Here is a 57,671-nt window from a genome sequence, read left to right on the forward strand (position 1 = left end):
TTTAACATTAATGAACCAACCCAAGTTACCTTGATCTTGTAAACGGTTTTGAATTTCGCTCGGTAAATCCAATTTATAAATCGCATCTTCTTTAAAGACTTTAGATTCAATATTGGCTGTGCTTTCACTATCACGTTCAAATAAATAACCCTTGGTATTAAAGAACCCAATCGCATTGTCTTTATCAATTAAGTGATAACCTTCAGCCGCTTGTTGTTTCAGTAATAAATCAAGCTTGGTTGGATTGTCATCATAGAATCCAGCTTCTGTTTTTGGCATTTCAAAATAACGATAGCTATAGGTTCCATTATGGGTGCTGCTATTTACACAAGTTGGGATGTAATACATGTCATCCTTAGTGCCATTGGTTGTGAAGTCTTCACCCGCAAAGATTAATTTACAACCTTGTGCGCCGAGCTCATTGAATGCAGCGAGAATACTTGCTCTGGTTTTATTGGTTAAGAAACGATTGTCATAAGTATAGGTTGCGGGTTTCTTATCATTTTTCACAAATAAATATTTATAAGTATTGCTTGGATCCTCTCTCAAGAACGACTTATAAATAAAGCCAGACTGACCTTGTTTTTTCATTTCAGCTAATTTGAGCACATATCTATTTGCAATCACATTGGTGGTGATGTCAGCAATTTTATAGCTATAGGTATCAGTTGAAGCATTGTTTTTGACATATAAGTTTTTAGGTTCAGGGAAATCGCTATTGGCTTTTTTTACATCCAAAGACGTAGCTGCTAAGGCAAAACCTTGACCACCCTGCTCATTGGCTTGTGCCAAGAAATTATCCCAAGATGGCTGGTTATCCAAAATACGATAACTTGCAGTCGCATTCTTCACTGTCGGTTTTAATAAGCTATAACCTTCGACATTGGTACGGGTATAACAAGTGACAACTTTAGATGGATCGACTGAATCCATATAAGTTTGAATATCCTTGATATTTGCAGTTTCACTCACTGCACACATGCCGTCACCTTTAAAGGCATAAGCTGAAGCAATTCCATTTGGTCGATAGCGATCACTATATTTCACTCGGTTTGCCGTGGTTGTACCGCTGGTTTCAGTCGCTGCAATCTCGCTAATCAGTGCATCATCTGATGCAACATCGTAAGTTTTAATGACTGCACCAGTACAATCCTCTTTTTCAAATTGACGGGTTTCCGTCGTAAAGCGAACACTATTATCGGAGGTCTTATGTACTGTTAAATTGGTTCGTGCTCCCTTATGACAGAATCCACCCAACCATGAACCCACAAAACGATCAGCCACGACTGGAGTTGGTGTAGGAGTCGGGGTGGGCGTTGGAGTGGGTGTAGGTGTTGGAGTCGGGGTAGGTGTTGGGGTCGGTGTAGGTGTAGGCGTTGGAGTCGGGGTAGGTGTTGGTGTTGGGGTCGGTGTTGAATCTGAATCATTATCAGATCCACAGCCCACCAAGATTGCGCAAGTTACGCTAAGTGCTAGTTGAGTCCATATATTTTTCATTGCATCACCCTCTGTGTGATTTTTTCACATATTTGTGTATGTGAAAATTTAACACTTTTATTCTTGAGTGCAAATATGTTTATGCGTAAATTAATAACGAAAGGTAAAATCATTTTTTATTGATGGTTGGAAGGTATGGATGCTCAAGAAAACTTAGCAAGACAATTCAATGCTTTACCGAAAGAATGGCAGGCATGGTTAGAGGAAAATTTAGAGCGTGGTTGTGCGCCAATTGATTTAGCCAATATTCTGTTGCGTGAAGGTTTAATTGACCTGAATAAAGATTTTTCTGCTCCGATATACACTGAAGAGCAGCACTACCGAGAACTTGAACAGGCAGCAGCTGCAGAACAAACCCAACTCAGCAGTACATTTACACCAGAGCAAAAAAAATGGTTGGCTCAGATGCTACTGGATGGTTTAAGCAAAGCTGAGATTTATCAGTCATTGATGAAGCAAGGATTTAATGAAAATGATATTGCATTCGAATGGGTACAGTTAAAGCAGCATCCTTATTTTCAAATCGCCGAAGAGCAGCACTTCCTACTCAAAAAACGTAATTGGCTGCTGCATACTTTAGATCGTTTTGCCCGTTTAAATCCTGAATATCAGCTTATTAAACGAATTTCAAAACCTGATTTTGCAGATTTTATCCAACAGTATTACAGCCGAAACTTACCGGTAATTTTGACTGATGCTATCCAGCATTGGCCTGCTTTACACAAATGGTCACCACAATATTTCAAACAGGCTGTCGGTACACAAGAAATTGAAGTTCAGTTCAATCGTGAACAAGATCCTTTATTTGAACGTAACTCGATTCAACATAAAACCAAAATGCGGATGAGTGATTTTGTTGATTTAATCGAACAAACCCCACATTCCAATAATTTTTATATGACAGCGAACAATGCCAAAGCTAGCCAATCTAGTCTGGCTGCATTGTTTCAAGATATTGATCATTTTCATGGCTATACGGACCACGCCCAAGTCTATGATCGTAGCTTCATCTGGTTTGGCCCTAAAGGTGCCTTTACCCCCTTACACCATGATTTGACCAATAACTTTTTAGTACAAATTTATGGACGGAAAAAAGTCACCCTGATTCCTGCAATGCAAACACCACACCTCTATAATGATGTCGCCGTATTTAGTAGAATTGCCGATCCTCATCGTCCTGATATAGTGAAATCATTTCCAGATTTTGCCCATAGCAGCAAAATCGAATGTATCCTGAATGAGGGCGAGGCCTTATTCATTCCGCTAGGTTGGTGGCATTGTGTCGAAAGTTTAGACATTTCTATGAGTGTTTCCTTTACTCATTTCAATATCGACAATGCGGGCGCTGAATCCTTTCCTTCACTAAGCGGGCATTAAAAATTGTGTCAGCCAATGACTTAACCGAATCCGTTCTTAAGGTGTTCTAATGGTAAAACCAACAGACCAAGTCATCAACACAGCGTCATCTGAATTGAATGCACAAGGTGTGATTCCGCAAGATGCAGAAACGACATTGGATAGCATTTATCCCATGATGCAGCATATCGCACGTTGGTTAATCCATTCAGGTGTTGGCTATACCGATTTCGTGGCTGCGCTAAAACCAATTTTTTATGAACAAGCCTTGGTTGAATTAGAACGAATCAAACAGAATAAAACCGATTCAGCAGTCAGTTTATTATCGGGACTGCATCGTAAAGATGTCAGCGCTTTTCGACAACAAGCCAATCAAGTCACCAATGAGACTCCTAATTTTGCCATTAGTGTTCCTGCCCGCGTCATTGCCCGCTGGATTGCCCTTGATCTCCCCCATCAAATTCCTGTTTCCGGTGAGGAAAATAGTTTTGAAGCCTTGGTTAAACACATTTCAACAGAAAAGCATCCGCGCTCGATTTTGTTTGAATTACAGCGTTTAGGTGTAGTTGTGCAAATCGATCAAGAGGTCGTATTACAACAACATAGCTTTACCCCAGATAACCAAATGCAAGAAAGTAAAGCCCTGTTTTCTGCCAATCTCAGTGACCATTTGGCTGCAGGGATTGATAACTTTATCAGTGAGAAACCCTTTACCCATCTCGAACAAGCTGTACATGCCGAAAAATTAACAGCACAATCTGTTGAGGCACTTCGGCAGTTGAGTATTACACTTTGGCAAGACATGGCAAAACAACTTTTAAATGCCGCGATTCAGCATTGTGATCAAGACCAAGAAAAAGATGATGCACATTATCAATTTCGCTTTGGTGTCTACCAGTACGATACTCAGATAAAACTACAAGTGCCTTATATTTTTAAGGATAAATAACAATGAGAAGCTTATTGCTCGTAACTTTTTCTTTTACTTCAGTGGTTGTCTTAACCGCCTGTGGAGAAAACTTTTCTGTTGCCAATGTGAGTCTAGGTGGTAGTGGCTCCGGTACACAAAAACCATTACCTGGTGGAGGAAATCCGCCTGTCACTGGCGATAAAGGTAAAGATGATGAGGAGGAAGATCAATATGATTATTTTGTTACCTTCCCTGATGCCGTAAATGATGAATGTACTGGCATACAACGTAGTATATATTTCATTGATGCTGGGACTAAGCAGCCTCAAATTGCTGGAACTCAGCAAAGTAGTCCCTCTCAAATCGTTCAAATCAATATTAAAAATACAACGCCGAATTATATATTTGAAAAAATTCCTCAATGTCATCCAGTAGAACTTCGGGCAATGTCTGGGAAAATACTTCTGCTTCCCGATCAATATTTAAGATGTTCGGCAGAGCAATATACTGTGCAGGTTTTACAACCTTATGAAGTTAAAACTTTTGAGTTTGGCTTTAGAATTCCACAAGGTGATGACACTTTATTAGTTCGTTACCCAACACAATATTCATCTAATTTGCCCGATGCCCAAACCCATTGGAGCAGTTGCCCAACCTTAGACATTCATCTTCCAGTTACCCAACAGTTGATCCCTAAATCGGGCGAAAAATTACCAGCATCAAAACCAGATCTTGGCGAACCACCCTCTGGCAGAAAGCCACAACAATAAGCCATATATAATCGGGCTAAAAAATTAAAACCCGAGTTCTGCATCCTGCAAAACTCGGGCAAATGAGGTTGTGCTTTCAAACTACTTTTATTATCCTGCGTCCATCGCATGCATCATATCCATGATGACTTTTCCATCTCAGCGTTGCTATCCTTAAGCGGAAATCCATTCCTGCGTCCTTGTGCTGATGTATTTAGAATAAACCTTTTAACGATGTAGCACTATTCGTTGCAGACTTAAATCTATGTACGAAATAACGTACATTGATTAGGTAAACTTTAAAATCAGCTAATTGCGCACACATCTTCTCGCTGAATCAGTTTTCCATTTGTTGTTTATGTGGTTGAGCTAAAGGATCTGTCACCGGCTTCTCCTCTTGCTCCGCCTTTTCGATTCCATCTTGTATGGCTTCCTGAGCCTCCTGCTCATCCTCAGCGGTCTGCTGCAACGATTGTTGCTGCTGTTCAAACACCCGTCCTGTTTGTAAGACCACATACACCGGAAAATGATCTGAACCAATATGTGGCAGGCGCTTCATATCGACCAAACCAAAATCGGTACTATGAAAGATATGATCCAATGACCAGCGTAACAGCGGATAATCCGCATGGAAGGTATTCATAAAATAGCGCCCGACTCGAGGATCAAGCAAGCCACTAATCCGCTGAAATAAACGCGTTGTTCTTGACCATGCCACATCATTCAAATCCCCCATCACGATACAGCTCTGATCAATATCTTCAATCTGATCACCCACAATCAGTAATTCGGCATCTCTTAAGGTCGAATCTTTGGCCTCTGTTGGACTCGGTGGTTTAGGGTGCAAACAATACAACTGCACTTGCACGCCTGATGGCAAAGTCACTGCAGTATGAATCGATGGAATTTCATTACTCAAAATAAATTTAACTTCGGTGTCGTTTAAGGGCAAACGACTATAAAGATGCATGCCATATAGGTTTTCTAAGGGTACTGCCACACGGAAAGGATAATCGTCTTCAATTGGGCTCAGCGCTTGCTGCCATTCAGCATTCGACTCCAGCGTAAGTACCAAATCTGGCTTTAAAATTTCAATCTGTTCAAGTAACAGATGATATTTGTGATTAGGTGTCAGTACATTTGCCACCAATAAGGAAATTTGTTGCTCTGGATTGAGTTGCGTCTTTTTGACTTTTTTGACTTGCTTGCGCCATAACGGCGTATAAGGCAACACCATTTTAAGCTGATAGGCTATCGCTGCAACCAGCCCGAGAAAGAGCAGTTCAGTACTCAAGGTCCAATCGGAAAGTACAAATAACATCGCAAAAAATGTGATGATCCCAAGTGCTAATATTTGTAATCTCGGAAAGTCTGCACCCCGAAACCACCATTCATCTCTGGGGATCAAAGACCAAAATGAAAGCCATATCACCAGCGCTGCGCAAATCTGAATCCATATCATGTTCATTTTTCTCTTTGGGGTAGCATAGATTTACAATAAAGTTTTCGCTTTATCAATTTTCTATCTAATATAAACAAGATATTCCACTCAATAAACGCACTGTTTTATTTCAGTAAAGCTTGCAGTTGTGGGCACTTTTGATACACTCAAACCCCTTTAAAATTTTTTACATACCGAGGCACAATGACATGAAAGTAGGTCTGGTCGGTTGGCGTGGGATGGTTGGTTCTGTCCTGATGCAACGTATGGTTGAAGAGAATGATTTTGCTCATATTGAGCCATTCTATTTCTCTACCAGTAATGCAGGTGGCGAAGCACCTTCATTTGGTGGTAAGACTGCCCCAGCACTTATGGATGCAACAGACATTAACAGTCTGAAGCAAATGGATGTCATTTTAACCTGCCAAGGTGGTGATTATACCTCTGAAGTTTTCCCGAAGCTTAAAGCTGAAGGTTGGGATGGCTATTGGATTGATGCCGCATCTACGCTGCGTATGGCAGATGACGCAATCATCGTTCTTGATCCAGTCAACTTAAACGTGATCAAGGATGGTTTAGTCAACGGTACTAAAACTTTCGTTGGCGGTAACTGTACCGTTTCATTGATGTTGATGGGCTTAGGTTCACTGTTCCAAAATAATTTAGTGGAATGGGCGACTTCAATGACCTATCAAGCAGCGTCTGGTGCGGGTGCGCAGAACATGCGTGAACTGATCACAGGTATGGGTTATTTGTATAACAATACTAAGGCATTATTGGATGACCCTAAATCTGCAATCCTTGATATTGACCGTCAAATCGCAGAATTACAACGTGGAGAAGGCTTCCCGAAAGCAAACTTTGGCGTGCCATTGGCGGGTTCATTAATTCCGTATATCGACAAACAACTCGAAAGCGGTCAATCGAAAGAAGAATGGAAAGGTCAGGTTGAAACCAACAAGATTTTAGGTAATCAACAAATCGTTCCAATTGATGGTCACTGTGTGCGTATTGGTGCAATGCGTTGCCACTCTCAAGCAATCACATTGAAATTGAAAAAAGATGTGCCACTTGATGAAATCGAAGACATGATTCGCAACTCTAGCCAATGGGCAAAAGTCGTTCCGAATACTCGTGAAGCCTCTATGACAGATCTTACCCCTGTTGCAGTCACAGGTACTTTAACTGTTCCTGTTGGCCGTTTGCGTAAGCTCAATATGGGTAAAGAATATCTTGGTGCATTCACTGTTGGTGACCAACTGCTTTGGGGTGCTGCAGAGCCATTACGCCGTATGCTTCGTATTCTGGTGGAATACAAGAACGCTTAAGCAAAAATTCCTAAAAATCAAAAGCCGATCACATTTGATCGGCTTTTTTCTTGCGACGAAAGATGAATAATTTACAATTCATTTACATCACGGTAATGTATACTTTTTCCAGACCATAACATCACTTTTTCATGGATCGAGATGACTGTTTATAACAAATTAAAAATTGCCATTTTAGCCATCATTTCTTCGCAACACCTTTATGCAATTACGCTTGATCCAATTCAAATCCAGTCGGCGCCTGGTGAACTTCTTTATGCCGAAATGAGTTTCCACCAAGCCGATGCCAATTCTAAATTAGACGTCAGTTTGGCAACACCTGAAGATTTATTGATGCTTGGCGCTGCGCATCAGCCCCCCGCTAATCTTAATTTTTTTACACGCCGTAATAATCAAGGTGAAGGCGTGATTGTGATCACTTCATCACGCCCCATGACCGATGCTGAACTGAATATTATTTTAAAAATTCAGGAAGGTGGCGCATCTCATTTAAAGCATATTCGCCAACCTATGCGCCAAGTCGCGAAAGCACCTCTAGCGAAGAATGCCAATGAAAAATCACTCACACCCAAGTTTATTGTCAGTGAAAAAGATATCGCTTTAAACCTACCTGAAAGCACACGCTTTAATGTTACAAATGCAAATTCACAAGAGCAAAACTTAAAACAAGAAACACTCCTCAATGCACCGTTTACCCTTCCACCTGTATTAGAAACATCAAAGCCAAGTACGACAACAACAGCTGCCAGTGCAGTTTCAATCGCTCCAGCCGTGAAAGTAGAAGCAACTGCGGCAGCGGCGAGCTCCGTGCCACAGCCAGCAACGCCTATCGCAGAAAAAGTACCAGAGCAGCCAAAAACAGTGCCTGTCAAACAGGAAAGTACTCAAACTGTGAATACGGCCGCTACCAAGCAAAGTACTGCATTGGATGAGGAACTCAAAGTAGCTGAACGTAAACCGATTGAAACCAAAGAAAAAGCAAAAACACCTGATCCAGTGAAAGAGACAGTCCAAGCGGCCAAAAAGAAGCTCCCGACAAAAGCAGCAACAAACGATGACAAAGCCCAACAGCATGTGGTGCAACGGAATGAATCCTTATGGAGTATTGCACAACATATTGCAGGGCAAACGCAGCAGCCTGTTGCTCAGGTCATGAATCAAATCAAAGCACAAAATGAACATGCCTTTATTGGGGGCAACGCCAACCGCCTTAGACAGGGCTCACATTTAAACTTTAATCTTACTGCCACATCTACACAGCAGAATAAGAACACCAATCAAATTGCGGCACAAACACAGCGTCCAGCCGTAGGAAAAGCCAAATATCGGTTACAACAAGCTGAAATGTCTCTGGTGGCTGAGAGTAATCAAGATTCCAGTACTGGAAGTGCCAAAAAAGACACATTACAGCAAAAAACCAGTGCCGATTTATCATTAAAAGTTATGACAGCACGAGAAAAAACCGTTACATTACAAAGAAACGTAACACAGTTAGAATTGGCACTACGTCAGAAGGAACAACGTATTCAGCTGTTAAATGCTCGACTTGCTGAACTGCAAGATCAGTTGAAGGCGCAACAGGACACTAAAAAGCCAACACGCTAGGTTACGAGAATATTCTCATAAATTTGCATAAAAGCGGCTCTATCTTTAAGGGGTATAGATCATGTCAACTATAATCATTGTACTGCTCGTCATTGTACTGATTGTAGCTATCGTTTTAAAAAAACGTGAAAGCAATCAAGCCAATACTGCACCTAAAAAAGGTGCAAGCAAAACGACAAAAAAAGCAGCGACACGATCTGCTTCACGAACCACGCTCGTACGTGAAGAACAAGAGCCAGCAGCACCTCCAACGACTACAGCAATTTCTGAAAGCTTACGTCAAAAACTTGAACAACAAATTCAAAGTGGTAACTTTCAGTCTGCCGAGGCACAAATCAATCAAGCCTTAAAACAAGACAATTCTCAACATGAATTGTATTTGTTTTTACTGGATATTCATTTAAAGCAAAAAGATGATTTGGCGATTGATCAATTGATCAAACATATTCATGCCTTAAAACTGGAAGATATTGCACAAGCAGCTGAAGCGAAGCATCGTGAATACGAGCAGAATAAACAGCCTGATTCGATTGAATTTAATTTAGCATCACATAGTTTTCAGCAAACACCTACATCTGAACCACAGCTTCAAAACAATGCTGCTGACTTTGATGCTTTAGTCCAAACACCAGCTGCACAATCATTTGATGACTTACAATCAGAATATGCTGCACCGACAGAAGAAGCAAAGCCTGTAGAAGCTGCACCTGAAGTTCAACCTTTAGACTTTAATTTCTCCTTTGAACAGAAGCCTGCTGATGAAGCCGTGCCTGCACAGTCTCCAGTTGAAACATCTGAGAGTAAAGAACAGCAGCCACTTGAGTTTTCGTTTAACTTAGAACCAACAGCACCAAGCATTGAAGAAGCAAAAACTGAAGACCTGAAACCTGAGCTTGATTTTAACTTTACTTCTTTAGAGCTTGCATCTCAGCCCGTTGCAGAAAAATCACCTCTAGAAGAAGCGGCACCAAGCTTAGATTTTAATTTTGAACCTACCGTAGAAAAAACTGAACAACCTGCACCACTTGAAACCACAACGTTTTCATTTGACATTGCAGAACCAGCTGTAGTTGAAACACAACCTGAATTGATCACGCCTGCGGCAACACCTGCAGCAGCGATTACAGTTCATGACCCATTGGCCCAGTCTTTCCCAGACCTACAACAGCTTGATGAAGCGCAGTTGAATTTAGAGCTTGCAGAGCAGTATATTGAACTGGGTGCCTATGATTCTGCACGTGAGTTGTTAAAAAACAATCAGGCATTCAATGCAGAACAACAACAACGTTCAGAAAATTTACTGAATAAAATAGCTTCCTGAATTTGATCAGTCTAATATAAGCAGTCTCTCAGGCTGCTTTTTTTATGATGAAAACAATCGCTTTAATTTATATGGGTGGGACGTTTGGTTGTATTGGTGAACCCTTGATACCAATGCCTGAACAGGATTTTTTACCTTTATTAGCGAAGGTGATTCCACCACATTTGCAGGTTGAATGTTTCGCTGCGCCTAGCATTAAAGACAGCAGTGCCTGTACCGCAACCGATTGGTTGAAATTGGTACAACAAATCCAACAATTACAACTCAATGGCTTTCAGCATTTTGTCATCATTCATGGAACGGATACACTGAGTTATGCTGCGGCAACACTGGCACGTTTTTTAGGCCATTCTTGCCACGCCATCATTACGGGCAGCCAATATCCATTATTGAATATTGAAGGCAATGATACCCGTGAATTCACCGATGCAATTGGTAATCTAAATTTAGCACTGGAGCAAGTGCTTACCTTGCCAAGTGGTGTTTATCTTGCCTTCCATGAGCAAGTCTTTCATGCGCAAAGTACTTTAAAAGCCCATACCACTGAATTAGATGCCTTTGTTGGCATCAAAGCAGACCAGAGCTGTAACACCACTGCTGATGCTTTGATTGTCCAAAATGAACAGATTGAGCAAGCTGCTCAACTGAGTGTCCTGAATTTGATGTTACAACCGATTGCGAAACAACAATTTATTTTACAATTAAAAAATCTTCTACTTAACCCACCTCATTTTTTGGTTTTACAAGGCTTTGGCACAGGCAATATTGCAGTGAATGATGAAATTCTGGCGATTTTTGAACAACTTTATCAAAAACAATGTTTACCGATTATCAGCACTCAAGTGACCTTTGGGCAACTTGATCAACGCTATGCGGTCAGCTCATGGATTCAATCTGCCAAAGTTTTAGTCAATGATTGTCATAGCCATGCCGATTTATATGCAAAAGTCTTGCAAATGTATTTAAAATATCCGACCCACGAACAATGGTTCGAACATTGGCATCAACATTAATTCTGAGGTTAGAACATGCAACGTTATGCAATCGGTATTGAATTTTGCGGTACTCAATACCGTGGTTGGCAAACCCAACAGGCTGGCGTTATCACTGTTCAGGAAACCATAGAAAAAGTGCTGAGTCGTATTGCCAATCAGCCAATTATGTTACATGGTGCTGGACGAACGGATGCTGGTGTACATGCGACCAATATGGTGGCACATTTCGACACCGAAGCCATTCGCCCAGAACAAGGCTGGATTCGTGGTGCCAATAGTCAATTGCCCAAAGACATTTCAATCCAGTGGATTAAATGTATGGATGAAAATTTCCATGCACGTTTTAAAGCGGTGGCTCGTCGTTATCGCTATGTGGTGTATAACGCCCCGACTCGCCCTGCCTTGTTATATAAACAGGTCACCCATCTTTATCAAAAGCTTGATGTGCAAAAGATGATTACTGCCGCTGCAAAATTCGAGGGTACGCATAATTTTGAGACTTTTCGTGCTGCAGCCTGTCAATCCAATCAACCTGTACGTCATGTAAAACACTGTCGCTTATTCGAACATGGCCGTTATCTGGTCTTAGATATTCAAGCGGATGGTTTCTTGCACCATATGGTACGCAATATCATGGGTTGCCTGCTTGAAATTGGGCAAGGTCAGTATGAAATCGACCATATTGATACCATGTTTGCCGCAGAAGATCGTACTGCTGCTGGCATTACTGCCCCACCTGATGGTCTATACTTTATTCAATCTTATTACCCAGATGAATTTGACTTACCGCAGTTGCCTTTAGGTCCACACTGGTTGAATTTAGCTGAATAATAAAAAAGCCTTATCGCAGTGATAAGGCTTTTTTATTCGGAATCAATTAACGTTGTTTACGCTTGCGATATTCAACTGGCGTTTCATTGGTCCAACGCTTAAAGGCACGATAGAAGGTACTTGGTTCAGAGAAACCCGTTAAATACACAATCCGCTCGACACTTTCATTGGTATTCGCCAACAGCTTTTTCGCCAAACGGCAACGATAATCCGAAAGAATTTGCTGAAAACTGGTATTGGCCTCACTGAGTTGGGTTCTTAAACGGCGCGGCGTGATATTCAACTGTGCCGCTACCGTCTCTAGAGTCGTTTCACCACTTTCAAGGGTTGAGCCAATGGCACGGCGGACTTCACCAACCAGATCGTAACGCGCCAGTTCTTGTAATTTCTCAATCGCCAATTGCTCATGCAATTGTAATAATTCAGGCTCTGCTTGCCATAACGGATAATCCAGTACGGCCGCATCAAAATAAAGGCGGGTTTCTTTTTGCCCCAAGCTCACTGGGCAGCCATAGACTCTAAAGTATTCGTCATCAGCAGCGCCCTCATTGAAGTTAAAATCAATATAAATCGGGTGAAACTGACCTTCGGTAATAAATTTAAAGAAACGTAAAATGCCTGACATGGCACATTCAGAGAAATGACGGTTGACCAAATTATCTGGCCAATACTGTTCGCCATTGCTCAAGTAACAGCGACCATCTTCAATCACCAGTTTGGCATCGAAAGCATCACTGATCAGGCGTTGATAAGCCAAGGCGCGCTTTAAGCCTTCACCAAAGGTTTCACTACTAATAAATAAATGTTCAATCACTTGCCCACGATAAAGTGGTAGATGTTCACCGAGATGAAGCCCGATATCAGGATCGTTACTCACATCCTGTGCAGCGATCCAGAACGCATTTTGTGCACTTAGCGGCGTTCTTGCATTGGTATCCACTTGATTTAATGCCACGCCGGCCTTTGTTAAAATCTCTTCAGTTGGTAATCCTGCTTTACGAATTGCCTGATAACCAAAGCGCAATACAACTGATGCATCTGTTAGCTGACCCACGCTGTGCCCTTCCCTGTAGATACGTTATTATGACAATGAACAACAATTTTAGATTAACGTTGATTGACCAAACTGACAACAATATTCTGCTTATTTTGTTAAAAAAAATCGCGAATTGTCTGACAGTTCCTTTCGGTTAATATCTGACAGCCTCTAACAGACTTGATCTTGTAAATTTTAAATAAATTGACTATAATTTGCGCCTTCCCAATTTGATCTCAGGTAGGCTATGGCCAATAAAGAGGAACTCATTGAGTTCGAAGGCGTTGTCACCGAAACGCTTCCTAATACGATGTTCCGTGTACGTTTAGAAAACGGTCACGAAGTTATTGCTCACATTTCTGGTAAAATGCGTAAACACTATATCCGTATTTTGACAGGTGACAGTGTTAAAGTTGAAATGACACCTTATGATTTAACTAAGGGTCGTATCACTTATCGTGCGCGCTAAGTCAGATTAGTGAATGCAAAAAAGCCACATCATGTGGCTTTTTTTATTGCTGATACGAAAGTTTATTCACTGAGCCGTGTGGTTTTACACCCCACCGTCTGGCATTCACGGATACGCTCTTGCAGCCAGTTATTGCGTTCTTGCGTTGCGTTCAATTGGCATTGCACATAAACCGTACTCTTGGAATCATCACTACATTCTGCATCACGATGGCGAATCCACGCCAGTTGTGATTTTTTTAAAATTTTTTGTTGTGTATCGCTCAGCTGTTTGCGTAATTGCTGATAGTTTTTATTTAAATCAGCATCTGCACTGGCAAAAATTTTATTGGTACAGTAGATATCATCATAAGTATTACGGGCATTTTCGCAGTTATCCGCATAGCTCAATGTCGCCATTGCCCCACAGATCAAGCCAAATATTATTTTGCGCATGAAGTTGTCCAAATCGCTTAATTATCATCATTATCTAAGCATATTTTGCTGGGCTTGAACATTGTCCAAAAGTAGACAAGATTGTATCTTTTTAGCAATTCACATAAATGCTCTCGACACTCCTGCACTTTTGCCATTGAATAAGAAAAGATCAAAAAGATAAAGGATGATCATAATGAAAAATTATAAGTACCTGTTGTTCTGTACGCTTCTCGGTTTACAAGCTTGTGCGACATCAAACCAGCCAAATATTAGTCTACCCGACTATCTAAAGCCGTTTATTGGGCAATCTGCGCAGACCATCCAGCAACAGCTCGACTTAAAACCCTTAGGTTTCCAAACACTGGCCCAACCGGTTAAGCAAAATAATCAACTGATTTATACCGTGATTCGTCCCGTCCGTATCCCGATTCCGATTGCACAATCAACCGAACTTGGCGCTCAGAATATTCCGATTCAAACTGCTGGCAATGCAGGCAGTGCTTATGATCTGAACTTAAAATGCCATATTATTTTTGAGCTGGATCAACAACAAATTGCACAATCAATTCGTTATGAGGGTAAGGCCTGCTGATTTATCAAATAAAAAACGCAGCTCATGCTGCGTTTTTTTATAGCCTGCAAGGCTTAGTTTAATGCTGTAACTACAGCCTCACCCATCGCATCAGTACCGACCTTGTTCATACCTTCCGACATAATATCGGCAGTACGTAAACCTTGGTCTAACACCTGACCGACCGCATCTTCAATTGCTTTCGCTGCTGCTTCTTCACGGAAGGTATAGCGCAACATCATTGCTACTGAAAGCACTGTTGCCAATGGATTGGCAATATTCTGACCTGCAATATCTGGCGCAGAACCATGACATGGTTCATACATACCTTTGCCATTTTCATCTAATGAAGCAGATGGCAACATACCAATTGAACCCGTCAACATCGCGGCTTCGTCAGACAAGATATCACCGAACAAATTACCTGTGACAATCACGTCAAATTGCTTAGGTGCGCGTACCAACTGCATTGCTGCGTTATCTACATACATATGCGACAACTGAATATTTGAATACTGTGCTTGCTGCAAGTCAGTGACGGTTTGTTTCCACAATTCCGTTACTTCAAGTACATTGGCTTTATCCACCGAACAGACCTTGCCACCACGTAATCCAGCCAACTCAAAAGCAACTTTGGCGATGCGTTTGATTTCACTTTCTGAATAGACGTCAGTGTTATAACCCTGCTTTTCACCATTTTCGAGTTCACGAATACCACGTGGCTGACCAAAATAGATCCCACCCGTTAACTCACGAACAATGAGAATATCAAGACCGGCAACGATTTCAGGTTTTAAGCTAGATGCATCTGCCAATTGTGGATACAAAATCGCAGGACGTAAGTTGGCGAATAAATTGAGTTCACTTCGAATTTTTAACAAGCCACGTTCAGGGCGAATTGAACGCTCAATGCTATCCCACTTCGGACCACCCACTGCACCTAATAAAATTGCATCGGCTTTTTTCGCCTGTTCACTGGTCACTGTTGGGTACGGTTCGCCGTGTGCATCAATTGCAGAACCACCGAGCAAACCATGTTCCCATGTCAAACCTAAATTAAATTTATCATTGACCTTGGTTAAAACCTTTTCAGCAGCTGCTACGATTTCAGGACCAATGCCATCACCCGCTAAAATTAAAATATGCTTCGACATTTATTTTTCCAATTTTCCTATGTGCAGCGATAACACTGCGAGCCTATTAAACCTTTTTCTCAACAAACTCACCAAGACCTGTACTGACGTCAAATGGACGACAGAAACGGCGAATGGTGTGTTGCTCTTGCTGTAAATCTACACACAATGGATCAGGTACAGAAACATTAAGTAAACTGCCTGAACGACGTGTTCGGTCTCGGTACATTTTAAAGGTATAGCGCACATGCGGTTTAAATGCATGAATCACATGGAAAGTTTCAGAACGATCAGGAGAAATCGGATAGAAACGAATGACGACTTCATATTGCTTGGCTGGTACGCTTAAATAGACCTGCTGTTTGCGGCTAAATACTGAACCATGTAAGCGTACAATGCCGCGTTCCATCGCCTGTTGGCTAATCCGATGAGTTTTTGCATCAATGACCGCAATGTCACCAATTCGCTCAAACTCACAATTCTCAACACCTGAACAATATAAAGTTGTGTTGTCCGCCTTAGTTTCCAATGTGTTCTGTGCAATACGAACCTGATCCACCACATTGGGTGCATTTTGACACGCAGTCAAAGTCATCGTAGCGCCTAGACACAGTAAAATACTGCGAGCGAGTCTTCTTTTCATTATTCAAGCCCAGTCCTCATGTCTTGTTAACATGTAAGCAAAATATTATCCGCTAGCATGTTAACAAGAGTTCAATCTCTGCGCTATGCCTATGTTAAAAATGTCTAAAACCCAATCTGGTTTCTTGCACCCAAACTTATGCTTGGATGTCTTGAAACACCCAAGGACGTGCTTGTTTCGCCTTAGCTTCAAAAGCGCGAATATCATCTGCCACTTGTAAAGTTAAGCCAATATCATCCAAACCATTTAATAAGCAATGTTTACGGAATGGGTCAATTTCAAATTTAAATGCTTCACCTGCAGGCGTACGTACTTCCTGAGCTTCTAAATCAATCGTAAGTTGATAACCCTCATTCTCCGCACATTCCTTGAATAACTGATCTACCACCTGTTCAGATAAAATCACAGGTAACATGCCATTTTTGAAGCAGTTATTAAAGAAAATATCGGCAAAGCTCGGCGCAATGACAGTACGGAAGCCATATTCATTCAATGCCCATGGCGCATGCTCACGGCTTGAACCACAACCAAAGTTAGTGCGTGCCAATAAGATAGTTGAACCTTGATAGCGCGGTTGATTTAACACGAAGTCAGGATTCTTTGGACGCTTGCTAATGTCTTGACCTAAGAAGCCTTCATCTAAATAGCGTAACTCATCAAATAAGTTATCACCGAATCCCGTACGTTTAATCGATTTCAAAAACTGTTTTGGAATGATTAAATCGGTATCGACATTGGCACGGTCTAAAGGCCCAACAATACCTTGCTCTACAGTATATTTTTCCATGATATTGCTCCCTTAGAATGAACGAACGTCAACAAAATGGCCTGCAATTGCAGCTGCCGCTGCCATCGCTGGGCTCACTAAATGCGTCCGCCCACCATTGCCCTGACGACCTTCAAAGTTACGATTCGAGGTTGAAGCACAATGTTCACCGGGTTGTAACTTGTCAGCATTCATCGCCAAACACATTGAACAGCCTGGTTCACGCCATTCAAAACCTGCTGCCAAGAAAATTTGATCTAAACCTTCTTGTTCGGCTTGCTGTTTCACCAAACCAGAACCAGGAACAATCATTGCTTGCTTAATACTTGAAGCAACTGTACGCCCCTTCACAACATCTGCAGCAGCTCGGATATCTTCAATACGTGAGTTAGTACATGAGCCAATGAAAACACGATCTAACTGAATATCGGCCAAAGCTTGACCAGCAGTTAAGCCCATATATTGATAAGCACGAGTCCAGTCATTGCGTTGTACATCATCTTTGGCTTGTTCTAAGGTTGGTACTGCCTGTGAAACAGGAATGACCATTTCTGGAGAAGTTCCCCAAGACACTTGAGGCTCAATCTCTGCGCCATTCAATACCACTACGGCATCAAATACAGCATCTTCGTCTGAATGTAAGGTATTCCAGTATTCAACTGCTTGATCCCACTGCTCACCTTTTGGTGCATAGTTACGGTCTTTCACATAGGCAATGGTTTTGTCATCGACTGCAACCATACCAACACGAGCACCCGCTTCGATTGCCATATTACATACGGTCATACGGCCTTCGATTGACATATCACGGAACACTTGCCCGCCAAACTCAATGGCATAACCTGTACCGCCCGCAGTCCCAATTTTACCGATAATGGCTAACACCACATCTTTAGAGGTCACGCCTTTGCCTAATACACCATCAACACGAACCAACATGTTTTTCGATTTTTTCTGTACCAAGCATTGTGTAGCCAATACATGTTCCACTTCCGACGTTCCGATACCATGTGCCAAACAGCCAAAAGCACCATGTGTTGCGGTATGCGAATCACCACAGACCACGGTCATGCCCGGCAAAGTTAAACCTTGTTCTGGGCCAACCACATGAGCAATCCCTTGACGGATATCATTAATCCCAAACTCAACGATATTAAAGGTTTTACAGTTGTCATCTAAGGTTTGTACTTGAATTCGAGAGGTATCATCTTCAATCCCTGCAATGCCCTGTTCACGCTCTTTTTTAGAAGTTGGCACGTTATGGTCAGGTGTTGCAACGTTAGCACTTAAACGCCAAGGTTGGCGATCGGCAAGCTGTAAGCCTTCAAACGCTTGAGGACTGGTCACTTCATGTAATAAATGGCGATCAATATAAATTAAGCTCGAACCATCATCGCGTTGTTTTACTAAATGGTCATCCCATAATTTGTCATATAAGGTCTTGCCTACCATGTCGTCGCCCTCCATCGTGCTTGCCATTGGTCTGGGTATTTTTCATCTTGAATTGATTATAGCAATCGCCTCACATAAATCTAATTTATCATTTTTATAAATTAACAAACTTTTAGGAATGTATTGCCATTCTACAAGGATCAATTAAGTCCCCATATCTACGACATGAAATAAAGTAGCTTGATTGATAACTACTTTATTTCAAATTTCATTCCAATTCACTGTATCTTTTTCATTTTCTCATCAATATTTAAGAACTTTTCCAACATGAAAAAGCAAATAGTAATAGCTGTGATAACACCAAGAATCAGATCAAAAAGTAAAGCCGTTGTGCTATATAGCGAAATTTCAAAATAACTAAGAAAAATCATAGCAGCTAGCCAACTGAGCAAAGAAGTAATTTGAGTAATCAATAATATTAAAGTAGCTTGATAAGTTTTTAGCCCTTTAATAATACCTAAGGTACTAATAAATAAAGTAACTAAAATACTTGAAAATTGTGCAAAAAATATATCCAATATAATATTAAAGTTATGGCTGTATGCAACTACTAGAACAATGAGCAATAACAGTAAATAATTCAATAAGCCCAACCCAATGATTTTCATTTACGTTCACCTTTATATTTTTTCTTTAATTAAAAATTTCTTGCTTCTGTAGTTTCTTGATTTGATTTCTGCTGCTGTAAGACGTCATTCCGCTGTTTGAGAAACAGTTCCGTCATGTACTCAACATCAACTTTAAAACCACCCATATGCGGTGAACTGACCACAACAATTTCTTGATTAGGTGTTTTAAATGTCGTACTTCTACTTCCTACGAATGGTTTTTTTTCATCAATTATGACATAGCCATTTTGTTGAATATAATTCACAACTTTTTTATATGTTGTGTGATTCATATGGTCTATTTCTTTTAGTCCCATCCATACATAGACAAGTTTTTGTTTTTGATCAAAACCAAATTGTGTTCCAAACAATCCTTCAATATCAAAACCAGAACCATCATTCGCAAGAATTCCACCACCAGCATAAGATTCGTTGCCAACTGAGTAATTCATCAACCGATTTTTAACAGAATCAAACGTTGAATCTCTTAACTTAAATCCAAGCACTGGAGTGCCAGTTAATGTCGAATCATCTTCTGGTGCAAGCTTTTCTTTTTTATCAATGATACTTTTCTTTGTGGTATCTAATGATGCTTGATCTGGCTTCTCTGACATTTCTTTAGTACAGGCAAATAACACAGTGCTAAGGCATAACACCGTTAAAAATTTTGTAGACATATCAAATATTAACTCTATGTATATTTAATTTTGAAACAGATTACAGAACCCTACTTCTTCTATTTCATCGAATTTTAATTTCATTTTAAGTAGTTAAGTCACAATCTTATTTACAATACGTCAAGCGATCTCACCCTACTTTTTTTCTAATTACCTCTTCACTCTGGTATATAAAACCCCTTTACAAGTTTTTTTAAATAAATTTTAAAAATCATATACTTAACCTAAAAATGAGAGTCAAATTTTCTAAAAAACTCAATCATAATTAAAAAAATCAAATCCATTTTTTATAAGTTTCTTTATAATGAAATTAATATAAAGAATATTTAATACAATAACAATTAAGAAATATTAAACAATTATGAAAATTAAGCAATAGCCAATGTATAGATGGAAATTCTGCCTCAAATCTCTTCTCCAAAGCTGGTCATTTACAAATCCAATCGTCCTGAATTGAAATTTCCTTTTTACATTTTAAATGATAATGATTATTATTTAACTAAATAGAGATTTTGTAGGGTGAAACAGATGTCAAATATTCAACAATTTGTCATGAACAATAGTCGGACTTTGAAAAAAACCTTGAGTTATTACATCATGCATATTAGTGTTGCGATGATCGTTGCTTACCTTATTACAGGCAATTGGCTCATGGCAGCTACCTTAAGTTTAATTGAACCAACGGTACAAGCCTTTGCTTTTTTCTTTCATGAAAAAGTATGGAATTATTTCTAATTCAAAAATACTGCTTATAAAACTAATTTTAAAATCTCCTTGGACAAGCTTGTATGAACCTCGCTGCTTTTGAAGCATTTGTAAAAGTGATGGAAACTGGTTCAATTTCCATCGCAGCAGAACAATTATTTATTACCCAACCCGCAGTCACCAAACGGATTCATAGCTTAGAAGACTATTTTGGGGTCAAACTATTTGAATCTGCGGGTCGGGGCATTCAGCCCACCCATGCAGCACATTCTCTATTGCCTAAAGTTCGTACTTGGCTAAATGAATTAGGGGAAATTCACCATACCTTAAGTCATGAACAAGCTCAGGTCCAAGGTCGTTTAAAAATAGGGACCAGTCATCATATTGGCTTACACCATTTAGCGGAACCCCTTAAAAACTTTGTACAGCACTATCCTCAAGTTACCTTGGATGTGCATTTTGTCGACTCAGAACAAGCCCATGAACAAGTTTTGGCAGGTGAATTGGAACTGGCATTTTTAACCTTACCACCGGTTGGGGATGATCGTCTCAATTACGTGACCATTTGGAATGACCCTTTAGTCTTCGTGGCTGCTCCCTTCCACCCCTTGGCTCAACAGACACAGCTTAAATTGGAAGACTTGATTGCCTATCCAAGCCTATTACCAGCAGCACAAACTTATACCAGCCAAATTACCCTTTCAGAGTTTGAGAAAAATAACTTAAAACCAAAAATCACCATGAGCAATAATCCACTTGAGTCAATCAGAATGCTGGTGTCAATTGGTTTAGGTTGGTCTGTGTTACCCAAAACCTTGGTCAATCAAGATTTAAAACAACTTGATTTAAAACTAGATATGCAGCGTCAACTGGGTATGGTTTGGCATCCCGCACGGATCCAATCCAAAGCGGCTGAAGAACTGATTCGAATGATGCATGTAGGCTAGTGGCATCTGCTAATCTCCACCGCCCCCACCACAGCTGCTGCAACTACTACAGCTATTGCTACTACTTCCACAACTCGAAGAGGATGACGACGACTGAGCTTGCAAATATTGTGCATAATCCTTGGTCATCAATTCTAAATTAAAATACTGCCCATCCTGCCAGTTTAAGGCCTGATCAATGGCAAATAGTCTCGGTAACAACGGGGCATTTCTTGGCTGGAAAGCATGCAACGTGCAATTCATTCGCCATGCTTCAAACAATTGTTTGGTTTGCTGTTGAGACGTAGTCGTTGCATCATAGGGGCTATGATGTAACTGCCGACCGAGTATCTGTTCACATAAGTCTTGATACTGCTTTGGGAACTCCAACATCACATGCCATAACGAATCAACTGCATGCGAGGGCATGGCATAGGCCTGTTTTTGCATGACATGCAATGCCAAATAATCCTTAAATCCAGCTTCGATCAATTGCCGTTGTTTTAGCCCCAGTTCTGGATAATAGAATCTGAATTTATGCCAAAAAATCGGATCGAATTTAAATTGCTCAATCGTTTGTAATTTTTTCGATCTGGAACGTGCAATCAAGGTCAGATTCAGCACGATCAACGTCCAAAGTAAAGGTAAGATCACCCAAGCAGTAAAAAGCTGTTGCTGCCAACTGTACATCAAGATCAAGACGAACAGCGGGAGAGCGATCCATCGCATTTTAATCCTGAGTTGTTGTCGTTTTAATTGCAGTAATGCATCGATTGAAATAGAAGTCTGTGCTTCCTGATTTATTTTTATTTTCATACAGTGATCTTAAAAATAAATGATGACATTAATATGACAAAAAACCTCCCAGTAGGGAGGTTTAATCAAGATTATTTAATCTGCAATAAACGGCGAATTTGCTGCGCCATCTGCTGAACATCCAAGAGGTGGTGTGGAATCGTCATCGACAATAATTGATCTGAGCGGTGACGGCGATCAACCTCAAGCATGACATGGGTTTGGTGTGGTTCAGCTACAAAAGATACCTCCACCTCATTAAAACCACTGAATAAACGCGAAGAGACAAATTCAAGTTCTTGATAGCAGCCGATGGTCGATCTAAAATTATGCGCAGTCAGTTGGCCTTTTTCCACATCCACGCTGGATAATACAAATCCACATTGCTGCATGGCTTGTAAAAACATTTGCATGGCTGGTGTTGGCAGGACGCTTAAATAGTCACGATCCGTTGCGTCCACGCCCCAATCTACATCCAGACGGGTATTGATCCAGACCCGTGTTCCATTACGGCGGCAAGAAACTTCGGTAATCGGTGTTTCATGCGGTATTTCCATGGTGAAAGGAATATTGTGCGATTGATTTGCTGGCAATGAAAAATTAGCACTGATTAACCATTGATCCAAAACCAAAGGCTGATTAAATTCATGATCGCCCGACTCTACCTCCGCCATGGTCATTAATTGCAGATAGAGGCCTTTAATTTCTTTATCGGTTGAGCCACCTTTAAAGTTAATCTCACCACGTAGTGTCTCCCCTGCTTGTAAGGTTGAATTAAACAAACGGGTTTCAAGCGTGACACCTTGCAGGCCCAAGCCTGACATAATTTTGCTAAACATTTTGTCTTTTTTCTCTCAAATCATGACTATTTTTATGTCTGTACTCACAGACCTATTATTAAAGGGCATCATTGCCAGCGAGCTGAATCTGACCATCCGCTACGGCATTCATGAATTGCTGGTAGTCATTGAAATTACGCTCAGCTGACTGGGTCGCATAATTCTGTAAAACCTCAACGATCGTACTACCTTCACCTAAATACCCCATCAACACATCGGCATTACCGGCTTTTGCATGCGCATGGGCTAAAGCGAGACCGCAACTTTCCGCATATTCATAGAAATATTCATCATCCATATCGGCAAGATCGACCGAAATTTTCATATCTCGTAACTGACGGACATGAAAATCTTGTTTCAAGCTGGAAAAACCCAAGAAGATATCGCTGGCCGCTTGCATCAATTGCTGACCATGAATCACCCGCTCGCCTTCATGCGCAACCTTATCTTTAAACAGCGGACTGAGAATTGAAGGATTGGCTTCCTTCATTTGTAAGATCAGCGGTTCACGGTCTGCATCTTCAAATAAGGCAATTGCTGAGCGGGTTCCAACACTGCCAACCCCCGCCACTTTGAGTGCCACATCGGTCCGCTGATAACGATCAAACAATACCTGTCGGTCATATTTCAATGAGTTACGATAGCGTTGAAAAAACTCATCGACTTGCTCAGCAAATGGTTCATCCGCTTTGGGGTGCCACAGTAAAGGGGCATCATCAATAAAGTGTCTAAACCCGGTTGCATCATCTTGTTGGGTCAACTTGGGTAATACCGAATGCGCATTGCGCTTTTGGGCTGAATCTAGATGCTTGGCACGTTTCTTTCTGAGTTTTCGGCATTCGGTATTTTCTAATAAAGTAGTGGCATCGACCTTTTCATACCAAACTTGCAATGGGGATAAGGCCATATTTTCTAGCAAGTGTTTGCGATAGCTGTTCAGCATGGTTTTAATGGCTTTTAAGCCGCTGCGCTCTCCCAAACCAATGTCTTTGGCCGCAATCACAAAACTGGTCACTAGGCGTTTTAAATCCCACTCAAACGGCGCAACCAAGGTTTCATCAAAGTCATTGATGCCAAATAACAGGTTACGTTCAGGACTGGCAAAACCGCCAAAGTTGCTTAAATGGCAATCGCCACAAATTTGCTGAAACAAACCTGAATTGTGTTGTTCCCATGCTTGGTCAAACAGCATCAGTGCGGGCATACCACGATAGAACGTAAACGGCGAGACACTCATCCGCTTGGCACGAATCGGCTGTAATTGTGCTAGGCGTCCTTGATTGCTCCAATCATAAAGCGTTAACGCCGTGGTGCCTTTGGGACGTACTGAAAGTTGAGCTAAGTTTTCACGTGGAACTTTTTTTCGTTGTGTCTTACCTAATTGAAAGCCTTCGCTTTTGCTCAATAACTTGCCTTGATAGCTATGTCGTGTGAGATCAATACTCTCTGCGGTCCAGAGTTGTTTTGGTAATTTGATTTGTTGTTTTGTCATAACACCCCCTATAAATCCAGTAGTGTTATAGCAATAATTTGAATGAATAGGATAATGATTTTTTTAATTTTTTAGCGTGATTAAAGCACTGCCAAATATTCCATTTCATCAAGACATATTTGGCAGCAAATCAAAACTTTAAATCGACCAGTCTTGAATGTCCCAAGCCTGCTGTTGCGCTAGCTTTTCTAAACGATCATCCGGATTGACCGCAATCGCATGGGTGGCATATTCAAGCAAGAAACGATCATTAATTGAATCAGAATAGGCCCATGACTCAGACACGGACCGACCAGCCAACCACTGATCCAGACGCGTGAGCTTGCCTTTTTGATAACACGGAATCCCTGCCACCTTGCCTGTATATTGACCATCAATTACTTCTGCATTGGTGGCAATAATCTCGGTAATGCCAAATTCACGGAAAATCGGTGCGGTAATAAAGTCACTGGTGGCGGTGATACCGACAATGGCATGACCAAGATCTTGATGTTTTTTAATCGCATCGAAGCCTTTAGGTCGCATCTGCGGACGAATGACTTTCTGCATAAACAACTGATGTAACTCAGTTAAATAGGCATTGTCGTGTTTGGTCAGGAATTCGAATACAAATTCATTATAAGCAATCGGATCAAGTTGCCCTGCTTTATAGTCTTCGTAGAATTTGTCATTCATTTGACGATGATGGACTGGATCGACTAAACCTTCATTGACTAAAAATTCACCCCAAGAGTGATCAGAGTCAGTATTTAACAGGGTGTGATCTAAATCAAACAAAGCCAATTGCATAGAATTTCTCGTTTAAACTGAAAATTAAGAAAAAAAATGTAAATCTATCACCGCTAGTCGATAGAAATTCGTTAAGATCATAGCAATTTTTAAACATTTTACTTTGACCTTTTTCGAGTTGGACAAAAGAGTGACTGTCCCCGAGATCAAAGTCAACGATATAGACAAAATTTAGGTAGCCAAATGATCGACTCAGAAGGTTTCCGACCCAACGTCGGGATCATTTTGGCAAACGATGACGGACAAGTTTTATGGGCAAAACGCATTGGTCACAATGCTTGGCAATTTCCACAAGGAGGGATCCAATTTGGTGAAACCCCTGAACAGGCACTTTTTCGTGAACTGAGAGAAGAAGTCGGTTTATTGCCCGAACACGTCCAAATTATAGCGCAAACAAAAGGTTGGCTGCGTTATCGTTTGCCACATCGGTACATTCGGTCAGATTCAGATCCGGTATGTATTGGACAAAAGCAGAAATGGTTTTTACTGAAGTTAACGGCCTCGCCGCATCATATTCAGTTAAACCTATCAGACCCACCCGAATTCGATGAATGGCAATGGGTGAGTTACTGGTACCCATTGGGTCAAGTGGTCAACTTCAAACGTGATGTTTACCGTAAAGCTATGATGGAATTATGTTTACAACTACCTCAGCGCTAATTGTCATGAAATCATCATTTTAAGCAATGATTTTTGGCAACAGAGCTGTTATAACTAGGCCTATAACGATTCAATAAATTGGAGTAAACATCCATGTCAAACATGCAACTCGACACGCTTAGACGCATTGTGCAAGAAATCAATGCGTCCGTCAGTTTGCATGATTCCTTGGACATTATGGTCAATCATGTGGCCGATGCCATGCATGTGGATGTCTGTTCAATTTATTTATTGGACGAGCGTAATCGTCGTTATGTACTGATGGCGTCTAAAGGGTTAAAACCAGAGGCGGTTGGCACCGTATCACTCAGTGTCGGTGAGGGTTTGGTTGGCTTGGTCGGTCAACGTGAAGAAATCGTTAACTTAGACAATGCCCCTAAACATGAGCGCTTTGCCTATTTACCTGAAACAGGTGAAGAGCTATTCAACTCCTTCCTTGGCGTTCCAGTGATGTATCGCCGTAAGGTAATGGGGGTGCTGGTTGTTCAAAATAAAGAGTCTCAAGACTTTAGCGAAGCCGCTGAATCATTCTTGGTCACACTTTGTGCACAGCTCTCAGGTGTAATTGCTCATGCACATGCTGTGGGAAATATTGATGTGTTCCGTAAACCCAGCAATGGCCCGAGCTATAAAACCTTCCAAGGTGTGTCTGGTGCAGGTGGTGTGGCCTTAGGTCGTGCCATCGTTCTTTACCCCCCTGCTGATCTCGCTGCAATTCCTGACCGTGAAGCCGAAGACATCAGTGACGAATTAGAATTACTCGATCAAGCCATTGCTGCAGTACGTTTAGAGATTCAATCCCTAGATGAAAAAATGCAAGATTCACTCATGTCGGAAGAACGTGCCTTATTTAGCGTGTTTTTACGTATGTTAGATGAAAATGCACTACCGAGTGAAATTAAAGACCATATTCGTGCTGGCAGTTGGGCACAGGGTGCGGTACGCAAAGTCATCGACAAACATGTCGCGTTATTTGCACAAATGGAAGATGACTACCTGCGTGAACGTGTTTCTGATCTGAAAGATCTTGGGCGCCGAATCTTGGCTTGCTTGCAAGAAAACGATACTAGTCATCGTGAACTCAGTCCGGACAGCATTTTGATTGGCGAAGAGATCAGCACCGCAGCCTTGGTGGAATTACCCGTGGATAATATTGCGGCGATTGTCACTTCTGAGGGTGCGGCCAACTCACATATGGTGATTGTTGCACGCGCCTTGGGCATTCCAACTGTGGTGGGGGTAACCGAGTTACCAATCACCACACTGGATGATATCGAAATGATTGTAGATGCCTATCAAGGCCGTGTTTTCGTCAATCCACCGCGTCGTCTACGTCAACGTTATAAAGAAGTACAAAAAGAAGAAGAGCAAATCGCCAAAGATTTGAAGCAATACGAAACCAAAGATGCAATTACCCCAGATGGCGTGTCGATTCCTTTATTCGTCAATACCGGTTTGATGATTGATGTGGTCCGTGGTGTACAACGAGGTGCCAAAGGTGTTGGCTTATATCGTAGTGAAATTCCATTCATGTTACGTGAGCGCTTCCCTGGCGAAGAAGAACAACGTGCCATCTATCGCCAACAATTAAGCCATTTTGCCAACAAACCTGTGATTATGCGCACCCTCGATATTGGTGCGGACAAGGACTTACCGTATTTCAGTATTGAAGAAGAAAATTCAGCATTGGGTTGGCGTGGCATACGCTTTACCCTTGATCATCCTGAAATTTTCTCTGCGCAAATTCGTGCCATGCTGAAAGCCAGTATTGGTCTAAATAATTTGCATATCTTGTTGCCAATGGTGACCAGTGTCAGTGAAGTGGAAGAAGTACTGTATCTGTTAGAACGTGACTGGATTGCGGTACAAGAAGAAGAACAGGTCAAGATTACCAAACCTAAAATCGGGATTATGGTTGAAGTACCAAGTGTACTTTTACAGATTGATGAATTTGCCGAACTGGTTGATTTCTTCTCGGTAGGCTCAAACGATTTAACCCAATATTTACTGGCAGTCGATCGGAATAACCCGCATGTGGCCAACGTCTATTCGCATTTCCATCCATCGGTACTACGTGCACTAAAACGTTTGGTTCAAGACTGTCATATCCATCAGAAACCAGTCAGCGTCTGCGGTGAAATGGCGGGCGATCCATTGTCTGCAATTTTATTAATGGCAATGGGTTTTAACACCCTTTCGATGAGTTCAAGCAATATTCTCAGAGTACGCAAAGCGATTTGTCATGTCCCAATGACTGATGCTAAGAAACTGTTGGATGATGTTCTACAAATGAACAACCCACTGGTGATTAAAAGTTGGCTTGAACATTATTTCAAGACTCACGGTCTTGCCGATATGGTCAAATCCAATCGTATGCTCAATGTCTAAACGAGACATTTCCATATAAGACCAAACATAAAAAAGGGCGATACTTTCAACAAGATCGCCCTTTTTCAATACATATGCTTATTTTGCTGAACGCAGGTAAATCTGTTGTTTTCCGCCATTCAACGTCACGTTCGGAAATTTACGATCATAATCAATCACAATCGCATCTTTGCCAGTTAAATTCTTGGCATCCGATTCCCAAGTCACATAGTATTTGATTTTAGCATCATCCCGAACTGAGGGCTGAATAAGCTTACGGTGATCTGCAGGCACAGTAAAATCAACCGCAAATGGGACCTGAGAGATTTGAACTTTTTTCTGTTGAATCAAAGTCGCTGGGACATCTGCGATCTGACTATCTACTGCATATAAGCTTACTGTACCCTGTTGTTGCGTGACCGCATAATTTCCTTGCCCAACAAACTCAACCTTCAAGGAATTTGCTTTAGTCTCATCTTTTTGTGGCATGGAAGTACAACCTGCTAAAACAGTTAAAGACAACCCGAAACTCAATGCTAACTTTTTCATTTTTTTAATCTCTTCAAAGATAAGCACAAAATAACATAGCAAACGTAAAAATCTTAAGGGTTTACATATTTACTACTGAGCATCTGCTTTTAGATAACAAGCAAAGTATGCTGAATAAATTCCGTCGTTTTAACTGTACTCACTGAGTAAATTAATCAATTTTAAGATACATCAAAAACCATGAGAGAAATCAATTGAGGACTTTTTACATAACTCCAACAGGTAAAACAGGCCCTTTTATAAAACAACCAATGTCTTTCTCACTTTCCAAAACAAACACTAGATTCAATTTCAACTAAAACCCAGCAAAGCAGTAAGTCTTTATTTTTTCGTTATCTTTTATCTTTTTTTAACAAATCTAACATTCAAAAAAGTACAGTTCATGTTTAAGATTTAGACAGCTTCAATCGAATAAAGCATTTATGACATCAACTTTAATCCATTGGAAAAAAAGCTTTCATCAACCTAGAGTAAAAATACAAAGGATGGGAACTTGATCATTATAAATCGCACTTAGGCATCCGAAGTTTCGATACCCAATTTGCGCATGAGACAGTTAAACATTCATATCTTTGAACGGTCAAACAGTTGAGGTGACCTCACTCACGGGTCATCTTGATGGAGATAGAACATGAGCCAAGACGATAAAAAATGTCCTTATAGCCACTTAACTACTGACTTCGGCGCACCTGTCGTCGACAACCAAAATAGTATGACCGCAGGTGCTAGAGGACCATTATTAGCCCAAGATTTATGGCTGAATGAAAAACTTGCCAACTTTGTCCGTGAAGTGATTCCTGAGCGCCGTATGCATGCCAAAGGTTCAGGTGCATTTGGTACATTCACCGTAACCCATGATATTACTCAATATACCCGCGCTAAAATTTTTAGCGAAATCGGTAAAAAAACTGAAATGTTTGCTCGCTTTACCACAGTTGCAGGTGAACGTGGTGCAGCAGATGCGGAACGAGATATCCGTGGTTTTGCTTTAAAATTTTATACTGAAGAAGGTAACTGGGACATGGTCGGGAACAATACCCCTGTGTTCTTCTTACGTGATCCACGTAAATTCCCAGATTTAAACAAAGCGGTAAAACGCGACCCTAAAACCAATATGCGTAGTGCAACCAATAACTGGGATTTCTGGACATTACTTCCAGAAGCATTACACCAAGTGACGATCGTGATGTCTGATCGCGGTATTCCTTCAAGCTACCGCCATATGCATGGTTTTAGTAGCCATACTTATAGTTTTATTAATGCTGCCAATGAGCGTTTCTGGGTGAAATTCCACTTTAGAACGCAACAAGGAATTAAAAACTTAACTGATGCAGAAGCTGGCGAATTGGTGGGCCAAGATCGTGAAAGTCATCAACGTGATCTGTTCGATGCGATTGAACGTCAAGACTATCCAAAATGGACGCTTTTCGTACAAATCATGCCAGAGCAAGATGCCGAGAAAGTTCCATATCACCCATTTGACTTAACCAAGGTTTGGCCTCACGGCGACTATCCATTGATTGAAGTTGGTGAATTTGAACTTAACCGTAATTCAGAAAACTTCTTCTTAGATGTGGAACAATCTGCTTTTGCACCAAGTAACTTAGTACCTGGTATCAGTGTTTCACCAGACCGTATGTTACAAGCGCGTTTGTTTAACTATGCAGATGCTCAACGCTACCGTCTCGGTGTGAACTACCAACAAATTCCAGTCAACGCCGCACGTTGCCCTGTACATAGTAACCACCGCGATGGTCAAGGCCGTATCGACGCCAACTATGGTGGCTTACCACATTATGAGCCAAACAGCTTCGGTCAATGGCAAGAGCAGCCTCAGTACAAAGAGCCCCCATTGAAAATTAATGGCGATGCTGATTTCTGGGATTATCGTGAAGATGACAATGACTATTTCAGTCAACCGCGTGCCTTGTTCGAATTGATGACAGCTGAACAACAAGATGCATTATTTGGCAATACAGCACGTGCCATGGGTGATGCTTTGGACTTCATCAAATATCGTCATATCCGTAACTGTTATGCATGCCACCCTGCTTATGGTGAAGGCGTAGCGAAAGCATTAGGCATGACGGTTGCAGATGCTCAAGCTGCTCGTGAAACCGATCCAGCCCGTCATTTACCTAGCTTTCTGTAAACCTTAAATATTGAAATTTAAAGCCATCCTCGGATGGCTTTTTTAATGCAGTTGAGGGACAATTTATTCACCCCCCATTAGAACAATAAATATGCTGAAATCATTAGAACACCTTATCCAAAGTCATGACATCATCCTGTTTGATGCAGAGTGCGTACTATGCTCAGCATGGGCAGATTTTATGATCAAGCATGATCAACACTGCCAATTCAAACTAGTTTCAGTGCAATCCAATATCGGACAGCAACTCCTCACCTATTGTCATCTCCCTACTGATCATTTTGAAACAATGGTCTTACTGGAAAATGGTCAATGTTATACCGAATCGACCGCCTTTCTACGCATTATGCAACGACTGGATTCCCCTTATCGCGGCTTGAAATATGCCCGTCTTGTGCCTCAAACCATCCGAGATTTTGCTTATCGTCGAATCGCCTTAAATCGCTACCGCCTATTTGGTCAAACCGAACAGTGCTATCGAGTGACGCCTGAAACTCAGCAGCATTTTCTATTGGATGAGGTCTTAACATGAATAGTCAGAACCAGACCATTCAACAGATCTTAAGGTTTTGTCAGTTAATTATTGCAGTGCTTTGGATTTATCAGGGGTTGATTCCCAAACTGATATTTCAGGTTGAAGGTGAATACTATGTTTGGCAACAACTCAATATTGCAGCCCCCTATATTCCGTGGATGATTTCACTGTCGGGCATTGCCGAGATCATTTTTGGTAGTCTATTTTTATTTTTAACTCACAAGTATTTACATTGGCTCAGCATTATCAGCCTGATTGGGTTATTTATTTTCGTTTTATATATTTATCCCAATCAGATCTATCAAGCCTTTAATCCTGTGGTCATGAATATTGCACTTGCGAGCCTTTCTGTGATTTCACTATGGAGTATCAAAGCTCTACAAAACGCTAAGCACGAATAAAGTGCCCTTCACGAATGCAATAAAACGGATTCACCAATTTTGAAGAGGATTTCATGGCTTGCTGCAGTTCATGTTCAGGGGCATCACGATCTTCGTCCGTCAGCTGAAAGGTTCGATAATGAATCGCCAAAGAACGGTGGGCATGCAAATCTAAATGGGCATGAAATGCGTCTTGTGGATTCATATGCACATAGCGCATCAGCATGCGTGGTTCATAAGCACCTATCGGCAATAACGCCACCCGCGCATCGCCATAACGCTCATGGATTTGTTTAAAGTGCGTGGAATAGCCCGTATCCCCAGCAAAGAAACAATGGCCTGTTTTAGCAAGCAAGGAAAAACCGCCCCACAGTGCTCTATTTTGATCACGCACTCCACGCCCAGAAGTATGCTGCGCAGGTGTATAAGCGATCTTCAACTCATCATGAAACGGAATCTCCTGCCACCAATCCATTTCAATCACATGTAAGTGCTTAGGTAGGTAATAGCCATTGCCTAAGCCCGTATAAATTGGCATTTCAAATTTCTGATGTAACCATTCTAAAGTCGCCAGATCCATATGATCATAATGATTGTGGCTCAATAACACGCCATGAATAGTTGGAAGATGTTCTAGAGCAATGCCAGCAGGACAAACACGTTGTGGACCATTGCCCTGTTTCGGACTGACATATTCACACCAAACTGGATCAGTTAAAAAGTTATAAGGGCCGATTTGAATAAGAACTGTTGCATGACCGACAAACCAAATTTGCCAATCATTCATATCTGCATGCGGGCGGTTCTGCGGAAGTTCCAACATGTGATTCCGCATATTCCATTCATGCGAACGATCTACCGTCCATGTCGATGATTTACGGGTCGCCAGCCATTTGAGCAAACCTTTACGATCAAATGGTGTTAAGGGTTTCTGTAAATTATAAAAACGGTCAATGCCACAATGATCAGAAGCCTCATGTGGAAAAGGAGGTTTCCCCCAAGTATGGCTCAAGCAAGATTGTGTCGGCAATTGATAGGTTAATGTCGGCTTATCTTTCATGTACGTCTTCTTTGGTGGAATCTCATCGCATGAGGTGAATGGTTTGGTATACCGTTTAGGTCATGGACTATTTTTTAATGCGATAGCCTTTCAAATCATAATGATTTTTTTAGGATTCTCGTCTTATTCCAAATCACTATAATCGGTCTTTGATCCTAACATAAGCTTGTTAGTTATGCTGATTTTCTATGATAGAGTCAACACAATTTTACCGAACTAATAACGCACAATGACAATTCGAGCCAAGGGCTAAACCTCAGCTTTTGCGCTATTTCTTATATTTTAGAAAAAAGCATATTGTATATAAAATAAGCTTAGATATAATGCGCCAACAACATGATATTCCCATCATGATAACTAAAATAATAGTAAGACACATTTGGATCAGTCTTATGGAATTACGTCATTTACGCTATTTCATTACCGTTGCTGAAGAGCTCAGTTTCAGTAAAGCAGCGCTTAAATTACACACGTCGCAACCTTCACTCAGCCAGCAAATTAAAGATCTCGAAGATGATGTTGGTGTACAACTGTTGCATCGGACCAAGCGCAAAGTAGAGCTAACTGACGAAGGCCAAGTTTTTCTCGAACAAGCACGTTTAACCCTCACTCAAGCAGACAAAGCCATTACCATGGCTCGACAGGTTGCTGCAGCCAAAGTACAATGTTTAAAAATTGGTTTTGTGCCCTCTGCTGAAATTCGCATTTTCCCTTATATTTTGCCACGTTTAAGAGTTCGCCTGCCCAAACTGCAAATTCGTACGCTTAACCTTAAAGAAAGCGATCAAATCAATCTGCTGAAAAAAGGTGACTTAGATCTGATCTTTATTAATCAAAAATTTGAAAATGAAGCATTTACAAGTCAATTAACACTCAAAGAACCCTTGGTGTTTATGCTACCGAAACAACATCCTTTGGCACAGCATGCACAGATCAACATTGATCAATTACAGGGTTTAGCCCTAACCATTTTAACCCACAAGCTGTCTCTGCCTTTGGCACGAATCATTACCCAATACATCAAACAGCAGCAGATTCATTTTCAAAGCATAGATGAAGCCAATAGCATTGCCGAAGCGATTCAAGCGGTCCATTCTGGGCAGCGTTGTGCCATTTTACCGGCCTATATCCAAGCCTTAGCCACCGACCAAATTGTCGTCAGATCATTGCATCATCCGCTGCCCTGCCTCGATGTTTTCATGGCTTACCCCAAAAATGCATCGAACCTTGCCACACAACAATTCCTAGAAGAAATTCGGCATATATTTGACTTAGATAGCGCCCATTTGAATTCGCACTGAATTCCTCACAAATAAAAAAGCCGAATCAATCGGCTTCCGTATTCTTTAAGTAAAGCCTATTGGCTTAGGCATTGCTAAAAAATTCAGCAAATTTCTGATAACTTGGTCGCTGTTTAATGTTTTCTAAATAGTGCTCAATCGCAGGATGAGACTGAATATCGCCCATCTTAAGCTGCCAAAATAACATCGCAGCAACCGTGACATCCGCAGCAGTAAACTGCTCACCACATAAATAGGGATCAACTTCATTGAGACCTTGTACAAAGGCGTTATAGGCATCTTGATAATCGCCATACCCCACAGAGCCTTTCTGATCAGGCTTCACCTCGACACCGAGCATTTTATTGGTTGAAGCAGCTTCCCAAGGCCCAGAAATAAAGAATAACCAACGATAATAAACACCACGTTTTGGATCATTCAGTGCAGGTGCCAAGCCTTTGTCTGCAAATTTATCGGCCAGATAAGCACAAATTGCATCAAGTTCATACACCACCACATCACCATCGACAAGAACAGGTACTTTGCCAAATGGATTGATTTTTAAATATTCAGGCGCTTTCATCTCAGTTTGAAAGGCAACCTCGATACGTTCGCATTCAATGCCAAGCTCGATCAGCAGCCAGTCAACAACGACGCCACGCGAAAAACTATTGGTATAAAGTTTAAGTGCCATTTTGATATTTCCTTGGTGAGTTATTCTTATTTCAATGTAATTGTTTTGATTGTCAGTTTTTGTCAGTAGTCTCACAGCACATTTCCTGTGCCCACCACTGTTGGAATAATTGCTGTTTGAATTGAGGATAAAGCTCCTGACTTAAGCTCAGCGCTCGAATTCGATCAATACGGAAGTGACGAAAACTTTTACGTAGCTCACACCATGCCGCCAATACGATTCGATCATTAAAATAACCTAGCGCAAATGGCCACAAAATACGAGAACTTACCCGTTGTTGTTCGTCGGCATAATCTACGGTAATTTTTAACTGCTGGCGGATGGCCAAACGCACTTGTTCCACTAAAGTTTCATCGACAGGTAACCAGACATTGATCGATCTTAAAGTGGTTTGTTCAAGTTGATGCTGACAATGCTCAGGCAGTACTGCATTGAGCTTTGCCAACACCGAAGTTGAGGCCGATTTCAAAGCCAAATCAGGAATATCGCTCAACCAATTCAGCGCTAAAAAAATTGCTTCGATCTCGGTTTCATTCAGCGTCATCGGTGGAAGCAGAAAATCTTGTTTCAGTTGAAACCCTAATCCAGCGGCAGCATCAATACAAACACCCTGCTCACGCAAAGTTTCGATATCACGATAGACACTGCGCTGGCTAATCTGTAAACGCTCTGCCAACACCTGCGCGGTCACAGGATAGCGATATTCTCTAAGTAGCTGTAATAGATTGAGCAAACGGATTGAACGACTCATATGGTCCCTATTGTTATTATGAATGATGGGAAGGCGAACACTCCCATCATTGTCGTTTCATATAATTTAGATTGATTAACTCTCGGTCAAAGCAGCCACATTCAGCACACTTTGCAAATAAGCATGTAGATCCTGCACATTATGCGCGATGACCAAGGGTTGATATTGCTGCAAGGTTTCAATGCTATGTACACCATAACTCACACCAATACGCGGCATATTCAGATTTTGAGCCATTTCTAGATCATAACTGGTATCGCCCACCATAACAGCACGATCAGCAGCGACATCCAGCTCAGTCAAAATTTCCTGCAGCATCAATGGATCTGGTTTGGATTTAGTTTCACTGGCTGCACGGGTAATATCAAAGATCTCATCACTATTGGTTTGTGCCAAAACCCGATCTAAACCTTTACGACTTTTACCAGTTGCCACAGCGAGCTTTAAGCCCTGCTGTTTTAGATCAGCGAGCAGCTCTGCAACACCGCTAAACCACGCATCCCCTTTCGAGTTTGCCACATAATGATCTGCATAACATTGCAAAATATCTTGCTGTAAATGCGGAACTTGCGGAAACAGGATTTGCATGACTTCAGGTAAACCTAAGCCAATAATGCTTTTTGCAGCTTCATCCGTCAGGGGTTGTTCAAATTGCTGTGCTGCATATTGCAAGCTTGCTACGATTTGCCCAACCGAATCAAATAAGGTGCCATCCCAATCAAAAATCACCAGTTCAATATTTTGACTCATTTCTGCTTTCTCAACTGATCGATCACCTGTTGCATATCTTCAGGCATTGGCGCTTCAATGCTTGGATAGTTGGGAATGTCTAAACGCATGGCATGTAGGCACAAACGGCGGGCTTCTGGACCGGTATAGGCCGTATTGTGTCCGTATTTATCATCCCCGACTAAAGGGTGACCAATACTGAGACCATGTACACGGATTTGATGGGTCCGGCCAGATAACGGTGATGCATGCACCAAAGTCGCGGCTTTAAAACGTTCAACCACTTTCCAATCGGTTTTACTCGGCTTACCGTCTTTGGTGACACGGACACGACGTTCGCCATTGGCCAGCTCATAACGCAATAAGGGTGCATCAATCAATTGCTGATCCAAACTGACTTGTCCTTTGACAATCGCCGCATAAGTTTTTTGAATTTTATGCTCGCGCAGTAAATCCTGTAGCAGCTTTAAAGTACTGCGCTTTTTACTGATCATCACCAAACCAGAAGTATCACGGTCAATACGGTGGATCAGTTCCAAGTATTTTTTACCTGTCGCGGCACGCAAGGCTTCGATTAAGCCATAGGCCACGCCACTACCGCCATGCACCGCAATCCCTGACGGTTTATTAACGACCAATAGCCCTTCATCCTCATATACCACACGGCTGAGTAGACTTTGTGCTACGCTATCACTCACTGGTGCCGCAGTTTCATCCTTTTGTTCATAGCGGATTGGTGCAACACGAATCTGGTCGCCAATCTTCAAACGTGTTTCTGCTTTTATTCTTTTTTTATTAACGCGTACTTGTCCTTCACGAACCAAACGGTAGATTCGACTCTTCGGTACACCTTTTAATCGGGTAAATAAAAAATTATCTATTCGCTGCCCGTCTTGATGCTCATCCACGTCAAACCAAGTGACACTTTGCCATTGTTGTGTAGAATTCATACGCTCGATTAATCCAAGATTTGTTAAATATGATTAAAAAATGATCATTTAGCTAAGTTATTTCACAAGAAACCTAAACTTAGCCCATAGGCAGATGCCGCAAGGTTTGATATATTCAGCGCACGGATACCACCGTAAGTGAGCATCAAATCAGAAATTTTATTTAGATAAAATTTTTAATCGATGAGATATTCACCAACAACTCGGATAGGTCCTAAAGAATTATGCCGACGCCGAAGGCTTATTATATCGGCAAAATGGCAAACTGTTGCGTTTAATTGTGCATATGCACATACAGTTTGTTCAGAAAAAATATGTCGCCAGCAATTTGCTGGTTATTAAACGTAAACTGATCCACATCAGACAATTTGCTCCCTGATGTCGCATTCAGGCTAAAGCGTTGATGCATTGGAACTGCTAAGCAGAGATACGATGATCATTCCGTATCAAGACTTCCAGATGGATCGACTTCAATGCTTAATGACAGTGAAAGTCACCATCCAATGCACCGCTCACCCGCCAGTGAAGCGTACAGGAAACTTTGATTATGTCGGATCTAGTGATATTTCACAGATGTAAGACATACATGAAATATCAACGGATTCAAGATTGAAGCAGTATTGCCGACATCGAAATAACCGTATCAAAACCCCAGCTGGATATTTACAGTCAGTGGTTTCAGAGCTTCCTACTCAACGTTGCTTCTGAGTCTTGATCGCGCCAATTTGATGTTTGCTCAAAAATATTGGGCTTGTTGTTTGTGTGCATCACTATTAGGTGTCACACCCATGAAACGTATGTTGATTAATGCAACCCACGCCGAAGAAGTTCGCGTTGCACTTATCACTGGTAATCGTCTTTACGATTTCGATTTAGAGAATCGTACTCGCGAACAAAAAAAATCAAATATCTATAAAGGTCATGTCACTCGCGTTGAACCGTCTTTAGAAGCGGTTTTCGTTGAGTACGGCGCACAGCGTCAAGGCTTTTTATCGATGCGAGAAATTGCAAACTCGTATTTCAAAGCAGACCCTCGTCAAACTTCAAATATTCGTGAACTCATCACTGAAGGCACTGAATTATTGGTTCAAGTTGAAAAAGAAGAACGCGGCAACAAAGGTGCTGCCCTGTCTACTTTTATCTCACTTGCGGGTCGTTATTTGGTCCTCATGCCAAACAATCCAAAAGGTGGCGGTATTAGCCGTCAAATTTCGGGTTCAGTGCGTGAAGAACTGAAAGAAATTTTAGCTTCTTTAAATGTACCGCGTGGCATGAGCGTGATCGTTCGTACTGCAGGTATTGGCCGTACACAAGAAGAGTTACAACTCGACTTACAACACTTACTCGACCTTTGGGCTCAAATCCAAGGTTCAGCAGGTTCTGGTCCATCACCAATGCTGGTTCATCAAGAAGCTGGTGTGGTGACCCGTGCAATCCGTGATTATTTACGTGATGACGTGGCTGAAATCCTGATTGATAGCGAGCAAGCCTATAACGAAGCCTATAACTTCGTAAAAGCAGTAATGCCACGTCAGTTAGACAAACTCAAAACCTATACCTTGAATGAGCCACTCTTTGCTCATTTTGGGATTGAAAGCCAGATCCAAACGGCTTATGAACGTGAAGTAAAACTTCCTTCTGGTGGTTCAATCGTGATTGACCAAACCGAAGCATTGGTATCGATCGATATCAACTCGGCGAAATCAACCCGCGGTCATGATGTTGAAGAAACGGCGCTCAATACCAACTTGGAAGCAGCCGAAGAAATCGCACGTCAACTTCGTTTACGCGATATTGGTGGCTTAGTGGTGATCGACTTCATCGACATGACCAAAGACCGTAACCAGCGTATGGTTGAAGCGAAATTACGTGAAGCAACGCAAAGTGATCGCGCACGTATCCAATTCGGTCAACTGTCACGTTTTGGTCTGATGGAAATGAGCCGTCAACGCCTACGTCCTTCGCTAGAAGAAGCGACTGGCTACGTGTGCCCACGCTGTCATGGCACGGGTATGGTACGTGACTTACGTTCACTGTCACTTTCGATTATGCGTAAGGTTGAAGAAATTGCTTTACGTGAACGTCAAGGTGAAGTTCAAGTCGAAGTCCCTGTGGAAATCGCAGCCTTCTTATTGAATGAAAAACGTCACAGCCTAGTTTACTTAGAGCAAACCTCAAATGTACGTGTTACCGTATTGCCTCACCCGCACTTGGAAACACCACATTACCAAATCCAGTTCAATCCAGATGGTTTCGCCCCTTCTAGTTATGAACGTACTGAAGCCACCCGTTCAAGCGAAAAAGAACTGGGCTATGAATCTTCAGACTGGCATTTAGAAGATGCAGAGCATCACCATGCACCTGCTGCACAAAACCAAGCTGCTGCACCACAGAAGAAAGCGGCTCAGCAACATGCTGCGCAAGCAAAACAAACTCAAGCAAGCACGCAAAAGTCAGCAAGTCCTTGCGCTTGGTTAGAGAACTTATTTGTTCAAAAACAAGCACAAACCACCGATCAATCTCGTTCTGCACAAAATGCAGCAGCCGCGATTGAACAAATGGTGAATAACGGTGCGGTGAGCCGCGGTCAGTTTGGCCAAGTCAATACACCAGCAATCGCTGAAGTTACTGCGCCAACTGTAAACAATGCTTATATTTCACAAAACCCTGTGAAACAAGAAGCACGTGAAAGCTTTGAGAAAGACGAGAAATCACATCGTCCGAACCAAAACCAGAAGAAGCGCAAGCACAAAGAACAACGTGAGCAACATGCACATGCGCATGAACAACAAAATCAAGTGCATGAAGAAGTGGTCCAACTGTCACGCCAAGAACAGCGCCATGAGCAACGTGAGCTAAAACGTCAACAAAAACGTCAACAGCCACAAGAATCTCAAAACCAGCAACAGCATCATGATGCTGCTCAAGGAAATGAGTCTGCGCCTTTACCACGTCGTGACCGTAACCAACAACGTCCAAATCGACCAAATCGCCATCGTGACCAGAGTGTGTTAAATGAAACACCGACGGCTGCACCTGAAGCTGTGGTAAATCCACAACAGGTTAAAGTGGATGTGGTCGATGCACCTCGCAGTGAACCAATGAACACAGCGCTTGTTGTGAATATTGATCAAGGTCAAAGTGAAATTGTTGCATTAAATGCACAACAGGCAACAGCGCCAGCGGCTAAAGCAGAAAAAGCAAAACCTGTTGTAGAAAAAGTTGAAACACCTGCGCCAGCTCAAGTAGAACAAGCGACTACTGAAAAAGCACCTGTTGAAGAAACTGCACAAGCACCTGCACAACGTGCCAGCAATGATCCACGTTCACGTCGTCGTCAGCGCAACCACCAAACTGCACCGAAAACGGCTACAGTAAAAGTTGCACTGTCGCAGACGCCTACGTTGGGACAATATACGCTGGGTAGCTTGATTCGTCATGTCTATGGTGATGATTGCACAATCCTGATTGAGCAATTCGGCTTAGTCACCACCTTTAACCGCGCTTTACAAAAGTTCGCTGAACAATATGCAAATAGTTTAGTGACTGAAACCGTCGTTAAAGAAGACAAACGTCCTGTCACACGTGATGCTGAACTTCCGACTCAGAAGCCAACTGAAGAAGCTGAACCTGCACCAGTGTTAGCATTAACACCACCGGATGCAGCGGCAGTTCGTGTTGCCAATGACCCGCGTGAACGTCGCCGTTTAGCGAAAATGGCTGCGGAGCAGGCAAAAGAAGCACATGTTGCTTCAAATGCAACGCCAGCTCCTGTAGAAACGACTGAATCGAAAGAAGAAGTGAAACAAGCAGACGATGCGGTTGTCGCAGAAGCAGCAACTGCACCAGAGCAACAACCTTTAGAACTTGCCAGTACAGAGACTGTTGTAGAAGTTGCATCAGTTGAGGCTGAAGCAGTCGAACCTACTGTAATTGCTGAAGTTGAAACCGTGACCGAAGCTGTTGCAGAAGTTGCTGAACCTGCTCAAACGGTTGAAAAAGCTGAACAAGCAACAACTACGACAGAAACAGAATTGGATGATGAAGCAGCGAAAGCGGAAAAAGAGAAATCGAACCGCCCTCCTCGTCGTCCACGCGGACGTCCACCAAAAAAGACCACAGCTGAGTGAGTAATTTGCTAAATTGCACTGAATAAGGCGAAGCCTAGTCATTTCGATGACTAGGCTTTTTTGTTATTTTGTCAAATTAGGTTGATTGCTCTAGGCACTTACCATTACAAAACAGCATTAACAAAATGGTGTGAATGGTTGTGTTCTAACGGATAGCCATTTCTTGGATTGATCGAAAAATAAATAGGATTGATATGAGCCAAACTACGCAGACCGATATTATTACCCTTGGTGATGTCGCTACTCGACTTCCTAACTTCATCACTAAAGTACCTCATATCCTCAATGGTCTTAAACAAGCATATTTGCGAACGCCAACATCTCCTGCTGGTTTAGGTATTGCCTTTGAAAAAGCAGTCAAGCGTAACCCTCAAGGCATCGCACTGTTATTTGAAGATCAAAGCTATAGTTACCAAGCACTCAATGAGTGGGCAAACCAGATTGCACATTACTACTTATCGCTTGGGGCAAAGAAAGGTGATGTGATTGCAGTGATGGTAGAAAACCGTCCTGAACTGATTGCCTCTATCGTTGCTTTGGCAAAAATTGGGGTCACGATTGCGCTTGTGAATACCTCACAAGTCGGTAAGGTACTCGCGCACAGTATTAATCTGGTCAATCCAATTGCAGTCATTGCAGGGGAAGAAGTTCGCGCTGCAATTGATGAAGCACGCCAAGACTTAAAAGTTGCTCAAGATCGTTTCCACTGGTTTGCCGATCAAGAAACCCGTAAACATGCAGGAACGGCACCAGCAGGTTACCTGAACCTTGCCGAACAAATTGATCAATTCCCAAAATTCAATCCATCCACCACACGTACCGTGACAGGTAAAGATGGACTGTTCTATATCTACACTTCAGGTACCACAGGTTTACCAAAAGCCGTTATTTTCACGCATAGCCGCTGGACATTGGCATATGGCACTTATGGTCATATCCTGAATCTAGGTAAAGATGATGTGATGTACGTGACTCTCCCGCTTTACCATGCAACAGGTGTAGTCGTGTGCTGGTGTGGTGTGATTGCAGGCAGTGCCACACTGGCGGTACGTCGTAAGTATTCAACCAGCGCATTCTGGAAAGATGTACAGAAATTTAATGCCTCTGCGATTGGTTATGTCGGTGAACTGTGTCGTTATCTCATCGATGCACCTGCAACAGAACAGGATCGTGCACATCGTGTGACCAAGATGATCGGAAATGGCATGCGTCCGAATATCTGGGGCAAATTCAAAGAACGTTTTGGCGTCGAAGAAGTGCTTGAACTTTATGCTTCAAGCGAAGGCAACGTTGGTTTTAGCAACATCTTTAACTTTGATAATACGGTTGGCTTCTCCCCAACGCCGTATGCAATCGTTGAATTCGACAAAGAGAAGAATGAATTAGTCCGCGATAAGAAAGGTCACTGTAAGAAAGTGAAAACAGGCGAAGTCGGTCTACTGATTGGTAAGATCACCAGCCGTTCACCGTTCGATGGCTATACCGATCCTGAAAAGAACAAGTCTGTGATTTTGAAAGATGTGTTTACTCAAGGTGACTCCTATTTCAATACAGGTGACTTGGTTCGTGATATTGGTTTCCGCCATGCGCAGTTTGTGGACCGTTTAGGAGATACTTTCCGTTGGAAAGGTGAAAACGTTTCAACCACAGAAGTTGAAAATATGGTCTGCGAATATGAAAAGATCGTAGAGGCTGTGGTTTATGGCGTGGAAATTCCAAATACCAATGGTCGCGCAGGTATGGCAGCGATTACTTTGGTTGATGGTGCAGAACTTAATGAAGCGGATTTAAGTGACATGGTCAATGTGTTTAAAAAGTGCTTACCGTCTTATGCCATTCCTGTTTTCTTACGTGTTCAAGAGAAAGTTGAAACCACAGGTACATTTAAATACCAGAAGAATAAACTGAAAGAAGACGGCTTTAATCCAAGCAAAACTTCTGAACGTTTACTGGTTTTATTACCCGGTGCAAGCAGCTATAGTGATGTAAATACTGAGATCTTTGATAATATTCAAAGCTATCAATACCGTTTCTAGTTTATTTTTTAGCTAAACAAGAGGAAATCGTGCTTTTTATAAACAATCATGCACATGTTTTTAAATTTCCTCTTGTGTTAGCTGAATAAGTTGCTAGAATACGCAACATCAAAACGAAGACGCATTTAGAACAAATTAGTTTTTCTTGCGAAGCTTGTTGAAATACATGCTTAGGGTCGTTAGCTCAGCTGGTAGAGCAGCGGACTTTTAATCCGTTGGTCCCGCGTTCGAATCGCGGACGACCCACCATCTAATGTTTTGATAATCCTGAAAAGGACTGATAACCGAAAGTTATCAAGATTTGTAAGACTACGCGCTTTGCTTGTCTTGCAACAATTTTAGAGTGTTACTCTAAAATTCTTTCAGGGTCGTTAGCTCAGCTGGTAGAGCAGCGGACTTTTAATCCGTTGGTCCCGCGTTCGAATCGCGGACGACCCACCAAATTCTAAAAAGCCTCATCAATGATGAGGCTTTTTTATTGTCTGCCTAATTTCTTTCAGAAAAATGACAGACTGATTTGAATGGCTTCAAGCATCCTTGCTTAAAGCATTACAACCATTGAATTATAAAAATTTCTCTAACACCGAGTTTAAAAAGATATGCCCCTGCTCGGTACAGGCAATTCGATCCTGATCAGCAATGAGCAGTTTTTTCTCACGCAACTGATGCAAGGTCTCATTCAAATCTTCCAACGCAAGCCCAGTACGTTGAGTATAAAATTCAGCAGCCACACCTTGATTTAAACGCAAGGCATTCATCATAAACTCAAACGGCAATTCCTCAGCTTCAATCCGTTTCATTTGTACATGCTCAGCTGGCACTTTGGCTAAATAGTCTTTCGGCAAACGGGTTTTCTGAAAACGATAAATCCCATCTGGTCGGGTGACTTTGCCATGTGCTCCTGCACCAATCGCCAGATAATCACCAAATTGCCAATAATTTAAATTATGCGCAGATGGCTTTTCCTTACGCCATGCTGAAACTTCATAATTGACATAACCCTTGGCTTTTAAATATGCCTCACCCTGCTCCTGAATGTGTTCTAAAACTTCATCTTGAGGCAATACAGGTTGGGTTCGGAAGAAAACCGTGTTTGGCTCAATGGTCAGTTGATACCAACTAATATGTGTTGCACCCTGCTCCACAGCCAATTTAAGATCCGTTAAGGCTTGTTCTTCTGTTTGCTGGGGTAAACCATGCATCAGATCAACATTAACGCGCTCAAAGCCTGCTTGACGTGCCTGCTGAATCGCATCTAATGCATTATTGGCAGAATGGATACGACCTAGCCGTTGTAAATGTTCAGGATCAAAACTTTGCACACCGAGTGATAAACGATTAATTCCCACCGCCAGATAATCGGCAAATGGATCATGCTCAACCGTCCCTGGATTGGCTTCCAGTGTAATTTCACAGTCATTTTCAAAGTCTAAACGTGCTTTGAGTTGATCAAACAACCATTGATAACCTTGTGCAGAAATCAGTGATGGCGTACCACCACCAATAAATACACTGTGGATAGACCGCCCTTGCGCCATTTCAATCTGCGTATCAAAGTCAGCCACTAACGCAGCAAGATATTGCTGTTCCAAATCCAGTGACAATTGCCCATCAGGGACAGCGTGTGAGTTAAAGTCGCAATAAGGACATTTACGTACACACCACGGCATATGGATATACAAGGACAGTGGGATATTTGCAGGATTTAACAGACTCAAAATACAAGCTCAATGACAGAACCTGATTATTTTAACATGACTCGACTCGGTACAGTTGCAGCTTCAATACGGTATACAACTTATCATCCCCTAGGTATTCAGTTAGACTGAAAGTATAAAGAACAATTAGACCGATAATATGATGAAAATTTCCAGCCAACTGCTATTTATTCTGCCGCTTGCTTTAGGGATTGGAATAGCAATGGCCTTTCAAACGGCAATCAATGCACAGCTCCGAGAGTATCTTAACTCTCCCCTACAAGCCGCCTTACTTTCCTTTTGTATTGGAACGATTATTCTAGCCCTGTTGGTTTATTTCCAAGGTGCAGACAAACCCAGTTTAACTGAACTTTCACAAATTCCATGGTTTCTCTGGTTAGGTGGATGCCTTGGGGTTTATGCAATCAGTATGAGCATTTATACTGCACCTAAACTCGGATTTTTAACTTTTTCAGGTTTAGTGATTTTTGGACAATTGGTGATTTCCATGCTCATCGACCACTTTGGCTGGTTAGGTACAGACAAAACACCCATTAACTGGCAACGCCTACTGGGCAGTATTGTGATTTTTATTGGTGTGTTATTCACATTACAACGCTAATTCTCCCCCATTTTAATAAGAGTAATTTTTGTGTCCCATGCCACAACCAAGCGCTTTGAGCTCAAACAGCTATTTCATTTGATGTTTCCAATTCTGATTACACAGTTTGCCCAAGCTGGATTAGGTTTAATCGATACCATTATGGCTGGTCATCTTTCTGCTACGGATCTGGCTGCGATCGCAGTTGGTGTTGGATTGTGGATTCCAGTCATGCTGCTCTTTGCCGGAATCATGTTGGCAACAACACCGTTGGTGGCTGAGGCGCGTGGTGCAAGAACACCCGAAAAAATTCCAACCATTGCGCGCCAGTCTTTGTGGGTTGCGGTGATTCTTGGTGTTGTTGCCATGTTGATTCTGCAATGTATGCCCATGTTTCTGTCCCTGTTTGGCGTGCCTGAAAGTTTAATACCCAAAGCAAGCCTTTTCTTACATGCAATTGGTTTTGGTATGCCTGCAGTGATGATGTATGCGGCACTACGCAGTTATTCTGAAGCATTGGGACATCCACGCCCTGTCACAGCCATTAGCTTGATTGCTTTACTGGTATTAATTCCGCTGAACTTTATCTTTATGTATGGCTTTGGGCCAATTCCAGCATTAGGCAGTGCAGGTTGTGGCTTTGCAACAGCGATCCTGCAATGGCTCATGTTTATCACTTTAGCCATTTATATTTCCAAAGCAAAAGCCTATCAACAGGCACCGATCTTCACCAAATGGGAAAGAATTGATCCTGTTTGGATTAAACGCATTTTAAAACTGGGTTTACCGATTGGGCTGGCGGTATTTTTCGAAGTCAGCATTTTCAGTACTGGAGCGATTGTACTGGGGCCACTGGGTGAAAATGCGATTGCAGCTCATCAGATTGCAATTTCGGTTACTTCACAGCTGTTTATGATTCCGCTGTCCTTAGCCATTGCTTTGACGATTCGTGTTGGCATGTATTATGGCGAACAAAACTGGCATGCAATGCGTCAAGTACAAATTGTGGGATTGATTACGGCCACAATCTTTGCTGCCTTGACCATGACACTCATTGTGCTTGCACGTCCCTATATCGTGGCTATCTATACCACAGATATTAATGTTATTCCTGTGGCGATGTACCTGCTCTGGTTCGCGATGGCTTATCAGCTGATGGATGCATGGCAAGTCAGTGCCGCTGGGTGCTTACGTGGCATGCAGGACACTCAAGCGCCGATGTGGATCACCTTAATGGCGTATTGGGTGGTGGCCTTCCCGATCGGTCTATACCTTGCGCGCTATACTGTTTGGGGCGCTGCTGGTGTCTGGCTCGGCCTGATTATTGGCTTAACGATTGCCTGTGTGCTACTGATCGGCCGTTTATATTTAAACAATAAACGTTTGGCACAGCGTGCAAATCTCAATCTATAAAAATTAACCCGCATTTAGCATTATTGATTCAGAGCAGCACGGATGCTGCGCTTGCCTTGATACGCCCATCAAGGCTCCCCCCTTCACGACATGCTTACATCACTTAACATTTTGGTATAGGCAATTTAAGTTTTGTCGCCTATGATCAAAGCATCACTTTGAAACTGGATCATCCGAGGTCAAGCACATATGGCAAAACATGCAAGCTCTCCCAGTAAGCGTTTTTTTAAACTGGCTGGCATGACCGCAAGTATTGCCAGCAAAAGTGTTGCCAACTCCATTCGCAATCTCACCGCAGATGAAGAACAAAAAAATGCAGCACGCAGCAAACTGTTCCAAGATATCGGCTTACAAATTGCCGATACCTTAGGTGAAATGAAAGGTGCGGTGATGAAAGTCGGGCAAATTGCCTCGCAATATAAAGATATCTTCCCACCAGAAGTGGCAAAGGCGATTGCCAAACTACAACGCCAAGCCCCTGCCATGCCTTTTGCAGCGATTCAGCAACAAGTTGAAAAAGAGCTGGGCAAACCTTTAAACCAGATTTTTAGTTCCTTTGAAACAGAGCCTTTTGCTGCTGCTTCAATTGGTCAAGTACACCGTGCAGTACTACCAGACGGTCAGGCTGTGGTGGTGAAAGTGCAATATCCTGGTGTAGATCAAGCTTGTGAAAGTGATTTAAAACAGGTTCGTCTGGCTTTACGCTTAATGGGTGTATTAAAAATTGATAAGAAGCTGCAAGATCAACTGTTTCAGGAAATCCAAGACAGTTTATCTGCCGAACTGAATTATGAAATTGAAGCACAAAACCTAGAAGTGTTTAAAACCTTCCATGAAAAGCTGGATGATCAAATCATCATCCCAACCGTGTATAAAGACTATTCATCACGTCGTGTACTCACGCTCAGTCTTGAGCAGGGTGAGTCCATTGAAACCGCCAGCACATGGTCGGTTGAAACACGTAATCAAATTGGTCGTCGTCTGATTCGCGCTTTAGGACAGGAAATGTTTTTCTTGAAGCGTTTCCATTGTGACCCACATCCAGGCAATTTTGCTTTCCACGAAGATGGCAGCGTGATTATTTATGATTATGGCAGTGTTAAAACCCTTTCCCCTGAAATCATTCAGCACTTCAAAGCACTGGTGAATGCAGCGCGCCAAGAGGATATTGCTCAGGTTGAAGATTTGCTGGTTGAACTGCATTCGATTGCGGAGAAACAGAAATTTCCAAGCGAACTGTATACGCAATGGATTGAAATCCTGTTGCGCCCACTAAGCACCCATTATGACTTTGCCAAGAACTCATCGCATCACGATGGCATGCTGTTAGTGAAAAAATCCCTGAAATACTGGGATGTGTTTAAACCCTCTCCAGATACCTTGATGGTTAATCGAACCATTTCAGGACATTACTGGAACCTTATTCACCTCAAAGTGCATGACAATCTCAATGATTTATTTGAAGAATTGGTCCCGAACTAAACTTCATAAAAATGCCAATCAGATGATTGGCATTTTTATTTCTTTCATATTCAAACTTTTAACAAATGAAATGGCTTAAGCAAAGTTCTATATCTCATGCTCGCTGATTCATTGTTTACAAATAATTTCCAACAAAACTTGAAATGAACAAGATTGACGGCATATATTGTTATGTTATAACATTTCTATTAACAATAGGAGTCATTCAAAATGCGTAAAGATATCCATCCTGCTTATCAACAAGTGTTGTTTCACGATACCAATGCCGATGCCTATTTTTTAATTGGCAGTACACTACAGACCAAACAAACCAAAGAATATCAAGGTCAGGTCTATCCCTATGTGACGCTTGATATTTCCAGCGCTTCACATCCGTTTTATACAGGTGAAGTTCGCCAAGCCAGCAATGAAGGTCGTGTCGCAAGCTTTAACAAACGCTTTGCGCGCTTTAACCGCAAAGCTTAATTTTCATTTAAGTTTCACACATTAGGCTGTAAGCATTAGAAGTCTAAGGCTATCTCTCCTCCACTTAGACTTCTTTTTTTATGCCTCACTTTCAAGAATCCGGCTTGGCCTGTCCCACCACACCATATTCAATCGGTGTTTTGACATAAAACAAAGAAATTTCCTTGTCATTCAAATAGTCCAATAATTCCGTCGCCTGTTGATTGCTTACCGCAAACTGAATTTGTACGGGCCGATCAGCCAACTCAAAAAAACTGGCAGAATGAAATAAACCTTGATGATCCACGCCTTCCATCCCTGCCAGTACCGTCGCGCCACGCAAATTCATTTGCTTCGCCACCGCCAATAACCATTCACTCATCATTTGTCCCTGATAAGTCCGGTTTTGTGCCGTGTAAAAACTCAGTAAAAATCCATTCATTGTCATCACTCCAAAGCTAAGCGGCACTCAGCCATTGATGCAAGCTCATACCTAAAATGGTAAACAGCAATGATCCAATTACATGAATCAAAATTGCTGCGCAGGCATAACCCAATTTACCGCTTTGTAATAAAGCAATAATCTCGGCAGAAAAGGTCGAAAATGTGGTTAATGCACCGCAGAAGCCTGTAATCACAAATAGTTTGTAATTTGGACTCAGTGAGCTTTGAGAAAAATAAGAAATTGCAAAACCAATAATAAAGCCACCAACAAAGTTAACCGTGACTGTACCTAAAGGAATATTGGGAAAAATTGGATTAAGTTTTAAACCCAAGAACCAACGCAACCATGCACCAAGTACCGAGCCAAGCGCGATTGAGAGTAAAGGATAATACATGGCTTACTCCACACATCGCGCAGGAGATAAAGCGACATTTAACATGGATAGATCAACGTTTTTTTGATTATTTTTCATCTGCGAACTCCAAAATGGGAACAGAGCACGCACGAACCTACGCCCCCTGTTCAGGGTAACGTAGGCATCATTAGCCACAGTGGCGGTTTGTAATAGGAGGAATGCCATCTCCTTTGTTCTAAAATAACATAATTTTTAGACAACTCAACTGCTGTTTTTAAGCTGCAAGCAACTGTGTATAAAACTCAAGTTATCCACAATTTATGTCGTCTGAGATAAAATTTGCTCACCAAGCACTGCAAAATCCAGTGCAGGAACCACGAAAGCAAACGCTTCGGCATCCTCATCCAAACCGAATTGTTGCAACAATTGAGGGGCCTCTAAGCTCAGAATCTCAGCCGCTTGAATCTGCTGAAACTGTACAGGCATCTGAATATCACCCTGCGACATTCGAGTCGGTTGATCAACCCATTCCGCCCATGCATGGTCTTGATCAACCAAGAACTCAACTGCATCCTCCCAAGAGCAAAATAACCGTTGCCATGCATCAGGTAATTGCTTTTTCTTGATCATCTGCACATCACTCTTTAAGGAATAACGTTCATCAACACTCATTTCTGTATGAATCAGGTGCTCTGTCCGTTGATGCTGAAACGTCGAAGCATATTGTGCAGGCATTACATCGCTGGCCAGACGCCCTCCTAAAACATACAGTACTTGATCAACCACGACCTGCTCAAAGATCACGGTCTTGGGCTGTGAGTCATTCAAATAAAAGCGCCAGTTACTTTGTTTGGGTGAAGGCATAAACTGACGTAATTTCCCCAAGAAACTGAATCCAAAATGCTGATGCTGATAAGTCAAAATGGTAAAAATGGTTTTCCCATCTTTTTCCCATAAGGGTACATCTTTCGGATAGCGCAGACGTACTTGCTCAACATCAACCAACCAAGACAAATACACTACATTGCTGACCTGACTCTGCAAGCGCATAAAAGGCAGTCGTTGCATCATCCTACGGCGGAGTTGTAACAACAAACCACAACTTAAAATAGGTGCTAAAAACCGAAGTATAGCGTTGGATATTGATAATTTTAAACGATGTCTATTCATTATTATTCAATAAATTAATGCTCTGTTTGAGCATAAACTGCCGCCCCTATTACGTCCAGTTCAAATCGCGTCCAGCTTCTATTCTGCATTTTCAATGTTATGATGCTTGCCATTGATTCAATCAACATGGAATTTTAAAAATGGCTCAAAGCTTATTGGCACAACTGAAAGATGGCTCGGCAAAATTTGCAGATGTATTGGCATTTATCGAAGCACGTTATCAACATACTCCAACCGCCTTTCAGAATGGCGCACAATCGAATGCTGCGACTGAAAACCAAGGCAGTGCCAAAGTACTTAGCTTTGCCAAAATTGAAGGCTTGAACCAAGCAGATACGCTCAGTTTATTTGCGGAGCATTATGCATCGGTATTGGCAACGCCAGAAGCCACCGATCATCAAAATATCCGCCAGTTTATGCAACATGGCTGGGATGGCGTCAAATTTGAAGCTGAAGCACTGACTGCAAAATAAGAAAAAGGAGGTTTAACCTCCTTTTTATCATTTTGATTTATCAAAATTCTTTCTGTGTCGCCTGTTCAGGCATTAAAACCACCATCCACATCAATCACTGCACCCGTGATATAACGCCCGCTTTCACCTGCCAGATGGAGCACAGTTGCGGCAATATCATCAGGTTGTCCATAATCAGCCAATGCCAGAGTCACTCGTGCAGCGTCGGCATGTGATCCATCAGCAGGATTCATATCGGTATCGGTTGGTCCTGGCTGGACAAGATTGACTGTAATTCCGCGCTTGCCCAGATCTCGCGCAACCCCCTTAGTCAAACCAACTAAGGCAGCTTTGCTGGCTGCATATAAACTAATTCCTTCACGACTTGCCCTTGATGCAAGACAGCTACCAATCGAAATAATACGCCCATCATCAGGCAAATACTTGCTTGCCTGCATGGTCGCGGCAAAAACTGCTCGTAAATTAACCGACATAGTACGGTCATAATCCTCAAGTGTAAGTTGATCTATCTGCCCCGTCAGAAAATTACCCGCATTGTTGACTAAAATATCCAGTTGTCCAAGTCGGTCGACCGTAATGTCTACCGCGGTGATTACCTGACTGGCATCAACCGCATCAGCAGCAATAACTTCTACACGTCGACCCAAGGCACGAATTTCTGTAGCGACAGCCTCAGCTTGTTGCTTCGAACGACTATACGTAATCGCCACATCTGCACCATGTTGCGCAAGCATACGAGCAATAGCCACACCAATACCACGACTTCCACCAGTCACGAGAGCAACTCTACCTGTAAGTGTATTCATTATAAAAATCCCTGTTTTAAACATAGTCAGATATTCAGTACTGTTCCAATTCATTACTCAGCCGACTTAATTAGCTGGAAAAATAATGATCGTTAGTGGGTCTTGGGTCAGCACCAATATATGTATCGATCGATACAAATGTAGGCTTAGTATTTCTGATTGTCAACGACTTTTGTATCGAATAGTATATATCTAAAAAGGAGTATCAAATGGCACAAATGGGCCGACCTAGGACCTTTGAACGTGATCAAGCAATTCAGCAGGCCATGCATCTATTTTGGCAATACGGATATGACTCGACATCCTTGGCCCTGCTCAAAGCTAATATTGGCAATGGTATCAGTGCTCCTAGCTTTTATGCTGCCTTTGGTTCCAAAGAAGAATTATTCCGAGAAGTCATTGAGCATTACATCGCAACGCATGGTCAGGTCACGAACAGTCTCTGGGATGAAAGTCTTACACCAAGAGAAGCGATTGAAAGAACCCTGCGCCAATCCGTGAAAATGCAAACCGAATCTAGTCATCCAAAAGGCTGTTTATTGGTTCTTTCAACGGCGACCTGTTCCCCCGAAAATATCCACATTCAACAACTCTTAACCCAGCATCGCCTAACAACTCACGATAGATTTACACAATGCGTTCAACGTGCTGTGGATACAGGTGAATTAACGGCGGATACGAATATCACTGCTTATGCGACTAGCATATATAGCTTTTTACTTGGCATATCCATACAAGCGCGTGACGGAGTTTCTGGTGCCTGTTTAGATGCAGCAGTAACAGAAATCATGTGTCACTGGAACTCACGCGTTGCCACATCACAAGCCAAACGTCATCATGATTAAGTCTTCACCTAAAGCGTTTATTACAAAATAAAACGGAGGCTCAACACCTCCTTTTTTCTTTCATTTTTTACCATTCAAGGACGCGACAATTTCCGCAAGTCGGTACTTAAACTATAAAAATCTCCACCCATTTTGCCGACACTTTGAAGTTGCTGTTGATCAATCATCTGCCCATCCCAGAGTCGATCATCAATATAGATCGATTTCACATCCAACAAAGCTACTGTTCCACCTAATGGAAGCGTACTCAGTTGAATGATTTCCCTTAACAGGCATTCATAACGCACAGGCGCATGCTTTACCGCCAAGGCTGCGACCGCATGACTCGGTTCAGACTCAATCTGTGCAAAATCAAATTCGCTTTGCTCTGGTGGCAATAAAGCACAGGATAAATTCATCTTTTCCAGTAAGGCCGTATTGGCAATATGCACCACACATTCTCGTGTATCAATCAAATTGCGAATGGTATCTTTATCCTGCCCATTTCTTGGATTGACCTGCGAATACCACAGAATAGGCGGATTACAGCTGGCGACATTAAAGAAGGAATACGGGGCAATATTAGCAACCCCATCTGCCGACAGGGTACTAATCCATGCGATGGGTCGAGGCGTAATCCCTCCAACCAGCAAGCGATAGATTTCATTGGCATCTAAATCAGACGTTGCAAAAATCATGAGAACAACACGTCCAATTTAGGGACGTTCAGCATATTGCGGTAAATCATCGGCAATACAATCCCATTCGGCTTTAGAAGCCGCAAAAATATGCATGCTTGGTTTTTGCTGCAAAGGTGTATCTAAAGTCCCTATTCTTAAGCGATAAAGCTCAGGCTGTGCATCGCGCGAACTGATCAGTGGAGAGCCACATTCACCACAGAACCAGCGATACACGCCCGATGCAGCAAACTTTTTAACCAACTCTTCACCCTGAGTAATTTTAAAAGCTGCACTGCTAATCGGTGCATTGGTCGCATAAGCCGTGCCATTGGCTTTTCGGCAACGCTGACAATGGCATTGTATGATCTCGCCAATGTCGCCATGAATCTCATAATGAATTCCATCACATAAACAACTGCCACGATATATAGGCGAGATCTGAGACATTGCACATTCCTTTGATGATTTTTCCACTAAAAATATAGGCTAGATCTCATCCCCATGCAAATTACAAATGGTATTTATTCAGAACATGTCAATTTACTCGGACAATCCTTTGCAATAATCAGCAGTTAAACCTTTTGGCTTAATACTGCTTGAGCACGTGCATGATCAATATCCTTTTCCCAATCCGCAATTGCAACCGTTGCCACGCAGTTTCCAATCAAGTTGGTACACGCGCGTACAATCCCTATAAACCAATCTACTGACAACAACAAAACCAAACCAATGGTTGGAAGACTCGGAATGACAGATAAAGTTGCCGCCAAAATAACTAGAGCTGAACCTGGAATACCGTGCGCACCTTTAGAGGTCACTAAAGAAACCAATAAAATTGCCAGTAGATCATGCATGGATAAATCAATATTGCAGGCTTGTGCAATAAATATCACCCCAAGCGTTAGATAAATAGAGAATCCATCCAGATTAAAAGAATAACCTGTCGGAATGACCAAGCCTACGGTTGATTCCTTGATCCCTAAATTTTTCAACTTTTTCATGATTTGAGGCAGTACAGAATCAGAAGATGCCGTACCCAATACAATCAACAGTTCGGCTTTAAAATAATTTATAAATTTGAATATATTCAACCCTGAAACTTTCAGAATTCCACCTAAAACAATCAGCACAAATAGAATACAAGTCACATAAAACAGTAAGACTAAATAACCCAGTTGGACTAGCGAATCTACCCCAAATTTTGCAGTGGTGTAGGCGACTGACCCAAAAACACCGATTGGAGCTAGACGAATAATCAAAGCCATCATTTTAAAGAACACTTCAGAAAATGCTTCGATTGCCTTGCAAATCAGCTTAGCAAAATGTTTTGGAATCAATAATAATGCGACACCAAACAAAATCGCAATCAATAAAACTTGTAATATATCGCCACGGGCAAAAGCATCTACAAATGTTTTAGGAATAAGGTGGAGTAAGAAATCTGATCCTGAACCGAGACTATGTGCACGTTCGGTATAAACATTTAGGTCCTTAGCATCTAGTTGAGTAATATCTATATTCATACCGACACCCGGTTTGAATACATAGGCAACCACAATCCCCAAAATCAGTGCAATACTGGTGACCACTTCAAAATATAAAATGGTTTTTGCGCCAACTTTTCCCATTTTTTTAATGTCATTTGCGCCATAGATTCCCAGAACAACCACACAGAAAACAATAGGCGCAATCAACATCTTGATCAATGCAATAAAGCCATCTCCTAATGGTTTTAACGCTAAAGAAAAATCGTGAAAGCTAATACCAATAATAATGCCGAGCATTAAAGCAAAAATAACTTGAAGAAATAGACTGGACTTAAACTTCTGCCACATTGAACATTCATCAATAACAAGATAAATATCAACAGTGCAAGAAACTCGCCAAGAGATAAAAATAGAGTGATTTAGAACATGAAAAATATATAAATTTAAGTCAATCCTTTTGGAAACATTATCTTATAAGACTGTGCTTTAAGCGTTGATACACGCCTTCCCCCGCTGCACGCCCTGTTGCGAAACAAGCCGTCAGTAAATATCCCCCTGTTGGTGCATCCCAGTCCAGCATTTCACCACAACAAAATACGTAGGGATTGGACTGCAATTGCAGTTGTGGGGATACAGCACTTTGCTTTACCCCACCGGCACAGCTGATGGCCTCTTCGATTGGACGGAAACCATCCAAAGGAATACTCAACTGCTTAATTTGCTGAGCCATTTGCTTGGCATCTGACCATAAGCTTTTTTCGACAATTTCTCGAAGTAGATTAATTTTGACAGTGTCCAAACCTGCTTTACGCCAGAGATTGGTCAAAGACTGCTTTTTATTGCCCTGTAATTTCTTTTCTAATTGATCAATGCTGATATCAGGCAGTAAATCCAGATGTAATTGTAAACACTGTTTTTGGGCAAGCTGTGCTCTGAGATTACGACCCAGTTTATAAATCACGCCACTCTCAAAGCCGTAATGAGTAATGATGATATCCCCATGGGTTTGCTGTTCGGGATGCACCCACGCATTAACGCGCTTCAACGGCTGACCGAAACACACCTGCATGAACGGCGACCATGTTTTGAGCACGCCTGCATTACTGGCTTGGAAAGGCTCAATTTCATTTTTTGAGAGCCATTGCTGCCATGCACCATCACTGCCTAACTGCGACCATGATACTGCACCACAGGCCAAAATAATCGCATCATAAGTTGCATTAAAGCGCTGGGTTTGGTTCTCAATCATGAGTTGATTTTCAGATAAATCCACACAACGGTGACGATAGTGGAACTTCACCCCATCGACCATTAAGCGTTTTAACCATGCACGAAGTAAGGGGGCAGCTTTCATTTCAATCGGGAAAATTCGACCAGAGCTACCGATATAAGATTCGATACCAAGTCCTTGCATCCATTTCTGAATCCACTGCGCATCCCATTGCTTCACCCAAGGCCCCAACCATGCCGCATGGTCATAGCGCTGTATAAACCTATCGACAGGCTCAGCATGTGAAATGTTTAAACCTGTTTTACCCGCCATTAAAAACTTACGTGCTGCGGAAGGTTTCTGTTCAAACACGTCAATCTCATAGTCATATTGGCTTAGAACTTCAGCAGCCATCAATCCTGCTGGGCCTGCACCAATAATTGCAACACGCTTAGGCATCAGCTTGCTCTTGAGCGTGTTGACCTTGTAACGGTTCAAAATCATCAAAGCGGGTTTCATAACCTTCTGGTTTTCGAATGATCAACTGTTGGCACAACTCGCCACGCTCTAAATATTTGATTTCAAAATGAGTTCGTGCAGAATCTGCTGCAATTTTTTGTTTTTCATGCGGCAGCTTCCACAATTCAATCAATTGTTGTTCTGCTTCATCAATATATTCAGGAATATTACTCGCCAAAGTAATTGTGCCATTCGGCTGAAGACGAGAGAGGAGAAACTCGAAGAATGGCATATTCAGCCAACGCTGCGCTGGATTATGCGGTTCTGGATTCGGATAGAGAATGAAAAATTGTTCGACTTGTGCAGGGAATAAAGCATGCACCACCCAAGGAAGTGCATCCGCATGAATCGGATTTAAATGTTCACGTGGTTCTAATTGATGCTGTTTCTGCATTGCCACAAATTTTTCTTTGGTTCGCTCAATTGCATACAACGTGGTGTG

Annotated in this window: 57 protein-coding genes, 2 tRNA genes and 1 riboswitch (2 of these 60 cut by a window edge); of the genes, 29 read left to right on the top strand and 30 right to left on the bottom strand. The window is 41.9% G+C overall.

The annotated features are described in order from the left end of the window. A protein-coding gene (locus tag F902_RS00825; RefSeq protein WP_005200309.1) for a PT dipeptide repeat lipoprotein crosses the window boundary here: on the bottom strand, window positions 1–1,497 show its 5' portion. Its footprint begins 69 nt before the window's first position; only the first 1,497 of its 1,566 coding nucleotides appear in the window; its start codon is at window positions 1,495–1,497; the stop codon falls past the left edge of the window. A 135-nt stretch (window positions 1,498–1,632) separates the two neighbouring features. Between F902_RS00825 and F902_RS00830 the strand changes: the two genes are divergently transcribed. The 3 genes from F902_RS00830 to F902_RS00840 are packed head-to-tail and all read left to right on the top strand — an operon-like array spanning window position 1,633 to window position 4,533. Beyond that, window positions 1,633–2,874 (top strand): cupin-like domain-containing protein, encoded by a 1,242-nt coding sequence (locus F902_RS00830; RefSeq protein ID WP_005200311.1) that lies wholly within the window; start codon window positions 1,633–1,635, stop codon window positions 2,872–2,874. A 49-nt stretch (window positions 2,875–2,923) separates the two neighbouring features. Beyond that, the gene (locus F902_RS00835; RefSeq protein ID WP_005200313.1) at window positions 2,924–3,802 is read left to right on the top strand and encodes a DUF6502 family protein; all 879 of its coding nucleotides are present in this window, start codon (window positions 2,924–2,926) and stop codon (window positions 3,800–3,802) included. A 2-nt stretch (window positions 3,803–3,804) separates the two neighbouring features. Next, on the top strand, window positions 3,805–4,533 hold the full coding sequence (locus F902_RS00840; RefSeq protein ID WP_005200314.1) for a hypothetical protein: 729 nt from the start codon (window positions 3,805–3,807) through the stop codon (window positions 4,531–4,533). A gap of 316 nt (window positions 4,534–4,849) precedes the next feature. Here F902_RS00840 and F902_RS00845 read toward each other — a convergent pair whose 3' ends face one another. Continuing rightward, a complete protein-coding gene (locus F902_RS00845) occupies window positions 4,850–5,974 on the bottom strand; it encodes an endonuclease/exonuclease/phosphatase family protein (RefSeq protein ID WP_005200316.1) in 1,125 nt (374 codons plus the stop codon). A gap of 188 nt (window positions 5,975–6,162) precedes the next feature. Between F902_RS00845 and asd the strand changes: the two genes are divergently transcribed. The 5 genes from asd (at window position 6,163) to truA (ending at window position 12,033) form a co-directional block, all read left to right on the top strand. Continuing rightward, window positions 6,163–7,281 (top strand): aspartate-semialdehyde dehydrogenase, encoded by a 1,119-nt coding sequence (asd, locus tag F902_RS00850; RefSeq protein WP_005200318.1) that lies wholly within the window; start codon window positions 6,163–6,165, stop codon window positions 7,279–7,281. 141 nt (window positions 7,282–7,422) lie between these two features. Beyond that, window positions 7,423–8,886 carry a FimV/HubP-related protein gene (locus tag F902_RS00855; protein ID WP_005200320.1) on the top strand — a complete coding sequence of 488 codons (1,464 nt, stop codon included), beginning with the start codon at window positions 7,423–7,425 and terminating at the stop codon, window positions 8,884–8,886. A gap of 61 nt (window positions 8,887–8,947) precedes the next feature. Then, the gene (locus F902_RS00860) at window positions 8,948–10,207 is read left to right on the top strand and encodes a hypothetical protein (RefSeq protein ID WP_005200321.1); all 1,260 of its coding nucleotides are present in this window, start codon (window positions 8,948–8,950) and stop codon (window positions 10,205–10,207) included. Window positions 10,208–10,251: 44 nt separating this feature from the next. Beyond that, a complete protein-coding gene (locus tag F902_RS00865; RefSeq protein WP_005200323.1) occupies window positions 10,252–11,220 on the top strand; it encodes an asparaginase domain-containing protein in 969 nt (322 codons plus the stop codon). Window positions 11,221–11,235: 15 nt separating this feature from the next. Next, window positions 11,236–12,033 carry a tRNA pseudouridine(38-40) synthase TruA gene (gene truA, locus F902_RS00870; RefSeq protein ID WP_005200325.1) on the top strand — a complete coding sequence of 266 codons (798 nt, stop codon included), beginning with the start codon at window positions 11,236–11,238 and terminating at the stop codon, window positions 12,031–12,033. Between the two features lie 46 nt (window positions 12,034–12,079). Here truA and F902_RS00875 read toward each other — a convergent pair whose 3' ends face one another. Next, on the bottom strand, window positions 12,080–13,087 hold the full coding sequence (locus F902_RS00875) for an AraC family transcriptional regulator (protein WP_004656037.1): 1,008 nt from the start codon (window positions 13,085–13,087) through the stop codon (window positions 12,080–12,082). A 229-nt stretch (window positions 13,088–13,316) separates the two neighbouring features. On the opposite strand from F902_RS00875, the gene infA reads away from it, so the two are divergent. After that, window positions 13,317–13,538: a translation initiation factor IF-1 gene (gene infA / locus F902_RS00880; protein WP_001284370.1), complete on the top strand. Its 222-nt coding sequence runs from the start codon at window positions 13,317–13,319 to the stop codon at window positions 13,536–13,538. A gap of 62 nt (window positions 13,539–13,600) precedes the next feature. Here the strand turns inward: infA and F902_RS00885 are convergent, their stop codons facing one another. After that, window positions 13,601–13,972: a lysozyme inhibitor LprI family protein gene (locus F902_RS00885; RefSeq protein ID WP_004656039.1), complete on the bottom strand. Its 372-nt coding sequence runs from the start codon at window positions 13,970–13,972 to the stop codon at window positions 13,601–13,603. Between the two features lie 175 nt (window positions 13,973–14,147). On the opposite strand from F902_RS00885, the gene F902_RS00890 reads away from it, so the two are divergent. Continuing rightward, complete coding sequence (locus F902_RS00890; protein ID WP_004802495.1) at window positions 14,148–14,546, top strand: hypothetical protein; 399 nt, start codon at window positions 14,148–14,150, stop codon at window positions 14,544–14,546. Between the two features lie 53 nt (window positions 14,547–14,599). Here F902_RS00890 and leuB read toward each other — a convergent pair whose 3' ends face one another. The 6 genes from leuB to F902_RS00920 form a co-directional block, all read right to left on the bottom strand. Next, window positions 14,600–15,679 carry a 3-isopropylmalate dehydrogenase gene (gene leuB, locus F902_RS00895; RefSeq protein ID WP_004802492.1) on the bottom strand — a complete coding sequence of 360 codons (1,080 nt, stop codon included), beginning with the start codon at window positions 15,677–15,679 and terminating at the stop codon, window positions 14,600–14,602. A 46-nt stretch (window positions 15,680–15,725) separates the two neighbouring features. Beyond that, window positions 15,726–16,301, bottom strand: coding sequence for a hypothetical protein (locus F902_RS00900; RefSeq protein WP_026057512.1), 576 nt, complete (start codon window positions 16,299–16,301; stop codon window positions 15,726–15,728). Between the two features lie 136 nt (window positions 16,302–16,437). Beyond that, window positions 16,438–17,088, bottom strand: coding sequence for a 3-isopropylmalate dehydratase small subunit (gene leuD / locus F902_RS00905; protein WP_005200330.1), 651 nt, complete (start codon window positions 17,086–17,088; stop codon window positions 16,438–16,440). 12 nt (window positions 17,089–17,100) lie between these two features. Beyond that, window positions 17,101–18,519 (bottom strand): 3-isopropylmalate dehydratase large subunit, encoded by a 1,419-nt coding sequence (leuC, locus tag F902_RS00910; protein WP_005200333.1) that lies wholly within the window; start codon window positions 18,517–18,519, stop codon window positions 17,101–17,103. A 218-nt stretch (window positions 18,520–18,737) separates the two neighbouring features. Next, the gene (locus F902_RS00915) at window positions 18,738–19,127 is read right to left on the bottom strand and encodes a hypothetical protein (protein ID WP_005200334.1); all 390 of its coding nucleotides are present in this window, start codon (window positions 19,125–19,127) and stop codon (window positions 18,738–18,740) included. 29 nt (window positions 19,128–19,156) lie between these two features. Then, window positions 19,157–19,804 carry a hypothetical protein gene (locus F902_RS00920; protein ID WP_005200336.1) on the bottom strand — a complete coding sequence of 216 codons (648 nt, stop codon included), beginning with the start codon at window positions 19,802–19,804 and terminating at the stop codon, window positions 19,157–19,159. A 528-nt stretch (window positions 19,805–20,332) separates the two neighbouring features. Here F902_RS00920 and F902_RS00925 point away from each other — a divergent pair. Together F902_RS00925 and F902_RS00930 are read left to right on the top strand one after the other, a co-directional pair. After that, on the top strand, window positions 20,333–20,539 hold the full coding sequence (locus F902_RS00925; protein ID WP_004656050.1) for a DUF2061 domain-containing protein: 207 nt from the start codon (window positions 20,333–20,335) through the stop codon (window positions 20,537–20,539). Between the two features lie 53 nt (window positions 20,540–20,592). Beyond that, complete coding sequence (locus tag F902_RS00930) at window positions 20,593–21,456, top strand: LysR family transcriptional regulator (protein WP_004802484.1); 864 nt, start codon at window positions 20,593–20,595, stop codon at window positions 21,454–21,456. 9 nt (window positions 21,457–21,465) lie between these two features. Here F902_RS00930 and F902_RS00935 read toward each other — a convergent pair whose 3' ends face one another. The 4 genes from F902_RS00935 to F902_RS00950 all read right to left on the bottom strand — a co-directional run bounded on the left by F902_RS00935 (window position 21,466) and on the right by F902_RS00950 (window position 25,350). Beyond that, a complete protein-coding gene (locus F902_RS00935; protein ID WP_017402127.1) occupies window positions 21,466–22,251 on the bottom strand; it encodes a glycine-rich domain-containing protein in 786 nt (261 codons plus the stop codon). 71 nt (window positions 22,252–22,322) lie between these two features. After that, window positions 22,323–23,069 (bottom strand): sporulation protein, encoded by a 747-nt coding sequence (locus F902_RS00940; RefSeq protein WP_005200340.1) that lies wholly within the window; start codon window positions 23,067–23,069, stop codon window positions 22,323–22,325. A 58-nt stretch (window positions 23,070–23,127) separates the two neighbouring features. Continuing rightward, complete coding sequence (locus tag F902_RS00945) at window positions 23,128–24,561, bottom strand: DUF2252 domain-containing protein (RefSeq protein ID WP_005200342.1); 1,434 nt, start codon at window positions 24,559–24,561, stop codon at window positions 23,128–23,130. A 138-nt stretch (window positions 24,562–24,699) separates the two neighbouring features. Next, window positions 24,700–25,350: an HAD family hydrolase gene (locus tag F902_RS00950; RefSeq protein ID WP_005200345.1), complete on the bottom strand. Its 651-nt coding sequence runs from the start codon at window positions 25,348–25,350 to the stop codon at window positions 24,700–24,702. 183 nt (window positions 25,351–25,533) lie between these two features. On the opposite strand from F902_RS00950, the gene F902_RS00955 reads away from it, so the two are divergent. Both F902_RS00955 and ptsP read left to right on the top strand, forming a co-directional pair. Beyond that, window positions 25,534–26,010, top strand: coding sequence for an RNA pyrophosphohydrolase (locus F902_RS00955; RefSeq protein WP_004656060.1), 477 nt, complete (start codon window positions 25,534–25,536; stop codon window positions 26,008–26,010). Window positions 26,011–26,103: 93 nt separating this feature from the next. Next, window positions 26,104–28,398: a phosphoenolpyruvate--protein phosphotransferase gene (gene ptsP / locus F902_RS00960; RefSeq protein ID WP_005200346.1), complete on the top strand. Its 2,295-nt coding sequence runs from the start codon at window positions 26,104–26,106 to the stop codon at window positions 28,396–28,398. 78 nt (window positions 28,399–28,476) lie between these two features. Here ptsP and F902_RS00965 read toward each other — a convergent pair whose 3' ends face one another. Continuing rightward, complete coding sequence (locus F902_RS00965; RefSeq protein ID WP_005200349.1) at window positions 28,477–28,926, bottom strand: hypothetical protein; 450 nt, start codon at window positions 28,924–28,926, stop codon at window positions 28,477–28,479. Window positions 28,927–29,557: 631 nt separating this feature from the next. Between F902_RS00965 and F902_RS00970 the strand changes: the two genes are divergently transcribed. The 3 genes from F902_RS00970 (at window position 29,558) to F902_RS00980 (ending at window position 32,014) form a co-directional block, all read left to right on the top strand. Then, window positions 29,558–31,078 carry a catalase gene (locus F902_RS00970; protein ID WP_005200355.1) on the top strand — a complete coding sequence of 507 codons (1,521 nt, stop codon included), beginning with the start codon at window positions 29,558–29,560 and terminating at the stop codon, window positions 31,076–31,078. 91 nt (window positions 31,079–31,169) lie between these two features. Beyond that, window positions 31,170–31,610, top strand: coding sequence for a thiol-disulfide oxidoreductase DCC family protein (locus tag F902_RS00975; protein WP_005200357.1), 441 nt, complete (start codon window positions 31,170–31,172; stop codon window positions 31,608–31,610). Beyond that, entirely contained in the window at window positions 31,607–32,014 is a 408-nt protein-coding gene (locus F902_RS00980) for a DoxX-like family protein (RefSeq protein ID WP_005200359.1), read from the top strand. Before F902_RS00975 ends, F902_RS00980 begins: the two co-directional genes overlap by 4 nt. Here F902_RS00980 and F902_RS00985 read toward each other — a convergent pair. Beyond that, a complete protein-coding gene (locus F902_RS00985; protein WP_005200360.1) occupies window positions 32,001–33,053 on the bottom strand; it encodes an MBL fold metallo-hydrolase in 1,053 nt (350 codons plus the stop codon). The two genes, F902_RS00980 and F902_RS00985, sit on opposite strands and share 14 nt — an antisense overlap. A 392-nt stretch (window positions 33,054–33,445) precedes the next feature. Here F902_RS00985 and F902_RS00990 point away from each other — a divergent pair, with 392 nt between their 5' ends. After that, entirely contained in the window at window positions 33,446–34,354 is a 909-nt protein-coding gene (locus F902_RS00990) for a LysR substrate-binding domain-containing protein (protein WP_005200361.1), read from the top strand. Between the two features lie 64 nt (window positions 34,355–34,418). On the opposite strand, the gene F902_RS00995 is transcribed toward F902_RS00990, so the two are convergent. The 4 genes from F902_RS00995 to F902_RS01010 form a co-directional block, all read right to left on the bottom strand. Next, a complete protein-coding gene (locus tag F902_RS00995) occupies window positions 34,419–35,027 on the bottom strand; it encodes a glutathione S-transferase family protein (RefSeq protein ID WP_005200367.1) in 609 nt (202 codons plus the stop codon). Window positions 35,028–35,079: 52 nt separating this feature from the next. Beyond that, window positions 35,080–35,778, bottom strand: a complete 699-nt coding sequence (locus tag F902_RS01000) for a helix-turn-helix transcriptional regulator (protein WP_005200369.1) — start codon at window positions 35,776–35,778, stop codon at window positions 35,080–35,082. A gap of 75 nt (window positions 35,779–35,853) precedes the next feature. Then, window positions 35,854–36,528 carry an HAD family hydrolase gene (locus F902_RS01005; protein WP_005200370.1) on the bottom strand — a complete coding sequence of 225 codons (675 nt, stop codon included), beginning with the start codon at window positions 36,526–36,528 and terminating at the stop codon, window positions 35,854–35,856. After that, a complete protein-coding gene (locus F902_RS01010; RefSeq protein WP_004802451.1) occupies window positions 36,525–37,457 on the bottom strand; it encodes an RluA family pseudouridine synthase in 933 nt (310 codons plus the stop codon). The genes F902_RS01005 and F902_RS01010 overlap by 4 nt, the downstream gene beginning before the upstream one ends. 432 nt (window positions 37,458–37,889) lie before the next feature. Between F902_RS01010 and F902_RS22570 the strand changes: the two genes are divergently transcribed. The 5 genes from F902_RS22570 to F902_RS01030 all read left to right on the top strand — a co-directional run bounded on the left by F902_RS22570 (window position 37,890) and on the right by F902_RS01030 (window position 44,064). Further along, window positions 37,890–38,036, top strand: coding sequence for a hypothetical protein (locus tag F902_RS22570; RefSeq protein ID WP_004637771.1), 147 nt, complete (start codon window positions 37,890–37,892; stop codon window positions 38,034–38,036). Window positions 38,037–38,245: 209 nt separating this feature from the next. Beyond that, window positions 38,246–41,587 carry an Rne/Rng family ribonuclease gene (locus F902_RS01015; RefSeq protein WP_005200371.1) on the top strand — a complete coding sequence of 1,114 codons (3,342 nt, stop codon included), beginning with the start codon at window positions 38,246–38,248 and terminating at the stop codon, window positions 41,585–41,587. 194 nt (window positions 41,588–41,781) lie between these two features. Next, window positions 41,782–43,623, top strand: a complete 1,842-nt coding sequence (locus F902_RS01020; RefSeq protein WP_005200372.1) for a long-chain-acyl-CoA synthetase — start codon at window positions 41,782–41,784, stop codon at window positions 43,621–43,623. A gap of 173 nt (window positions 43,624–43,796) precedes the next feature. Beyond that, window positions 43,797–43,872: transfer RNA gene (locus F902_RS01025), tRNA-Lys, on the top strand. A 116-nt stretch (window positions 43,873–43,988) separates the two neighbouring features. After that, window positions 43,989–44,064: transfer RNA gene (locus F902_RS01030), tRNA-Lys, on the top strand. 122 nt (window positions 44,065–44,186) lie between these two features. Here F902_RS01030 and hemW read toward each other — a convergent pair. Next, window positions 44,187–45,341: a radical SAM family heme chaperone HemW gene (gene hemW, locus F902_RS01035; protein ID WP_005200373.1), complete on the bottom strand. Its 1,155-nt coding sequence runs from the start codon at window positions 45,339–45,341 to the stop codon at window positions 44,187–44,189. A 139-nt stretch (window positions 45,342–45,480) separates the two neighbouring features. Between hemW and F902_RS01040 the strand changes: the two genes are divergently transcribed. The 4 genes from F902_RS01040 (at window position 45,481) to F902_RS01055 (ending at window position 49,281) form a co-directional block, all read left to right on the top strand. Next, window positions 45,481–45,942 (top strand): DMT family transporter, encoded by a 462-nt coding sequence (locus F902_RS01040; protein ID WP_005200374.1) that lies wholly within the window; start codon window positions 45,481–45,483, stop codon window positions 45,940–45,942. A gap of 30 nt (window positions 45,943–45,972) precedes the next feature. After that, window positions 45,973–47,334 (top strand): MATE family efflux transporter, encoded by a 1,362-nt coding sequence (locus tag F902_RS01045; RefSeq protein ID WP_005200375.1) that lies wholly within the window; start codon window positions 45,973–45,975, stop codon window positions 47,332–47,334. A gap of 189 nt (window positions 47,335–47,523) precedes the next feature. Further along, on the top strand, window positions 47,524–48,816 hold the full coding sequence (locus F902_RS01050) for an ABC1 kinase family protein (RefSeq protein ID WP_005200376.1): 1,293 nt from the start codon (window positions 47,524–47,526) through the stop codon (window positions 48,814–48,816). Between the two features lie 210 nt (window positions 48,817–49,026). Continuing rightward, on the top strand, window positions 49,027–49,281 hold the full coding sequence (locus F902_RS01055; protein WP_004656092.1) for a type B 50S ribosomal protein L31: 255 nt from the start codon (window positions 49,027–49,029) through the stop codon (window positions 49,279–49,281). 91 nt (window positions 49,282–49,372) lie between these two features. On the opposite strand, the gene F902_RS01060 is transcribed toward F902_RS01055, so the two are convergent. The 3 genes from F902_RS01060 to F902_RS01075 form a co-directional block, all read right to left on the bottom strand. Then, on the bottom strand, window positions 49,373–49,702 hold the full coding sequence (locus F902_RS01060; RefSeq protein WP_005200377.1) for a DUF190 domain-containing protein: 330 nt from the start codon (window positions 49,700–49,702) through the stop codon (window positions 49,373–49,375). 16 nt (window positions 49,703–49,718) lie between these two features. Beyond that, complete coding sequence (gene crcB, locus F902_RS01065; RefSeq protein ID WP_004802433.1) at window positions 49,719–50,099, bottom strand: fluoride efflux transporter CrcB; 381 nt, start codon at window positions 50,097–50,099, stop codon at window positions 49,719–49,721. Between the two features lie 132 nt (window positions 50,100–50,231). After that, window positions 50,232–50,298: riboswitch (Fluoride riboswitch) on the bottom strand. 80 nt (window positions 50,299–50,378) lie between these two features. Further along, entirely contained in the window at window positions 50,379–51,230 is an 852-nt protein-coding gene (locus F902_RS01075; protein WP_005200378.1) for a DUF2071 domain-containing protein, read from the bottom strand. A 140-nt stretch (window positions 51,231–51,370) separates the two neighbouring features. On the opposite strand from F902_RS01075, the gene F902_RS01080 reads away from it, so the two are divergent. Next, the gene (locus tag F902_RS01080; protein ID WP_005200379.1) at window positions 51,371–51,703 is read left to right on the top strand and encodes a HopJ type III effector protein; all 333 of its coding nucleotides are present in this window, start codon (window positions 51,371–51,373) and stop codon (window positions 51,701–51,703) included. A gap of 65 nt (window positions 51,704–51,768) precedes the next feature. On the opposite strand, the gene F902_RS01085 is transcribed toward F902_RS01080, so the two are convergent. Further along, window positions 51,769–52,509 carry an SDR family NAD(P)-dependent oxidoreductase gene (locus F902_RS01085; protein WP_005200380.1) on the bottom strand — a complete coding sequence of 247 codons (741 nt, stop codon included), beginning with the start codon at window positions 52,507–52,509 and terminating at the stop codon, window positions 51,769–51,771. 209 nt (window positions 52,510–52,718) lie between these two features. Between F902_RS01085 and F902_RS01090 the strand changes: the two genes are divergently transcribed. Then, window positions 52,719–53,354 carry a TetR/AcrR family transcriptional regulator gene (locus F902_RS01090; RefSeq protein ID WP_005200381.1) on the top strand — a complete coding sequence of 212 codons (636 nt, stop codon included), beginning with the start codon at window positions 52,719–52,721 and terminating at the stop codon, window positions 53,352–53,354. A 74-nt stretch (window positions 53,355–53,428) separates the two neighbouring features. On the opposite strand, the gene F902_RS01095 is transcribed toward F902_RS01090, so the two are convergent. From F902_RS01095 to F902_RS01115, 5 genes are all read right to left on the bottom strand, one after another. Beyond that, window positions 53,429–54,031, bottom strand: a complete 603-nt coding sequence (locus tag F902_RS01095; RefSeq protein WP_005200383.1) for a flavin reductase family protein — start codon at window positions 54,029–54,031, stop codon at window positions 53,429–53,431. Window positions 54,032–54,049: 18 nt separating this feature from the next. Further along, the gene (locus tag F902_RS01100; RefSeq protein WP_005200385.1) at window positions 54,050–54,460 is read right to left on the bottom strand and encodes a GFA family protein; all 411 of its coding nucleotides are present in this window, start codon (window positions 54,458–54,460) and stop codon (window positions 54,050–54,052) included. Between the two features lie 125 nt (window positions 54,461–54,585). After that, entirely contained in the window at window positions 54,586–55,848 is a 1,263-nt protein-coding gene (gene dctA / locus F902_RS01105) for a C4-dicarboxylate transporter DctA (protein ID WP_005200387.1), read from the bottom strand. A 118-nt stretch (window positions 55,849–55,966) separates the two neighbouring features. Continuing rightward, a complete protein-coding gene (locus F902_RS01110) occupies window positions 55,967–57,169 on the bottom strand; it encodes a TIGR03862 family flavoprotein (RefSeq protein WP_005200389.1) in 1,203 nt (400 codons plus the stop codon). After that, a protein-coding gene (locus F902_RS01115; RefSeq protein WP_005200391.1) for a class I SAM-dependent methyltransferase crosses the window boundary here: on the bottom strand, window positions 57,162–57,671 show its 3' portion. 135 nt of this gene lie beyond the right edge of the window; only the last 510 of its 645 coding nucleotides appear in the window; its start codon lies beyond the right edge, outside the window — the gene reads right to left on this strand; its stop codon occupies window positions 57,162–57,164. Before F902_RS01115 ends, F902_RS01110 begins: the two co-directional genes overlap by 8 nt.

The organism is Acinetobacter higginsii (assembly GCF_000369525.1).
GTDB classification, from domain to species: domain Bacteria; phylum Pseudomonadota; class Gammaproteobacteria; order Pseudomonadales; family Moraxellaceae; genus Acinetobacter; species Acinetobacter higginsii.

Excerpts from the sequence above, each read along its gene's own strand:
- F902_RS00830 (WP_005200311.1), top strand. The coding sequence starts at position 1,633 with ATGGATGCTCAAGAAAACTTAGCAAGACAATTCAATGCTTTACCGAAA.
- F902_RS00835 (WP_005200313.1), top strand. The coding sequence starts at position 2,924 with ATGGTAAAACCAACAGACCAAGTCATCAACACAGCGTCATCTGAATTG.
- F902_RS00840 (WP_005200314.1), top strand. The coding sequence starts at position 3,805 with ATGAGAAGCTTATTGCTCGTAACTTTTTCTTTTACTTCAGTGGTTGTC.
- F902_RS00845 (WP_005200316.1), bottom strand. The coding sequence starts at position 5,974 with ATGATATGGATTCAGATTTGCGCAGCGCTGGTGATATGGCTTTCATTT.
- asd (WP_005200318.1), top strand. The coding sequence starts at position 6,163 with ATGAAAGTAGGTCTGGTCGGTTGGCGTGGGATGGTTGGTTCTGTCCTG.
- F902_RS00855 (WP_005200320.1), top strand. The coding sequence starts at position 7,423 with ATGACTGTTTATAACAAATTAAAAATTGCCATTTTAGCCATCATTTCT.
- F902_RS00860 (WP_005200321.1), top strand. The coding sequence starts at position 8,948 with ATGTCAACTATAATCATTGTACTGCTCGTCATTGTACTGATTGTAGCT.
- F902_RS00865 (WP_005200323.1), top strand. The coding sequence starts at position 10,252 with ATGATGAAAACAATCGCTTTAATTTATATGGGTGGGACGTTTGGTTGT.
- truA (WP_005200325.1), top strand. The coding sequence starts at position 11,236 with ATGCAACGTTATGCAATCGGTATTGAATTTTGCGGTACTCAATACCGT.
- infA (WP_001284370.1), top strand. The coding sequence starts at position 13,317 with ATGGCCAATAAAGAGGAACTCATTGAGTTCGAAGGCGTTGTCACCGAA.
- F902_RS00885 (WP_004656039.1), bottom strand. The coding sequence starts at position 13,972 with ATGCGCAAAATAATATTTGGCTTGATCTGTGGGGCAATGGCGACATTG.
- F902_RS00890 (WP_004802495.1), top strand. The coding sequence starts at position 14,148 with ATGAAAAATTATAAGTACCTGTTGTTCTGTACGCTTCTCGGTTTACAA.
- leuB (WP_004802492.1), bottom strand. The coding sequence starts at position 15,679 with ATGTCGAAGCATATTTTAATTTTAGCGGGTGATGGCATTGGTCCTGAA.
- F902_RS00900 (WP_026057512.1), bottom strand. The coding sequence starts at position 16,301 with ATGAAAAGAAGACTCGCTCGCAGTATTTTACTGTGTCTAGGCGCTACG.
- leuD (WP_005200330.1), bottom strand. The coding sequence starts at position 17,088 with ATGGAAAAATATACTGTAGAGCAAGGTATTGTTGGGCCTTTAGACCGT.
- leuC (WP_005200333.1), bottom strand. The coding sequence starts at position 18,519 with ATGGTAGGCAAGACCTTATATGACAAATTATGGGATGACCATTTAGTA.
- F902_RS00915 (WP_005200334.1), bottom strand. The coding sequence starts at position 19,127 with ATGAAAATCATTGGGTTGGGCTTATTGAATTATTTACTGTTATTGCTC.
- F902_RS00920 (WP_005200336.1), bottom strand. The coding sequence starts at position 19,804 with ATGTCTACAAAATTTTTAACGGTGTTATGCCTTAGCACTGTGTTATTT.
- F902_RS00925 (WP_004656050.1), top strand. The coding sequence starts at position 20,333 with ATGTCAAATATTCAACAATTTGTCATGAACAATAGTCGGACTTTGAAA.
- F902_RS00930 (WP_004802484.1), top strand. The coding sequence starts at position 20,593 with ATGAACCTCGCTGCTTTTGAAGCATTTGTAAAAGTGATGGAAACTGGT.
- F902_RS00935 (WP_017402127.1), bottom strand. The coding sequence starts at position 22,251 with ATGAAAATAAAAATAAATCAGGAAGCACAGACTTCTATTTCAATCGAT.
- F902_RS00940 (WP_005200340.1), bottom strand. The coding sequence starts at position 23,069 with ATGTTTAGCAAAATTATGTCAGGCTTGGGCCTGCAAGGTGTCACGCTT.
- F902_RS00945 (WP_005200342.1), bottom strand. The coding sequence starts at position 24,561 with ATGACAAAACAACAAATCAAATTACCAAAACAACTCTGGACCGCAGAG.
- F902_RS00950 (WP_005200345.1), bottom strand. The coding sequence starts at position 25,350 with ATGCAATTGGCTTTGTTTGATTTAGATCACACCCTGTTAAATACTGAC.
- F902_RS00955 (WP_004656060.1), top strand. The coding sequence starts at position 25,534 with ATGATCGACTCAGAAGGTTTCCGACCCAACGTCGGGATCATTTTGGCA.
- ptsP (WP_005200346.1), top strand. The coding sequence starts at position 26,104 with ATGTCAAACATGCAACTCGACACGCTTAGACGCATTGTGCAAGAAATC.
- F902_RS00965 (WP_005200349.1), bottom strand. The coding sequence starts at position 28,926 with ATGAAAAAGTTAGCATTGAGTTTCGGGTTGTCTTTAACTGTTTTAGCA.
- F902_RS00970 (WP_005200355.1), top strand. The coding sequence starts at position 29,558 with ATGAGCCAAGACGATAAAAAATGTCCTTATAGCCACTTAACTACTGAC.
- F902_RS00975 (WP_005200357.1), top strand. The coding sequence starts at position 31,170 with ATGCTGAAATCATTAGAACACCTTATCCAAAGTCATGACATCATCCTG.
- F902_RS00980 (WP_005200359.1), top strand. The coding sequence starts at position 31,607 with ATGAATAGTCAGAACCAGACCATTCAACAGATCTTAAGGTTTTGTCAG.
- F902_RS00985 (WP_005200360.1), bottom strand. The coding sequence starts at position 33,053 with ATGAAAGATAAGCCGACATTAACCTATCAATTGCCGACACAATCTTGC.
- F902_RS00990 (WP_005200361.1), top strand. The coding sequence starts at position 33,446 with ATGGAATTACGTCATTTACGCTATTTCATTACCGTTGCTGAAGAGCTC.
- F902_RS00995 (WP_005200367.1), bottom strand. The coding sequence starts at position 35,027 with ATGGCACTTAAACTTTATACCAATAGTTTTTCGCGTGGCGTCGTTGTT.
- F902_RS01000 (WP_005200369.1), bottom strand. The coding sequence starts at position 35,778 with ATGAGTCGTTCAATCCGTTTGCTCAATCTATTACAGCTACTTAGAGAA.
- F902_RS01005 (WP_005200370.1), bottom strand. The coding sequence starts at position 36,528 with ATGAGTCAAAATATTGAACTGGTGATTTTTGATTGGGATGGCACCTTA.
- F902_RS01010 (WP_004802451.1), bottom strand. The coding sequence starts at position 37,457 with ATGAATTCTACACAACAATGGCAAAGTGTCACTTGGTTTGACGTGGAT.
- F902_RS22570 (WP_004637771.1), top strand. The coding sequence starts at position 37,890 with ATGATCATTCCGTATCAAGACTTCCAGATGGATCGACTTCAATGCTTA.
- F902_RS01015 (WP_005200371.1), top strand. The coding sequence starts at position 38,246 with ATGAAACGTATGTTGATTAATGCAACCCACGCCGAAGAAGTTCGCGTT.
- F902_RS01020 (WP_005200372.1), top strand. The coding sequence starts at position 41,782 with ATGAGCCAAACTACGCAGACCGATATTATTACCCTTGGTGATGTCGCT.
- F902_RS01040 (WP_005200374.1), top strand. The coding sequence starts at position 45,481 with ATGATGAAAATTTCCAGCCAACTGCTATTTATTCTGCCGCTTGCTTTA.
- F902_RS01050 (WP_005200376.1), top strand. The coding sequence starts at position 47,524 with ATGGCAAAACATGCAAGCTCTCCCAGTAAGCGTTTTTTTAAACTGGCT.
- F902_RS01055 (WP_004656092.1), top strand. The coding sequence starts at position 49,027 with ATGCGTAAAGATATCCATCCTGCTTATCAACAAGTGTTGTTTCACGAT.
- F902_RS01060 (WP_005200377.1), bottom strand. The coding sequence starts at position 49,702 with ATGAATGGATTTTTACTGAGTTTTTACACGGCACAAAACCGGACTTAT.
- crcB (WP_004802433.1), bottom strand. The coding sequence starts at position 50,099 with ATGTATTATCCTTTACTCTCAATCGCGCTTGGCTCGGTACTTGGTGCA.
- F902_RS01075 (WP_005200378.1), bottom strand. The coding sequence starts at position 51,230 with ATGAATAGACATCGTTTAAAATTATCAATATCCAACGCTATACTTCGG.
- F902_RS01080 (WP_005200379.1), top strand. The coding sequence starts at position 51,371 with ATGGCTCAAAGCTTATTGGCACAACTGAAAGATGGCTCGGCAAAATTT.
- F902_RS01085 (WP_005200380.1), bottom strand. The coding sequence starts at position 52,509 with ATGAATACACTTACAGGTAGAGTTGCTCTCGTGACTGGTGGAAGTCGT.
- F902_RS01090 (WP_005200381.1), top strand. The coding sequence starts at position 52,719 with ATGGCACAAATGGGCCGACCTAGGACCTTTGAACGTGATCAAGCAATT.
- F902_RS01095 (WP_005200383.1), bottom strand. The coding sequence starts at position 54,031 with ATGATTTTTGCAACGTCTGATTTAGATGCCAATGAAATCTATCGCTTG.
- F902_RS01100 (WP_005200385.1), bottom strand. The coding sequence starts at position 54,460 with ATGTCTCAGATCTCGCCTATATATCGTGGCAGTTGTTTATGTGATGGA.
- dctA (WP_005200387.1), bottom strand. The coding sequence starts at position 55,848 with ATGTGGCAGAAGTTTAAGTCCAGTCTATTTCTTCAAGTTATTTTTGCT.
- F902_RS01110 (WP_005200389.1), bottom strand. The coding sequence starts at position 57,169 with ATGCCTAAGCGTGTTGCAATTATTGGTGCAGGCCCAGCAGGATTGATG.